General features: G+C 61.8%; 52 protein-coding genes and 2 tRNA genes (2 of these 54 cut by a window edge). 33 read left to right on the plus strand and 21 right to left on the minus strand.

Annotated features, from left to right (window positions below):
* The 5 genes from dnaA to dbpA form a co-directional block, all read left to right on the plus strand.
* A protein-coding gene (dnaA, locus tag P9250_RS18815; protein WP_244826710.1) for a chromosomal replication initiator protein DnaA crosses the window boundary here: on the plus strand, positions 1 to 1,246 show its 3' portion. 341 nt of this gene lie to the left of the window's left edge; 1,246 of the gene's 1,587 nt are visible here — the last part of the coding sequence; its start codon lies beyond the left edge, outside the window; its stop codon occupies positions 1,244 to 1,246.
* Positions 1,247 to 1,516: 270 nt separating this feature from the next.
* Positions 1,517 to 2,623, plus strand: a complete 1,107-nt coding sequence (dnaN, locus tag P9250_RS18820; RefSeq protein WP_244826711.1) for a DNA polymerase III subunit beta — start codon at positions 1,517 to 1,519, stop codon at positions 2,621 to 2,623.
* Between the two features lie 114 nt (positions 2,624 to 2,737).
* Positions 2,738 to 5,209 carry a DNA topoisomerase (ATP-hydrolyzing) subunit B gene (gyrB, locus tag P9250_RS18825; protein ID WP_244826712.1) on the plus strand — a complete coding sequence of 824 codons (2,472 nt, stop codon included), beginning with the start codon at positions 2,738 to 2,740 and terminating at the stop codon, positions 5,207 to 5,209.
* 237 nt (positions 5,210 to 5,446) lie between these two features.
* Positions 5,447 to 5,641 carry a hypothetical protein gene (locus tag P9250_RS18830; protein WP_250491633.1) on the plus strand — a complete coding sequence of 65 codons (195 nt, stop codon included), beginning with the start codon at positions 5,447 to 5,449 and terminating at the stop codon, positions 5,639 to 5,641.
* On the plus strand, positions 5,638 to 7,026 hold the full coding sequence (gene dbpA / locus P9250_RS18835) for an ATP-dependent RNA helicase DbpA (protein ID WP_310396802.1): 1,389 nt from the start codon (positions 5,638 to 5,640) through the stop codon (positions 7,024 to 7,026). Before P9250_RS18830 ends, dbpA begins: the two co-directional genes overlap by 4 nt.
* A gap of 213 nt (positions 7,027 to 7,239) precedes the next feature.
* Here dbpA and P9250_RS18840 read toward each other — a convergent pair whose 3' ends face one another.
* Entirely contained in the window at positions 7,240 to 8,625 is a 1,386-nt protein-coding gene (locus P9250_RS18840) for an MFS transporter (protein ID WP_244826715.1), read from the minus strand.
* Between the two features lie 218 nt (positions 8,626 to 8,843).
* On the opposite strand from P9250_RS18840, the gene P9250_RS18845 reads away from it, so the two are divergent.
* A complete protein-coding gene (locus tag P9250_RS18845; protein WP_250462448.1) occupies positions 8,844 to 9,230 on the plus strand; it encodes a DUF488 domain-containing protein in 387 nt (128 codons plus the stop codon).
* A gap of 35 nt (positions 9,231 to 9,265) precedes the next feature.
* On the opposite strand, the gene P9250_RS18850 is transcribed toward P9250_RS18845, so the two are convergent.
* The 4 genes from P9250_RS18850 to P9250_RS18865 form a co-directional block, all read right to left on the minus strand.
* Positions 9,266 to 9,937, minus strand: a complete 672-nt coding sequence (locus P9250_RS18850) for a DUF799 domain-containing protein (RefSeq protein WP_309841036.1) — start codon at positions 9,935 to 9,937, stop codon at positions 9,266 to 9,268.
* A gap of 9 nt (positions 9,938 to 9,946) precedes the next feature.
* Positions 9,947 to 10,312 (minus strand): DUF4810 domain-containing protein, encoded by a 366-nt coding sequence (locus P9250_RS18855; protein WP_244826718.1) that lies wholly within the window; start codon positions 10,310 to 10,312, stop codon positions 9,947 to 9,949.
* 25 nt (positions 10,313 to 10,337) lie between these two features.
* Positions 10,338 to 11,015 carry a CsgG/HfaB family protein gene (locus tag P9250_RS18860; protein ID WP_310396805.1) on the minus strand — a complete coding sequence of 226 codons (678 nt, stop codon included), beginning with the start codon at positions 11,013 to 11,015 and terminating at the stop codon, positions 10,338 to 10,340.
* Positions 11,016 to 11,346: 331 nt separating this feature from the next.
* Positions 11,347 to 11,422 (minus strand) — tRNA-Lys (locus P9250_RS18865).
* Between the two features lie 146 nt (positions 11,423 to 11,568).
* On the opposite strand from P9250_RS18865, the gene P9250_RS18870 reads away from it, so the two are divergent.
* From P9250_RS18870 to P9250_RS18880, 3 genes are read left to right on the plus strand one after another with little or no spacing between them, the layout of a single operon-like run.
* Positions 11,569 to 11,994 (plus strand): PaaI family thioesterase, encoded by a 426-nt coding sequence (locus tag P9250_RS18870; protein WP_250508436.1) that lies wholly within the window; start codon positions 11,569 to 11,571, stop codon positions 11,992 to 11,994.
* Between the two features lie 9 nt (positions 11,995 to 12,003).
* Entirely contained in the window at positions 12,004 to 12,873 is an 870-nt protein-coding gene (locus P9250_RS18875) for a patatin-like phospholipase family protein (protein ID WP_250462542.1), read from the plus strand.
* 16 nt (positions 12,874 to 12,889) lie between these two features.
* Positions 12,890 to 13,366, plus strand: coding sequence for an OsmC family protein (locus tag P9250_RS18880; RefSeq protein ID WP_310394549.1), 477 nt, complete (start codon positions 12,890 to 12,892; stop codon positions 13,364 to 13,366).
* A gap of 30 nt (positions 13,367 to 13,396) precedes the next feature.
* On the opposite strand, the gene P9250_RS18885 is transcribed toward P9250_RS18880, so the two are convergent.
* Positions 13,397 to 14,413 (minus strand): D-2-hydroxyacid dehydrogenase family protein, encoded by a 1,017-nt coding sequence (locus P9250_RS18885; RefSeq protein WP_244826722.1) that lies wholly within the window; start codon positions 14,411 to 14,413, stop codon positions 13,397 to 13,399.
* A gap of 473 nt (positions 14,414 to 14,886) precedes the next feature.
* Between P9250_RS18885 and P9250_RS18890 the strand changes: the two genes are divergently transcribed.
* Both P9250_RS18890 and P9250_RS18895 read left to right on the plus strand, forming a co-directional pair.
* Positions 14,887 to 16,755, plus strand: a complete 1,869-nt coding sequence (locus P9250_RS18890) for a phosphoenolpyruvate carboxykinase (GTP) (RefSeq protein ID WP_310394552.1) — start codon at positions 14,887 to 14,889, stop codon at positions 16,753 to 16,755.
* A 335-nt stretch (positions 16,756 to 17,090) separates the two neighbouring features.
* Positions 17,091 to 18,176, plus strand: a complete 1,086-nt coding sequence (locus tag P9250_RS18895) for a LysR family transcriptional regulator (RefSeq protein ID WP_244826724.1) — start codon at positions 17,091 to 17,093, stop codon at positions 18,174 to 18,176.
* A 76-nt stretch (positions 18,177 to 18,252) separates the two neighbouring features.
* Here P9250_RS18895 and P9250_RS18900 read toward each other — a convergent pair whose 3' ends face one another.
* From P9250_RS18900 to dprA, 3 genes are all read right to left on the minus strand, one after another.
* Complete coding sequence (locus P9250_RS18900; RefSeq protein WP_250462546.1) at positions 18,253 to 20,910, minus strand: DNA topoisomerase III; 2,658 nt, start codon at positions 20,908 to 20,910, stop codon at positions 18,253 to 18,255.
* Positions 20,911 to 21,068: 158 nt separating this feature from the next.
* Positions 21,069 to 21,446, minus strand: a complete 378-nt coding sequence (locus tag P9250_RS18905) for a thioredoxin family protein (RefSeq protein ID WP_250491640.1) — start codon at positions 21,444 to 21,446, stop codon at positions 21,069 to 21,071.
* Positions 21,447 to 21,518: 72 nt separating this feature from the next.
* Positions 21,519 to 22,721, minus strand: coding sequence for a DNA-processing protein DprA (dprA, locus tag P9250_RS18910; protein ID WP_310394555.1), 1,203 nt, complete (start codon positions 22,719 to 22,721; stop codon positions 21,519 to 21,521).
* A gap of 201 nt (positions 22,722 to 22,922) precedes the next feature.
* Between dprA and def the strand changes: the two genes are divergently transcribed.
* From def to P9250_RS18955, 9 genes are all read left to right on the plus strand, one after another.
* The gene (gene def, locus P9250_RS18915; RefSeq protein ID WP_244826728.1) at positions 22,923 to 23,426 is read left to right on the plus strand and encodes a peptide deformylase; all 504 of its coding nucleotides are present in this window, start codon (positions 22,923 to 22,925) and stop codon (positions 23,424 to 23,426) included.
* A 35-nt stretch (positions 23,427 to 23,461) separates the two neighbouring features.
* Entirely contained in the window at positions 23,462 to 24,454 is a 993-nt protein-coding gene (fmt, locus tag P9250_RS18920; protein WP_310394557.1) for a methionyl-tRNA formyltransferase, read from the plus strand.
* 94 nt (positions 24,455 to 24,548) lie between these two features.
* Positions 24,549 to 25,196, plus strand: a complete 648-nt coding sequence (locus P9250_RS18925) for a LysE family translocator (RefSeq protein ID WP_310394560.1) — start codon at positions 24,549 to 24,551, stop codon at positions 25,194 to 25,196.
* 129 nt (positions 25,197 to 25,325) lie between these two features.
* Entirely contained in the window at positions 25,326 to 26,180 is an 855-nt protein-coding gene (gene htpX / locus P9250_RS18930) for a zinc metalloprotease HtpX (protein WP_244826731.1), read from the plus strand.
* Between the two features lie 164 nt (positions 26,181 to 26,344).
* Positions 26,345 to 27,805, plus strand: a complete 1,461-nt coding sequence (rsmB, locus tag P9250_RS18935) for a 16S rRNA (cytosine(967)-C(5))-methyltransferase RsmB (RefSeq protein ID WP_310394562.1) — start codon at positions 26,345 to 26,347, stop codon at positions 27,803 to 27,805.
* Complete coding sequence (locus P9250_RS18940; RefSeq protein WP_250462564.1) at positions 27,802 to 28,398, plus strand: DUF4390 domain-containing protein; 597 nt, start codon at positions 27,802 to 27,804, stop codon at positions 28,396 to 28,398. Before rsmB ends, P9250_RS18940 begins: the two co-directional genes overlap by 4 nt.
* A gap of 22 nt (positions 28,399 to 28,420) precedes the next feature.
* Positions 28,421 to 30,850: a PAS domain-containing sensor histidine kinase gene (locus P9250_RS18945; protein ID WP_284502940.1), complete on the plus strand. Its 2,430-nt coding sequence runs from the start codon at positions 28,421 to 28,423 to the stop codon at positions 30,848 to 30,850.
* Complete coding sequence (gene esaR / locus P9250_RS18950; RefSeq protein ID WP_250462569.1) at positions 30,851 to 31,564, plus strand: response regulator transcription factor EsaR; 714 nt, start codon at positions 30,851 to 30,853, stop codon at positions 31,562 to 31,564. It abuts the gene before it with no gap.
* A gap of 95 nt (positions 31,565 to 31,659) precedes the next feature.
* Positions 31,660 to 31,735: transfer RNA gene (locus P9250_RS18955), tRNA-Phe, on the plus strand.
* Positions 31,736 to 31,908: 173 nt separating this feature from the next.
* Here P9250_RS18955 and P9250_RS18960 read toward each other — a convergent pair.
* Complete coding sequence (locus P9250_RS18960) at positions 31,909 to 32,820, minus strand: lipopolysaccharide biosynthesis protein (protein ID WP_310396807.1); 912 nt, start codon at positions 32,818 to 32,820, stop codon at positions 31,909 to 31,911.
* 1,494 nt (positions 32,821 to 34,314) lie between these two features.
* Between P9250_RS18960 and queC the strand changes: the two genes are divergently transcribed.
* The 5 genes from queC (at position 34,315) to P9250_RS18985 (ending at position 37,801) form a co-directional block, all read left to right on the plus strand.
* Positions 34,315 to 35,049, plus strand: a complete 735-nt coding sequence (gene queC, locus P9250_RS18965; RefSeq protein ID WP_310394565.1) for a 7-cyano-7-deazaguanine synthase QueC — start codon at positions 34,315 to 34,317, stop codon at positions 35,047 to 35,049.
* 24 nt (positions 35,050 to 35,073) lie between these two features.
* Entirely contained in the window at positions 35,074 to 35,706 is a 633-nt protein-coding gene (gene queE / locus P9250_RS18970; protein ID WP_244826737.1) for a 7-carboxy-7-deazaguanine synthase, read from the plus strand.
* Positions 35,707 to 35,723: 17 nt separating this feature from the next.
* Entirely contained in the window at positions 35,724 to 36,170 is a 447-nt protein-coding gene (queD, locus tag P9250_RS18975; protein ID WP_310394567.1) for a 6-carboxytetrahydropterin synthase QueD, read from the plus strand.
* A 162-nt stretch (positions 36,171 to 36,332) separates the two neighbouring features.
* Complete coding sequence (locus tag P9250_RS18980; protein ID WP_244826739.1) at positions 36,333 to 37,115, plus strand: HpcH/HpaI aldolase/citrate lyase family protein; 783 nt, start codon at positions 36,333 to 36,335, stop codon at positions 37,113 to 37,115.
* Entirely contained in the window at positions 37,112 to 37,801 is a 690-nt protein-coding gene (locus P9250_RS18985; protein ID WP_250491649.1) for a tetratricopeptide repeat protein, read from the plus strand. Before P9250_RS18980 ends, P9250_RS18985 begins: the two co-directional genes overlap by 4 nt.
* A gap of 39 nt (positions 37,802 to 37,840) precedes the next feature.
* On the opposite strand, the gene rodA is transcribed toward P9250_RS18985, so the two are convergent.
* The 5 genes from rodA to P9250_RS19010 all read right to left on the minus strand — a co-directional run bounded on the left by rodA (position 37,841) and on the right by P9250_RS19010 (position 44,274).
* Positions 37,841 to 38,995 carry a rod shape-determining protein RodA gene (gene rodA, locus P9250_RS18990; protein WP_244826741.1) on the minus strand — a complete coding sequence of 385 codons (1,155 nt, stop codon included), beginning with the start codon at positions 38,993 to 38,995 and terminating at the stop codon, positions 37,841 to 37,843.
* Positions 38,996 to 39,007: 12 nt separating this feature from the next.
* Positions 39,008 to 41,329 carry a penicillin-binding protein 2 gene (gene mrdA, locus P9250_RS18995; protein ID WP_310394572.1) on the minus strand — a complete coding sequence of 774 codons (2,322 nt, stop codon included), beginning with the start codon at positions 41,327 to 41,329 and terminating at the stop codon, positions 39,008 to 39,010.
* A gap of 77 nt (positions 41,330 to 41,406) precedes the next feature.
* Positions 41,407 to 41,919 (minus strand): rod shape-determining protein MreD, encoded by a 513-nt coding sequence (gene mreD, locus P9250_RS19000; protein WP_244826743.1) that lies wholly within the window; start codon positions 41,917 to 41,919, stop codon positions 41,407 to 41,409.
* A complete protein-coding gene (mreC, locus tag P9250_RS19005; RefSeq protein ID WP_310394575.1) occupies positions 41,916 to 43,034 on the minus strand; it encodes a rod shape-determining protein MreC in 1,119 nt (372 codons plus the stop codon). The genes mreD and mreC overlap by 4 nt, the downstream gene beginning before the upstream one ends.
* Positions 43,035 to 43,230: 196 nt before the next feature.
* Positions 43,231 to 44,274 (minus strand): rod shape-determining protein, encoded by a 1,044-nt coding sequence (locus P9250_RS19010; RefSeq protein ID WP_004189550.1) that lies wholly within the window; start codon positions 44,272 to 44,274, stop codon positions 43,231 to 43,233.
* 388 nt (positions 44,275 to 44,662) lie between these two features.
* Between P9250_RS19010 and gatC the strand changes: the two genes are divergently transcribed.
* The 5 genes from gatC (at position 44,663) to P9250_RS19035 (ending at position 49,798) form a co-directional block, all read left to right on the plus strand.
* Positions 44,663 to 44,962 (plus strand): Asp-tRNA(Asn)/Glu-tRNA(Gln) amidotransferase subunit GatC, encoded by a 300-nt coding sequence (gatC, locus tag P9250_RS19015; protein WP_244826745.1) that lies wholly within the window; start codon positions 44,663 to 44,665, stop codon positions 44,960 to 44,962.
* Between the two features lie 90 nt (positions 44,963 to 45,052).
* Positions 45,053 to 46,546, plus strand: coding sequence for an Asp-tRNA(Asn)/Glu-tRNA(Gln) amidotransferase subunit GatA (gene gatA, locus P9250_RS19020; protein ID WP_310394579.1), 1,494 nt, complete (start codon positions 45,053 to 45,055; stop codon positions 46,544 to 46,546).
* Positions 46,543 to 48,018 (plus strand): Asp-tRNA(Asn)/Glu-tRNA(Gln) amidotransferase subunit GatB, encoded by a 1,476-nt coding sequence (gatB, locus tag P9250_RS19025; protein WP_250491653.1) that lies wholly within the window; start codon positions 46,543 to 46,545, stop codon positions 48,016 to 48,018. Before gatA ends, gatB begins: the two co-directional genes overlap by 4 nt.
* A 138-nt stretch (positions 48,019 to 48,156) precedes the next feature.
* On the plus strand, positions 48,157 to 48,996 hold the full coding sequence (locus tag P9250_RS19030; RefSeq protein ID WP_250462594.1) for a PPK2 family polyphosphate kinase: 840 nt from the start codon (positions 48,157 to 48,159) through the stop codon (positions 48,994 to 48,996).
* Between the two features lie 19 nt (positions 48,997 to 49,015).
* The gene (locus P9250_RS19035; protein ID WP_310394582.1) at positions 49,016 to 49,798 is read left to right on the plus strand and encodes an exodeoxyribonuclease III; all 783 of its coding nucleotides are present in this window, start codon (positions 49,016 to 49,018) and stop codon (positions 49,796 to 49,798) included.
* Position 49,799: 1 nt separating this feature from the next.
* On the opposite strand, the gene P9250_RS19040 is transcribed toward P9250_RS19035, so the two are convergent.
* Genes P9250_RS19040 through P9250_RS19055 form a run of 4 tightly spaced genes read right to left on the minus strand, consistent with a single transcriptional unit; the run spans position 49,800 to position 53,816 of the window.
* Positions 49,800 to 50,738 carry a M48 family metallopeptidase gene (locus P9250_RS19040; RefSeq protein WP_309961795.1) on the minus strand — a complete coding sequence of 313 codons (939 nt, stop codon included), beginning with the start codon at positions 50,736 to 50,738 and terminating at the stop codon, positions 49,800 to 49,802.
* Positions 50,720 to 52,006 (minus strand): AmpG family muropeptide MFS transporter, encoded by a 1,287-nt coding sequence (locus P9250_RS19045; protein WP_250462597.1) that lies wholly within the window; start codon positions 52,004 to 52,006, stop codon positions 50,720 to 50,722. The genes P9250_RS19040 and P9250_RS19045 overlap by 19 nt, the downstream gene beginning before the upstream one ends.
* Positions 52,007 to 52,065: 59 nt before the next feature.
* Positions 52,066 to 52,674, minus strand: coding sequence for a methionine biosynthesis protein MetW (metW, locus tag P9250_RS19050; protein WP_250462600.1), 609 nt, complete (start codon positions 52,672 to 52,674; stop codon positions 52,066 to 52,068).
* Complete coding sequence (locus tag P9250_RS19055) at positions 52,671 to 53,816, minus strand: homoserine O-acetyltransferase (protein ID WP_250508448.1); 1,146 nt, start codon at positions 53,814 to 53,816, stop codon at positions 52,671 to 52,673. Before P9250_RS19055 ends, metW begins: the two co-directional genes overlap by 4 nt.
* Positions 53,817 to 54,109: 293 nt before the next feature.
* Here P9250_RS19055 and P9250_RS19060 point away from each other — a divergent pair, with 293 nt between their 5' ends.
* Both P9250_RS19060 and P9250_RS19065 read left to right on the plus strand, forming a co-directional pair.
* Complete coding sequence (locus P9250_RS19060) at positions 54,110 to 54,391, plus strand: type II toxin-antitoxin system Phd/YefM family antitoxin (protein WP_244826753.1); 282 nt, start codon at positions 54,110 to 54,112, stop codon at positions 54,389 to 54,391.
* The gene (locus P9250_RS19065; RefSeq protein ID WP_244826754.1) at positions 54,388 to 54,708 is read left to right on the plus strand and encodes a type II toxin-antitoxin system RelE/ParE family toxin; all 321 of its coding nucleotides are present in this window, start codon (positions 54,388 to 54,390) and stop codon (positions 54,706 to 54,708) included. Before P9250_RS19060 ends, P9250_RS19065 begins: the two co-directional genes overlap by 4 nt.
* Here the strand turns inward: P9250_RS19065 and P9250_RS19070 are convergent.
* Both P9250_RS19070 and argB read right to left on the minus strand, forming a co-directional pair.
* Positions 54,698 to 55,468 carry a pyrimidine 5'-nucleotidase gene (locus tag P9250_RS19070; RefSeq protein WP_310394586.1) on the minus strand — a complete coding sequence of 257 codons (771 nt, stop codon included), beginning with the start codon at positions 55,466 to 55,468 and terminating at the stop codon, positions 54,698 to 54,700. The genes P9250_RS19065 and P9250_RS19070 overlap by 11 nt on opposite strands.
* 76 nt (positions 55,469 to 55,544) lie before the next feature.
* Positions 55,545 to 56,444: an acetylglutamate kinase gene (argB, locus tag P9250_RS19075; RefSeq protein WP_244826756.1), complete on the minus strand. Its 900-nt coding sequence runs from the start codon at positions 56,442 to 56,444 to the stop codon at positions 55,545 to 55,547.
* 112 nt (positions 56,445 to 56,556) lie between these two features.
* On the opposite strand from argB, the gene P9250_RS19080 reads away from it, so the two are divergent.
* Positions 56,557 to 56,748 carry the 5' portion of a cysteine-rich CWC family protein gene (locus P9250_RS19080; protein ID WP_310394588.1) on the plus strand. The gene runs 48 nt beyond the window's last position, so only the first 192 of its 240 coding nucleotides appear in the window; it begins with the start codon at positions 56,557 to 56,559; the stop codon falls past the right edge of the window.

A 56,748-nucleotide genomic window follows, 5' to 3' on the forward strand; every position in this document is an offset into this window, starting at 1 on the left:
GCCGGCCGCCGCACCGCAAGCGCCTTCGGTCGTCGCGCACGCGAACGCTGCCGCGCACGTGAACGCGCTGGCGGCGGAAGCCGCCCAGCAAGCTCAGGCCATGCAGGACGAACAAGCCGATCTCGACTTGCCGAGCCTCGACGCCAACGAAGCCGCCGCTGGCCGGCGCACGTGGCGTCCGGGCGGCAACCCATCGGCCGGCGGTGAAACCGATTCCGCTTACGAACGTTCGAAGCTCAACCCCGTGCTGACCTTCGACAATTTCGTCACCGGTAAGGCGAATCAGCTCGCGCGCGCGGCGGCCATTCAGGTCGCCGACAATCCCGGCATTTCGTACAACCCGCTCTTTCTTTACGGAGGCGTGGGCCTGGGCAAGACGCATCTGATCCACGCTATCGGCAATCAGTTGCTGATGGACAAGGCGGGCGCGCGCATCCGCTACATTCACGCGGAGCAGTACGTTTCCGACGTGGTGAAGGCGTATCAGCGCAAGGCGTTCGACGACTTCAAGCGTTACTACCATTCGCTCGATCTTTTGTTGATCGACGATATTCAGTTCTTCTCGGGCAAGTCGCGTACGCAGGAAGAGTTCTTCTACGCGTTCGAGGCGCTGGTCGCGAACAAGGCGCAAGTCATCATCACGAGCGACACGTATCCCAAGGAAATCTCCGGTATCGACGACCGTCTGATCTCGCGCTTCGATTCCGGTTTGACGGTCGCCATCGAGCCGCCCGAGCTGGAAATGCGCGTCGCCATTCTGATGAGAAAGGCGCAGTCCGAAGGCGTGAGTCTGTCCGAAGACGTCGCGTTCTTCGTCGCGAAGCATCTGCGCTCGAACGTGCGTGAACTCGAAGGCGCGCTGCGCAAGATCCTCGCTTATTCGAAGTTCCACGGCCGCGACATCACCATCGAGCTGACCAAGGAAGCGCTCAAGGATTTGTTGACGGTGCAGAACCGCCAGATCTCGGTGGAGAACATTCAGAAGACCGTCGCGGATTTCTACAGCATCAAGGTCGCCGACATGTATTCGAAGAAGCGGCCGGCCAATATCGCGCGCCCGCGCCAGATCGCGATGTATCTGGCGAAGGAACTGACGCAGAAGAGTCTGCCCGAGATCGGCGAGCTTTTTGGCGGTCGCGATCACACCACCGTGCTGCACGCCGTGCGCAAGATCGCGGCCGAACGCGGCACGGATGCGCAGCTCAATCACGAACTTCACGTGCTCGAACAAACGCTGAAGGGTTGAGCCGGCGCGAACGCGTCGATTATTGCGCCACCGGACCTGTTTATTGGTAAAAACGCCCCCAATTTTCGGGGGCGGTTCCGTTTTAAGGCACAATATAGGTTTAGCTGTCCGTGGCCTGGGCGGCTGGCGTCAAGCATTCGCGAGTGACCGGCGGGGGGCCGGCAACGCGTGTTACGAGGTTGTCCGGCGAGCGCGGCGAACCAACCGCTGGTGACAAAACCAGTGGTGGCAAAACCGGCGGACAGGCCGTCACATCAACGAAGGAACTCTATGCAACTGGTCAAGACCGAACGAGACAATCTTCTAAGGCCGCTGCAAACCGTGAGCGGTATCGTAGAACGCCGCCATACCTTGCCGATCCTCGCCAATCTGCTGATCACCAAGAACGGCGCCGATGTGTCGTTCCTCTCGACGGATCTCGAACTCCAGATCACCACCCGCGCCGATTTCGGCGTTGGCAGCGACCAGATCGCCACCACGGTCGCCGCGCGCAAGTTGCTCGACATTTTGCGCGCCATGCCGCCGGGTGAGGTTGCGCTCGACTTGTCCGACAAGCGCCTGACCGTGCGCTCCGGCAAGAGCCGCTTCGCGCTGCAGACGCTCGCCGCGGACGAGTTTCCTACCGTCAATCAGGCTACAGACTTCGGCGCGAGCCTTTCGGTTCCGCAGAAAACGTTTCGCCAGTTGCTCGGCATGGTGTATTTCGCCATGGCCCAGCAAGACATTCGCTATTACCTGAACGGCATGTTGCTCGTGGTAGATGGCGACCAGTTGATGGCCGTCGCAACGGACGGTCACCGTCTCGCGTTCTCGTCCATGAAGATCGACGGCGGCACGTTCCCGCGTCAGGAAGTCATCATCCCGCGCAAGACCATCCTCGAATTGCAGCGTCTGCTGGAAGACATCGACGACACGCTCAAGATCGACATCGCCGCGACGCAGGTGAAGTTCAGTTTTGGCCAGGTCGAACTCGTGTCGAAGCTCGTCGAAGGCAAGTTCCCCGACTTCCAGCGCGTGATTCCCAAGGCGCACAAGAACACGTTCGAAATCGGTCGCGAAGAACTGCAGCGCTCCCTGCAGCGCGCGGCCATTCTCACGTCGGACAAGTTCAAGGGCGTGCGGTGTCTGGTCGAGCCGGGTCAGCTCAAGATCATGTCGACCAACGCCGACCAGGAAGAAGCGCAGGAAGAACTGGAAATCGCGTATCAGGGCGATACCGTCGACATCGGTTTCAACGTCACGTATCTGCTCGACGTGCTTGCGAATCTGAAGGTCGACACGCTGCAAGTGAGCCTTGGCGACGCCAACTCCAGCGCGCTCATCACAATTCCGGAAAACGAGGAATTCAAGTATGTCGTGATGCCGATGCGCATCTGACGCGTTCAGGTACCACGAACACACCAAGGGGCGGCTCGCCCCTTTGGCGTTTTTAAGGTGTTTTGAAAAGTTTCGAGCAGTAACCGAAGCAGCGACGCAGAACCGGAAAATTCCATGACTGAAAACACAAATTCGCAACCCGACAACAGCTACGGCGCATCGTCCATTCAGATCCTCGAAGGTCTGGAGGCCGTGCGCAAGCGCCCGGGAATGTATATCGGCGATACGTCGGATGGCACCGGTTTGCATCACCTCGTTTTCGAAGTGCTGGACAACTCCATCGACGAAGCGCTGGCCGGCTATTGCGACGACATCCACGTGACCATTCACGCGGACAACTCCATTTCGGTGACGGACAACGGCCGTGGCGTGCCTACCGGCCTGAAACGCGACGACAAGCACGACCCGAAGCGCAGCGCCGCCGAGATCGTGATGACCGAACTCCACGCGGGCGGCAAGTTCGACCAGAACAGCTACAAGGTGTCGGGTGGCCTGCACGGCGTGGGCGTGTCGTGCGTGAACGCGCTGTCCGAATGGCTGCGCCTCACCGTGCGCCGCGACGGCAAGAAACACTTCATGGAGTTCGCGCGCGGCGTGGTGCAGAACCGGGAGCTTATCGAAGAGAACGGCGTGCAGTATTCGCCCATGCCGGTAGTCGGCGACACCGAAAATCGCGGCACCGAAGTGCACTTTTTGGCGGACGCGACCATCTTCGGCAATGTCGAATTCCACTACGACATTCTCGCCAAGCGCATGCGCGAGCTTTCGTTCCTGAACAACGGCGTGCGCATTCGCCTGACCGACTTGCGCACCGGCAAGGAAGACGACTTCGCTTTTGCGGGCGGCGTGAAGGGCTTTGTCGAATACATCAACAAGCAGAAGCAGGTGCTGCATCCGAACGTGTTCCATGCAACGGGCGAGCGTGAAAACGTCACCGTCGAAGTGGCCATGCAGTGGAACGACAGCTACAACGAAAGCGTGCTCTGCTTCACCAACAACATTCCGCAGCGCGACGGCGGCACTCACCTGACAGGCTTACGCGCCGCGATGACGCGCGTGATGAACAAGTACATCGCCGACCACGACATCGCGAAGAAAGCGAAGGTCGAGACGAGCGGCGACGACATGCGCGAAGGCTTGTCGTGCGTGCTGTCGGTGAAGGTGCCTGAGCCGAAGTTCAGTTCGCAGACGAAGGACAAGCTGGTGTCGTCGGAAGTGCGCGCGCCGGTCGAGGAAATCGTCGCGAAGGCGCTGGAAGATTATCTGCAAGAGACGCCGATCGACGCGAAGATCATCACGGGCAAGATCGTCGATGCCGCGCGTGCACGCGATGCCGCTCGCAAGGCGCGCGAGATGACGCGGCGAAAGGGCGTGCTCGACGGCGTCGGCTTGCCGGGCAAGCTCGCGGATTGCCAGGAGAAGGACCCGGCGAAGTCGGAAATTTATATCGTCGAGGGTGATTCGGCGGGCGGCTCGGCCAAGCAAGGGCGCGACCGGAAGTTCCAGGCAATCCTGCCGTTGCGCGGCAAGGTGCTGAACGTTGAGAAGGCGCGCTTCGACAAGCTGATTTCATCCGAGCAGATCGTGACGCTCGTGACGGCGCTGGGTTGCGGCATCGGCAAGGATGATTACAACCTGGACAAGCTGCGCTATCACCGCATCATCATCATGACCGACGCGGACGTGGACGGCGCCCACATCCGCACGCTTCTGCTGACGTTTTTCTATCGGCAGATGCCGGAGATCGTGGAGCGCGGGTACATCTATATCGCGCAGCCGCCGCTTTACAAGATCAAGGCGGGCAAGGACGAGCGGTATATGAAGGACGCGCACGAGCTCAACCAACATATGCTGAAGCTCGCGCTGCAGGGTTCTGAACTGGTGCCGAGCGAAGGCGCGGACCCGATTTCGGGCGATGCCTTGGGCGAACTCGCGCGTGCGTATTTGCTGGCCCAGGCGGTGATCGATCGTATCAGCCGTATTTACGATGCCGCCTCGCTCGAAGCGGTGATGGATGGCACGGTCATCGATTTGTCGACGCAGGAAGCGGCGGAGGCATCGGCGAAGGCGCTCGAAACGAAGTTGCGTTCGGACCCGTTGAAGCCGGAAGTGACGGTCGAGGCGGCATACGATCAGGTTCGCGAGCTGCGTTCGTTGCATATCAAGCGGCGTCACCATGGCAACGTGAAGGTTTCGGTGTTCGATGAAGATCTTCAATTGACCGCCGACTACAAGCAACTCGTTTCCACTGCCGATACCTTCAAGGGCTTGATTGGCCAAGGCGCGTTGATCAAGCGCGGCGAGCGCTCGATGGCCGTGCTGGACTTCAAGAGCGCGATGAAGTGGCTGATCGCGGATGCGGAACGCAACGTCAGCAAGCAGCGTTACAAGGGCTTGGGCGAGATGAATCCCGGACAGCTTTGGGAAACGACGATGGACCCGGCCGTGCGGCGTTTGCTGCGCGTCCAGATCGAGGACGCGATTGCGGCCGACGGCATTTTCACGACGCTCATGGGCGACGATGTGGAGCCGAGACGCGCGTTTATCGAGAGTAACGCGTTGCGGGCGGGGAATATTGATGTTTGAGGGGTAGGTAGCGCGACGCTATCACTCCGAAACCGTAAGTACCACGCGCGAGGTTTCAACGCGCTGGCACTTACGGTTTTTTTATTGAACGCCAACGCCATACTCCCACCCAAAACGCACGGACCTGGTTCCGCCGCGCCACCCGCAGACCCGCGTACACTTTCGGTTTGAACCGAAAATCCACGTCGCCGCATTCCGTCGCGGCTACGTGCATCACGCAACAACGAGAAATCCGACATGTTCACCTGCCGAAACCAGTCCTGCGACGCAACGTGGGACGTCTCAGACGTCGTCATCAAGAATGAAGGTCAGGGCCTGCTGTTCCGCTGCCCGATGTGCGGCGCGCGCAATTACGTGACGCGCCACGACGCACCCGATGGCGCCATCACCTACGAGCAGGTCACCGAAACCCCGCCGCGAGGCGCGCAATAACCATGGCGACCGATACCTCATTCAGCAGCCTGCCGCTCAACGAAGCGATGCAGACGAATCTGCAGCAGCTCGGCTACACATCGATGACGCCGATCCAGGCCGCGAGCCTGCCGCTCGCACTCGCCGGTCACGATCTCATCGCGCAGGCAAAAACGGGCAGTGGCAAGACCGCCGCCTTCACGTTGCCGCTGCTTGCCAAACTCGATGCGCGTCAGTTCGCCGTGCAAGCGCTCGTGCTTTGCCCGACGCGCGAACTCGCCGATCAGGTCACGCAGGAAATCCGCCGCTTGGCTCGCGCAGAAGACAACGTGAAGGTGCTCACGCTATGCGGCGGCACGCCCATGCGTCCGCAGATCGCGAGTCTCGAACACGGCGCGCATATCGTCGTGGGCACGCCGGGACGCATCATGGATCACCTTCAGCGCGAAACGCTTTCGCTGGATGGCATACGCACGCTCGTGCTCGACGAGGCCGACCGCATGCTCGACATGGGCTTTTTCGACGATATCGCTTCAGTCGCGCGTCTGTGTCCGAAAGACCGTCAGACCTTGCTGTTTTCGGCGACGTATCCCGAGGGCATCGCGAAATTGAGCCAGCAGTTCCTGCGCAATCCGCGCGAGATCAAGCTCACCGAACAGCACAGCAACGCGAAGATCAAACAACGCTTCTATCAGGTCGAGGATCACGAGCGTCTGCATGCAGTGGGTTTGTTGCTGGACCACTATCGTCCCATCAGCACGCTTGCGTTCTGCAACACGAAGCAGCAATGCCGCGACTTGCTCGACGTACTGCGCGCGCAAGGCTTCGAGGCGCTCACGCTGCATGGCGAACTCGAACAGCGCGAACGCGATCAGGTGCTCGTGCAATTCGCCAATCGCAGTTGCTCGGTGCTCGTCGCGACCGATGTCGCCGCGCGCGGGCTGGACATCACGCAACTCGAAGCGGTCATCAATGTCGATGTGACGCCGGACCCCGAGGTGCACGTGCATCGCATCGGGCGCACGGGGCGTGCGGGCGAGGAAGGTTGGGCGCTGTCGCTTGCGAGCATGGACGAGATGGGACGCGTCGGCGCGATCGAAGTGGCGCAGCGCAAGGAAGTGGAATGGTATCCGCTGGCGGAGCTGACATCGGCGGAACCTGGGCATCTGAAGCCGCCCATGGCGACGCTCCAAATCCTCGGCGGCCGCAAGGACAAGATCCGTCCCGGCGATGTGCTCGGCGCGCTGACCGGCGAAGCGGGCTTCAAGGGCGAGGAGATCGGCAAGATCAACGTGATGGACATGGTCACGTACGTGGCCGTTCAACGCGGTATCGCCGATGATGCCGAGCGCAAGCTGGCAGCGGGGAAGTTGAAGGGGCGGAAGGTCAAGGTGCGGCGGATGTGAGTCCGGTGAGTCGCCAACGAGCTAGTTAAGGAACTGTAGCGTGAAGGGTTGTCCTCCAAGCGAGCCCGCCCGATGCGCCCCCGCAGCGCCGCACCGCGGAATCACGGAAGCGAGCCGCGCGCGCGAAAGCTTTGCAGATTCAGCGTATCTCGGCCTTCGCGCGGGTTTCCAAGCAACTGCAAACGTGCAGTGCAACGGCGCCGTGCTCGACTCTCAAACTTTCCTCTGGGGCTCGACTGAAATCCCATCCGACGACGTCACCTTCGACGTTCTCGCCGTCACCAACCGCAATCCGCTCGCCACGCTTCCCACGCCCGCGAACGCCGCTCCAAGCGACAACGCGAGCGCCGGACCATGCTTCCCCGCGATGCTGAAGCACAACGCGACGAGCGCCGCGCCGGTGGCCTGTCCGATCAGCCGCGAAGTCGCGATCGTGCCACTTGCGCCACCCGCGCGTTCGCGCGGCGCGCTCGACATGAACGCCTTCAGATTCGGCGACTGAAAGAAGCCGAAGCCCGCGCCACAGATCGCCATGCGGATGCAGATTTCGAGCACATGCGGTTGCGCTGGCAGCATCGCGAGCGACACCATTCCCACACATAGAATCGCGAGCCCGACGCCGCCCAGCAAACCCGGCGCGTGCCGATCCGACAAGCGCCCGGCGATCGGCGCCATCAACGCGACGAGCGCTGACCACGGCGTCATCAGAAAGCCGGTTTCCACCTGACTGCGACCGAGCACGCTTTCGAAGAAAAACGGCAACGACACGAACGCGAGCCCTTGCGCGGCAAACGAGCAGATCGCGGTCATCGTGGAGAGCGCGAACATCGGGCGGCGGAAGAGATCGACGGGTAGCATCGGCGCGGGATGACCGCGCTCGCGTCGGAGAAGCAGAACGCCCGCAATCAACGTGACGCCGAACGACGCGAGCACGGTATGCGCCGGCGCGCGCTGGGCCGCTTCGCCGAGCGCGAAGATCAGCGACGCGAACGTGATCACGTTGAGCAAGGCGGCGACACGGTCGAAGCCGTGTTCGGCGCGCTTGGTCTGCGGCAACGACCGCACCGCGATGGCGAGCGCGAAGACGCCGATCGGCAAGTTCACGGCGAAAAGCCACGGCCACGTGCCTAGCGAGAGCACGATCGATGCGACCGTCGGCCCGACCGCGAACGCGATCCCCACGACGAGCGCGTTGAGTCCCACGCCGCGCCCAAGCCGATGCGGCGGAAAAATCGCGCTGATGAGCGCCGCGTTGACGCTCATGATCGCGCTCGCGCCGAGCCCTTGCAGCAGGCGCGCGGCGACGAGCGTCGGCAGCGACCACGAGAACGCGCAGACCGCGGACGCGACGAGAAACACGACGAGCCCGCCGAGATACACGCGCCGGTGTCCGAGGATGCCGCCGAGCGCGGCAAGCGGCAGCAGCGTGGCGACCATTGCCAGCTGATATGCGTTGATGATCCAGACCGACGCGGCGGGTGTCGTATGCAGATCGGCCGCGATCGCCGGCAACGCCGTGTTGGCGATGGCGGTATCGAGCGTGGCGAGCGCGACGGACAGCAGGATCGCGAGCATGCCGCGGCGCTCGAGCGAGGACATGGGTGCGTCGGGGTTACGGGGCGCGTTTTGGGGATGTTCTTCGGAGGGCACGTCGGCGGTTCCGGATGTAAGCGGAAGAGGAATAATCCGAAACGATACGGGAACCCGGCGCATTCCGCTCGCCACGGTCGCGGGAGCTTTCAAAGCGTTGTCAGCGTGTATCGCGCGTTGCTTCGGGGCGGTTATCCTTCGCCGGTGACATTCGAAGGAAAACGATCATGGCGATTCGAATCGTGCGGCTCGGCACGCCGCGCGCGGTGGACGAAGGGCTGCGTATCGGCACGGTTCGGCGTCCGCCGCGCGGCGTGCCGAAAGCCGAATTCGCGAGCCGCGACTTTTACGACGTGTGGTATCCGAATCTGGCGCCATCGGCAGAACTTGTCGCCGAAGCGCTCGCGGCCGAAGACGACAAGCAATGGCGCGCGTTCGTGAGGAAATTCAAGGCGGAGATGGCGGTTTCCGAGGCGAGCCGATCGCTGGACTTGCTTGCGGCGTTATCGCGTTCGACGAATTTGTCGGTCGGATGTTATTGCGAGGACGAGTCGCGGTGCCACCGTTCGGTGCTGCGGGAGTTGCTGGCAGAAAGAGGCGCGGTGGTGATTTAGCTCGCCTGGGCTGTGGGGCTCAGGCGAGCATGCGATCAGTCCGTGCCGTATTTAGGCGAGTGCGGTCCGTAGAGTACGGTCGTCTTGCCGCCCGATGCCAGAAGACGTTGGCTCGTGAGGCCTGCCACGTCGAAGGACTTGTCGGTTAAGGTATGCGCGACCTGCGTCACGACACTCTGCGCAATCGCGCTGATGAGCCCGTAACCGACGCCCACGTTCACGCCCACTTCCTTGCCATTCGCGCTCGCGGAGCCTTTCCAGAGTTCGTCGCCTGAGCGCAGATCGACGAGCTTCGCGTTTGCGGTGACGACGGTCCTGCTGTCGAAGACCACGAACTTGGTGCCGTAGTTCGTGACTGTCGTGTACAACGCCGCATCCGCGCCGAAAATCTCGCGCAGCTTGGCCGGCGCGACATTCTGGATGTCCGTTGGCGTAGTCAGGCCGTTGTGCTTGAACGTCTCGTCCATTTCAGCGACCGGCACGACGTAGTAGCCCGCTTCTGCGAGCGGCATCGTCATTTGGGCGAGCATGCCGTATGTCGCCTTGATATCCGACGTCTCGTTGACCGGCGGCAACACGAGAATCGTGCGCGGCTTGCTGTTGCGAAATGCGGTGTAGTCGCTCTGTTGCGGAGTGGACGCGCACGCGCTCAACAGGCACAAAACCGACAGCGCCGCAAAGAGTTTATGAGAGAGGAACTTGATCATGGCCGGCGTTTAATGAAGTTTGCTCAACAAAAGGTTCATGTAGGCGGACGACTCGGGGAACGCGTTCTTTTCGGCTTCGAGTTCCTTTCTGGCTTCGTCCGAACGGCCGACGCTTGCATACAGTGCGCCGATGTGGGCACGGAAGCCGGGCGGCAGCGCGTTATTCTTCGCAAGGATTTGCTGGCGCGCTTTTTCGAGCGCGTCGATCTGCTCGGGGACGGGTTTGTCGCCCGTGAAGAAGGCATACACCTGCGGTTGATACGCGTCCCACTGGTAAAGCGGCGGCGTGGATTGCGTGGCACAACCGGTCAGCAGCGCGCACGCTGCCGCGACCGGCAAGAGAATGCCGGTCGAGAAAAGTTTCTTGTGATTCATGCTTCTGAGTGTTGATGAGTGATGCTTACTTGGAGGCTCGTAGCGCGCCCGCGTCGACTTGTTCGGACAGGTGGTTCACCGCTTCTTGAATTGCCAGGTCGAGCACCTTGCCGTTGAGCGTGGAGTCATAACTCGCGGTGCCGCCGAAGCCGATGATTTCCCGGTTGGACAGGCTGTACTCGCCGGCGCCCTGGCTCGACGCGACGACTTCGGAGGTCGATGTATCGACGATATTCAGGCTCACCTTGGCGTAGGCTACCTGGCTCTTGCCGCTGCCGAGAATGCCGAACAACTCGCGATCGCCGACTTCCTTGCGCCCGAATTCGGTGACGTCGCCGGTAATGACGTAGTTGGCCGCTTTAAGCGCTTGCTGCTTGTTTGCGATGGCGGCTTCCTGCTTGGTCTCGTTCAAGTTCTCGCGATCGAGGACGGAGAAGCGCCGGCTCTGTTGCAGCGTCGTGACGAGAATGGTCTTGGCCTGGCTGCCGACGCGGTCGACGCCGTCGGAGAAAAGGCCGCGCATATAGCTCGAACGGTTGTCGAATTTGCCAACGGCGACGGCTACCGGCTTGCCCGCATAGGGCGTCTGAGCGATGCTGACCGCCTGAACGGGCAGTGATTTGGATGCCTGCGTCGCACATCCGCTCAAGAGGACGGTAATGGAAGCGAGGGCGACTACTAAGTGTTGTTTCGTGAAGACCATTTGAACCTTGCGAGACAGCGTGCCGGACGGATTCGATGCGGTGGCGAACAGCGCGGGTTTCCGCGTCACGATGTTTCGACAGTTGCGTTCGCGGACTCGCGTGAACGGTAACGGATCGACCAGCGCCCTTGTTGCATCGAGAGCGAAAGAGGCAAGGATTGTTCAGCGATTTGAAAGCGAGGGCTAGCGCGAAAATTCTTAATTTTTGGCGCGATGGGGCGGAAGCGGCAGACATGACCGACCGTCCGCATGCCGATGCGAGTGAGAGAGTCGCAAGGCTCAGAATGCAAAAAGCCCGGTCACGAGGACCGGGCTTTTTGCATTAATTCTTTGGTGGGGCGTGAGTGACTCGAACACTCGACCTACGGATTAAGAGTCCGCTGCTCTACCAACTGAGCTAACGCCCCCAACACAGAAATGAAATTATAGCGGGGTTATTTCGAAAAGCGCAAGTCCTTCGTCCGAAAATTTTCGCATCGCACCAACGGCCAGCCCGCAAATCAAAAACGTCCCGCCCGGTATCATCACGCACACAGCATAAAAACTCACAGCCATGGACGACTCCGCCATTCGCAATCTGCTGGACACGATCCTCGCGCCGTGGGTCCGCGAACTGCATCTCGCGCCGCAATCTTCCACGGAAGATTCGATCACGCTGCGTCTGCCGCACGCCGATCATCTGCGGCACGCGGGCGGAGTCATCTGCGGTCAGGTCTTCATGGCCGCCGCCGATACCGCGATGGTCGTCGCCATCTCCCACGCAATGGGCGGCTTCGTTCCCATGACCACCGTCTCGCTCAACACGACCTTCATGCGCCCGGTCAAGTCCGGCGATGTCCTCGTCACCGCGAAAATCCAGCGACGCGGCCGCAATCTCGTCTTCGGCGAAATCGAGCTTCGCGGCGACGACGGCGAACTCGCCGCTCACGCGACCACGACCTACGCACTCATCAACCCGACGCATCAGCAAAAGGCTTAAGCAGCAGACATGTTCGATCAAGTCGTATTCGCAGGCGGCGGCAATCGCTGCTGGTGGCAGGCAGGTTTCTGGGACGTCATCCAGCCGCAACTCGATCTCAAGCCGCGCATCATCGCGGGCATCTCGGCGGGCGCGGCCACCGCCTGCATGCTCTACACGAACAACGCGCAATGGGTGATGAAGTACTACGCAAAAGCCCTGAGCGGCAACACGAAGAACGCCTATTGGGGCAACCTGCTGCGCGGTCAGTCCGTGTTCCCGCATTACCGCATCTACCGTCAGGCGCTGCTCGATATTTTCGCGGAACGCTTCGGCGCGCTGCAAACGGCGCCGGAGATTCGCATCGGCGTGTCGCATCTGCCGCGCTGGCTCGGGGCGCGCAGCGCGGTGGCGGCGGGCATCATCGCGTATAACATCGAAAAGTACGTGCGCAAGACGCTGCATCCGACGCTCGGCACCGCGCTCGGTTTTCATCCGGAGTTCGTCACCGCGCAAGAGTGCGCGACGCTGGAGGATCTCGCCGACCTCATCCTGCAGTCGTCGAGCACGCCGCCTTTCACGCCGATTTTGCGGCGCAACGGTCGTCCGGTGCTCGATGGCGGCATGGTCGATAACGTGCCCGTCTCCGCGCTCGATGCATCGCCGGGAACGGTGCTCGTCATGGTCACGCGGCTGTATCCGCGCGAGCGCATGTTCGTGGTGCCGCACGGCGAGCAGCGACGCATCTACGTTCAGCCGTCGCGCAAGGTGCCAATTTCGAGCTGGGACTATACGAGCCCCGCGCAGATGCAACACGCGTACGATCTGGGCCGCGCCGATGCCGACGATTTCCTCGCGCATCTGCCGCGTCTTCTGGAGGCAGCTTCACATCTCGACTAGAGCCAAGGAGCAGAACGTGGCGAAGAAGCACACCTATACGCTCAGCGTGGCGTGGACGGGCGATCTCGGTTCGGGCACGTCCGCCTACGACGCTTATTCGCGCGACCATCTCGTGCGCGTGGCGAACAAGGCCGCGATAGAAGCGTCGAGCGATCCCGCCTTTCGCGGCAATCCTGCGCGCCACAATCCGGAGGAGTTATTCGTGGCGTCGGTGTCGTCGTGTCACATGCTCTGGTACTTGCATTTGTGCGCGACCAACAAGATCGTCGTGACCGGATATGTCGATGAAGCCATCGGCACGATGCAGGAAGACAAGGACGGCAGCGGCCGTTTCATCGACGTGACGCTGCATCCGCGCGTGACCATCGGCGCGGGGAACGACGCCGAGTTAGCCGCGCGTCTGCATGAAGACGCGCATCGCTATTGCTTCATCGCGAACTCGGTGAATTTTCCGGTGCGATGCGAGCCTACGATCGAAGTATCGACGCTTTAGCGAAAGCCGCGCGGCCGCTCGCTCTTGCGCTCAACGCCGCCGCGCGTGCTGCAACGCTTCCGGGTTCGACACGCTCGACTTGTCGCCGGCGTCGAAGGCCAGAATGTTCCTGAACGCCGCGCCGAAGTAGAGCTCGTAACTCTCGCGTTCTACGTAGCCGATGTGCGGCGTGCAGATCACGTTCTCCATGCGCAAGAGTCCGTAGCCTTGCAGAATCGGCTCGCTCTCATAGACATCGGTGGCGACCATGCCCGGCCGGTTGTGATGCAGCGAATTGAGCAACGCGTTCTCTTCGAGCAGTTCGGCGCGGCTCGTGTTGACGAAGAGCGCGGTCGGCTTCATGCGCATGAGGTCTTCCGTTCGAACGATGCCGCGCGTTTCATCGCTCATACGTAGATGGACGGTGAGCACGTCGCTCTGTTCGAAGAGCGCTTCGCGGCTTTCGGCGACGGCGAAGCCATCGTCGCGTGCTGCCTGCAACGAATGCTCGCGGCCGAACACCAGCACATTCATGCCGAACGCCTTGCCGTAGCCCGCGACCAACTGGCCGATCTTGCCGTATCCCCAGATGCCGAGCGTCTGTCCGCGCAGCACTTGTCCCAAGCCGAAGTTCGGCGGCAGTGCAGACGTTTTCAATCCAGATTGCTGCCACGCGCCCTGTTTGAGATTCGCGACGTATTGAGGAATGCGCCGCTGTGCCGCCATGATGAGCGCCCAAGTAAGCTCGGCCGGCGCGACCGGCGAACCCGTGCCTTCGAGTACGGCGATACCGCGTTCGGTACAAGCGTCGATGTCGATATGTCCGCCGCCCGCGCGCCCGGTCTGGCTGATCATGCGCAGCTTCGGGCACTTGTCGAGAAGCTGGGAACTGATGCGCGTGCGTTCGCGAATGAGCACGAGGGCATCTGTTTCCGACAGTCTGCTAGCCAACTGTCCGAGCCCGCGCACCGTGTTATTGAAGACCTTCACCTCATGGTCATCGAGCAAATGGAAGCAATCGAGCTTCCGAACGGCGTCCTGGTAGTCGTCGAGAATGGCGATTTTCATGTGCATTGATTAGCTTTTGTTGGGCATCAAACGTGCTGCTCGATTGAACTCGCGAGACAATGAATCACGCACTAACTTCGGGTAACTACCGATAAATATGCGCTTCATCCATGTACGCGCTGCATCACGGTAGGCGTGTGACGCGGTGTTATGCTTGACTCCCAATTTTTGAACGACCGCGAACGAATGCGCTAAAAATAAAGAATCACAGCGCACACTGCGGAAAACGCGGTTAGGCAGGAGGAGACAGGCCACTTAGTATCTCTTTTTAACAGTTTGTTCCTTTAAGGCGCAAGGCGCAAAGTCGCTCGCTTGAGCGCCTGAGGGACACACGCCCACGACGCGCAAACGGCTCACGAACCGTTCTTCATGCGCCAACGCGCATGAAGCGCCCGGCGGTTCAGTCGCAAAAGGCCTCTCGCATGCAGCGTCGTTGGGCCACCGGTTTTCATTGCAGAGAACGGAGAAGCTCGATGAACCAGCCCGCAGTAGTCGAAGACAACAAAACCGCCGCAGATCTTGAAGCACCGGCCTATGTACGACATCGAAGATTGATCGATTGGGTGCAGCAGGTCGCGGCCCTCACGAAGCCGGATCGCATCGAATGGTGCGATGGGTCGCAAGCGGAATACGACCGCCTTTGCGAACAGATGGTCGCCGCCGGCACGATGAAGAAACTGAACCCCGCCAAACGCCCCAACTCTTTTCTAGCCTGTTCCGATCCCACGGATGTGGCGCGCGTCGAAGACCGCACGTTCATCTGCTCGCAACGCCCCGAAGACGCTGGTCCCACGAACAACTGGATCGACCCGCAAGAAATGCGCGTGACGCTCGATGGCCTCTTCGATGGCTCGATGCGTGGCCGCACGATGTACGTCGTGCCGTTCTCGATGGGTCCGCTCGGTTCGCCAATCGCGCACATCGGCGTGGAGTTGTCGGACAGCCCGTATGTGGTCACGAACATGCGGATCATGACGCGCATGGGCCGCGAAGTGTATGACGTGCTCGGCGACGACGGCGAGTTCGTGCCGTGCGTGCATTCGGTCGGCGCGCCGCTTTCGGATGGCCGCAAAGACGTGCCCTGGCCGTGCAACGACACGAAGTACATCGTGCACTTCCCGGAATCGCGCGAGATCTGGAGCTTCGGCTCGGGATACGGCGGCAACGCGCTGCTCGGCAAGAAGTGCTTCGCGTTGCGTATCGCATCGACGATGGGCCGCGACGAAGGCTGGCTCGCCGAACACATGCTGATCCTCGGCGTTACATCGCCTGCCGGACGCAAGTACCACGTCGCGGCGGCGTTTCCCTCGGCGTGCGGCAAGACCAACTTCGCGATGCTGATTCCGCCGCAAGACATGAACGGCTGGAAGGTGACGACCATCGGCGACGACATCGCCTGGATCAAGCCCGGCCGCGATGGCCGTCTCTACGCGATCAATCCGGAAGCCGGCTATTTCGGCGTCGCGCCGGGCACGAGCGAGAAGACCAACTTCAACGCAATGGCGACGCTCAAGGAAAACGTGATCTTCACCAATGTCGCGCTCACCGATTACGGCGACGTGTGGTGGGAAGGCATGACCGATAAGCCGCCAGCGCATCTCATCGACTGGCAAGGCCGCGACTGGACGCCGGAACTCGCGAAGGAAACCGGCGCTAAAGCCGCGCATCCGAACGCGCGCTTCACGGTGTCGGCATCGCAATGTCCGTCGATCGACGCGGACTGGGAGAATCCAGCAGGCGTCGCAATCGATGCCTTCATCTTTGGCGGCCGGCGTTCGAACACCGTGCCGCTCGTGACCGAGGCACGCGACTGGAAAGAGGGCGTCTACATGGCCGCGACCATGGGCTCCGAAACCACGGCGGCCGCTGCCGGCCAGCAAGGCGTCGTGCGCCGCGATCCGTTCGCGATGCTGCCGTTTTGCGGCTACAACATGAGCGACTACTTCGATCACTGGCTCAAGATGGGCGAGCGCCTCGAAGGCATGAACGCGAAGTCGCCGAAGTTTTTCTGTGTGAACTGGTTCAGAAAGGGCGCGGACGGCAAGTTCGCGTGGCCCGGCTTCGGTGAAAACATGCGCGTGCTGAACTGGATGGTCGGGCGTATTGAAGGCACGGCGGCGGGCGAGGAACACGCGTTCGGCATCTCGCCGCGTTACGAGGACATCGACTGGGGCGGCATGAACTTCACGCGCGAGCAATTCGAGCAGGTCATTTCCGTCAACGATACCGCCTGGCGCGACGAGCTCGCCCTACACGACGAGCTTTTCGCGAAGCTGCATCAAGGCTTGCCGGATGCGCTTCCGGAGGCCAAGGCGGATATCGAACGGCGTCTGGCAGCCTGATTTCCGTCGTTGCAAGCGCTCCGTGATTACGCTCACGGAGCGCATCAATCCCTAAATGCGAATCTGCCGATACCGGTTCGCATTTTCTTCCGCTAACCCGCCAAAATTGGCGCGGCCAGCTTGACCAAAAATCTGGGCTTGTGGCGCGTACGTTCGAGTGTTGTGCGGCCGACAACAATCGGCGATCTTTCGTTCGCGTAAGCCGCCATTTTCATCGGAAATTTCCGAAAAAACTCCGCGCCCTCGCAACTTCTGCACGAAATCGCTAGTCCTAGGATAATTCTGAATAGCTTTTCAGCAGAAATTGAAAGCCGCCTCGCGGCAGGAGTTGTCCCATGGATCATTTGCAGTCGATGAGAGTGTTCATTCGCGTGGCCGATCTCGGCAGCTTCGCCCGCGCGGCGAACGCGATGGATATCTCCAATGCGGTGGCAACGCGCCATGTCGCCGACCTCGAAGGTCGCCTCGGCACGCGTTTGCTGAACCGCACGACGCGCAGCCTTTCGCTCACGGAGTCCGGGCAGGTTTATCTGGAGCGTGCGCGGCAGATTCTCGATGAACTGGAAGATGTCGAGCAAATGGTGGTTGCGCGGAATCACGAGCCAATGGGTTCGTTGAGAATTGTCGCCCCGGTGGTGTTCGGTCTGCATAATCTCGCGCCCGTGTTACAGACATATGCACAGCGCTATCCCAAAGTCGTACCCGACGTAACGCTCGTGGATCGTCAGGTCGATCTGGTCGAGGAAGGTTTCGATGTGGGCATCGTGATCGCGCGGCAAGTGAAAAGCGCGAGCGTCGTTACGCGGCGTCTGACCACCGGCTGCATGACCGTCTGCGCCACGCCCGCTTACCTCGAATCGCACGGCACGCCAACGCGCCCCGAACATCTGCTCGAGCATCCGTGTCTGAGCCTGCCCGCCGAGTATTGGGGCGATGAACGCGTGTTCACCGGCCCGGACGGCGAAGTGCGGGTGCGGCCGACCAACGTGATCATCGCGAACAACACGGAAATGCTGCGCCAGTTTGCGCTGCTCGGCATGGGCATCGCGATTCTGCCGAGCTATCTGATCGGCAACGATACGACGCGCGGCCAGCTCGTACGCCTGCTCGGCGACTTCCAGTTGCCGCAAGTGGAGATCAACGTGGCTTATCCGAGCCGTCGGCATCTGCCGGCGAAGGTGCGCACGTTCATCGATCACCTCGTCGAGTATTTCAGCCAGACGCCCAATCATCAGCTCGGTGAACAGTGGATCCGCGATGGCATGGGCCGGCCCGCGGTATCGACTGCGCCGCCGCCGCACTACGGGCGCGCCGAAGAGGAAGTGGCGTCGCGTTCGCGTTCGAATCAGAGTGAACTCGGCCCGAAGCTGGCCAAGCCGACGCGTCCGCGTGGCCGCTTGCCGGCGGCGTCGCCATACTGAACACGGCTGCGCCGCCAATGACAAAAAGCCCCGCGAATCGCTTCGCGGGGCTTTTTCTTTTCGATGCGAGCTAAAGCTAGCTCGTCTTGCGCGCAGCGGTCTTTTTCACCGCGGCTTTCTTCGCAGGCGCTTTCTTCGCCGCGACCGTCTTGGTCGCGGGCTTGGCGCGCGTCGTCTTGGCGGCTACGGCGACATCGCTATCGCCTTCGTCGCCGTTATCGGCTGGCGCTTCCGTTGCCGCGCCGCGCTTCGCTGCCGTCTTCGCGCCGGGTTTGGCTTCCTTCTTCTCGAATTCGAAGCCGATCTTGCCGTCCGGCTGCTTGACGAGAAACGCCTTGAAGTTGCGGCCCGTGCGCGATGACTTGAAGTTGGTCAGCAAGTCGGTGCGTCCTTCGTTCAGCAGCTTCTCCATCTGCTCACGCGCGATTTCCTGCTGCAGGATGACCTTGCCCGAGCGGAAGTCGCAGGTCTTCGGATTCGCGACGTAGTTCTCGCAGACGTAGCTCATGCCGTGCTCGTACACGCGCGACTGGCACTTCGGGCACGCGCCGACCGGCGTCTGCTCGGAAAAGTCGGGCGGTTCTCCGTCTTCGCCGCCGTTGTCCTGACCGAAATCGAACTCGAGCTTGAAGTTTTTGATCTCGTCGTCGAAAGCGAGCTTCAGGATGGCCGAGAACGGACGGCCCATCTTGCTGCGGAAACCCGACAGCGGTCCAATGGTTTTCTCGCGCAACAACTCCTCGACTTCAGGAATTTCGAACTGACGTCCGCCCGGAATCTTCGAGATGGAAAATTCGCACTTGGTACACGCGAAGCGGCGATAGTTCTCCTTCACCTGCGACTCGCAGTGCGGACACGGCGTTTCGAGCGTGGCGTAGTCGCCTGGGATCGTGTCGGAGTCGTATTCCTTCGCGCGCTTGACGATGGTCTGCGTCATGCGGGCGATTTCCTGCATGAACGCATCGCGATGCAAATTGCCGCGCTCCATCTGCGACAGCTTGTGCTCCCACTCGCCGGTCAGTTCCGGCGCCGTCAGTTCCTCCACGCCCAGACCGCGCAGGAGCGTCATCAACTGGAATGCCTTGGCAGTCGGAATCAGTTCGCGGCCTTCGCGCACCATGTACTTCTCGCCCAACAGACCTTCGATGATCGCCGCGCGCGTGGCCGGCGTGCCGAGCCCTTTCGCAGCCATCGCTTCGCGCAACTCTTCGTCTTCGACGAGCTTGCCCGCGCCTTCCATGGCTGAGAGCAACGACGCTTCGTTGTAGCGCGCGGGCGGCTTGGTGACGAGACCGTGAGCGGCGACCTTGTCGACATCGACCTGTTCGTTTTTCTGCACCGGCACGAGATTGCCTTCCTCGCCCGCCGCTTCGCGACCGTAGACCTGCAGCCAGCCCGGCTCGACGAGCACCTTGCCCTCGGTCTTGAAGTGATGCCCCGAGACTTCGGTGATCCGCGTCGTCACCAGATATTCCGCCGCCGGGAAGAACACGGCGAGGAAGCGCTTGACCACGAGGTCATACAGCTTCTGCTCGGGCTCGGACAACGCCTTGGGCGCCAGAAGCGTGGGGATGATGGCAAAGTGATCGCTGATCTTCGAGTTGTCGAAGATGCGCTTGTTCGGCTTCACCCAGCCCTTGTCGAGCACTTGCTTCGCGAACGGCAGATAGTTGTTGCTGTCCTTGAGCATGGTCAGCGTGTCCTTGACCGTGCCGAGATAATCTTCCGGCAGCGCGCGTGCATCGGTACGCGGATAGGTCAGGACTTTGTGCTTTTCATACAGCGCTTGCGCGAGGCCGAGCGTGTTCTTCGCCGAAAAGCCGAAGCGGCTGTTGGCTTCGCGCTGAAGACTCGTCAGGTCGAAGAGCAGCGGCGACATTTGCGTGGACGGCTTCGATTCTTCCGTCACGGTGCCGGTCTTGTCGCGACAAGCCGCCACCACGGATTCGGCCGCGGCGAGACTCCACAGACGCGAGTCGCGCTGTTCGGGATCGTTCTCGACGCGCTTGAACTTCGGGTCGAACCAGCGGCCTTCGTAAATACCCTTCGCCGCAACGAATTCGGCGCGCACTTCCCAGTAGTCGCGCGGCACGAAGCGGCGAATCTTTTCCTCGCGTTCCACGACGATAGACAACGTTGGCGTCTGAACGCGACCCACGGTGGTCAGGAAGAAACCGCCGCCCTTGCTGTTGAACGCGGTCATCGCGCGCGTGCCGTTGATGCCAACGAGCCAGTCCGCTTCCGAGCGGCAACGGGCGGCATCGGCGAGCGGTTGCATGTCGGCGTCGCTACGCAGATGCGCAAATCCGTCGCGGATGGCGGCGGGCGTCATCGACTGCAACCACAGGCGCTGGACCGGCTGCTTCGCCTTCGCGTGCTGCGCAATCAGACGGAAGATCAGTTCGCCCTCACGCCCCGCGTCGCAGGCGTTGATGAGCCGGTCGACATCCTTGCGCTTGAGCAGCTTCGTCAGAACCTTCAGCCGTGATTCGCTTTTCGCGATGGGATTCAGGTCGAAATGCGGCGGTATGACCGGCAGATTGGCGAAGCTCCACTTCCCGCGCTTGACGTCGTATTCCTCCGGGGCCGCGATTTCGAGCAAATGGCCGACCGCGGACGAGAGCACGTAGTCGTCGCTCTCGTAATACTCGTCATGTTTCGTGAAGCCGCCCAGCGCACGCGCGATGTCGTTCGCGACGGAAGGCTTCTCAGCGATGATCAGGGCTTTGGACATGACTCAATATAGTAGGTATTTGGCAGCGGTCCGATTTGGACTGCATTAACGCCGCTTTATAGCACAGGCTTTGTTCGATGCGCGCCGAAGCACGAATTGCGACGCTCGCCGTTTAGTTCCGCGAGCTTCGTTTCGCGACGCCGCGCGCACGCACTTTTCTACGCCGTGGCAAGCGCCGGACGCAGTTTCGGCGCGCCCGCCATGTTCGGCAGCGCGGTCAGATCGACCAGCATGCGTTCGACGATGGAAGCCTGCGGCAACACGGTGCCGAAGAAGCGGGTCGTCACCGAGTCCTCGATGAGAATGGTCGGGAAATTCTCGACATCGAGGTCATCGAAACGGTCCGCGTGATTTTCGATATCGATCCACGCGAAGCAGATTTCCGGGTGCGCCGCCGCCAGTTTGTCGAAACCTTCGCGATATTCGCGGCAGGTTCCGCACCATTCGGCGCACAGACAGGCGACGAACAAGGTGCCGGGCACGGCGATGCGCTCGGCGATCTCATCGGCATCGGTATCGAGATTCAGCGCGGACATGGCGTTTCTGGCGTCCTTTCGTCTGGGGTTTGGCGTCGTACTCATTTTTCGCGAATGTAGCACGACGCCACTTCACGAGCGTTCGAGCGCCGTCACGCGTCCGCCCGGCAAGGCCGCGATCAAGCCCGATAATTCGAGTTGCAGCAGAGCGCTTTGCAGCGCGGCTCCGTCGAGATCGGTGCGGGCAGCGAGATTTTCAAGCGTCGCGGGTGCATGGCCGAGCGCGGCGAGCACGCGGGCGGCTTCGTCGGTCTCGGGTTTGCCGGGCAGACGCGCCGAAGCCCACGAGGCGTTTGCCGGAGCCGGTGCCTTGCCGCGCTTTTTGCGACGTGTGGCGGGAAAGCCGAATTCCTCCAGCACGTCTTCCGGCGTTTCCACGAGCTTCGCGCCCTGCTTGATGATGCGATGACAACCCTGCGACAGCGGCGCGTGGATCGAACCGGGCATGGCGAAAACATCGCGGCCCATTTCGTTGGCAAGCCGCGCGGTGATGAGCGAGCCGGAGCGCATTGCCGCCTCGACGATCAAAACGCCCTGCACCAGGCCCGCGATGAGCCGGTTGCGCTGCGGAAAGTTGGCGGAGCGCGCGGGCGTGCCGAGCGGCCATTCGGACACGATCACGCCATCGCGGGCGATTTCGTGCGCGAGCTGATGATGCAGCGACGGATACACCAGATCCGCGCCCGTCCCGATGACGGCGATCGTGCCTGTGGCGCCGTCCAGCGCGCCCCGATGCGCCGCGCCATCGATGCCGAGCGCGAGCCCCGACGCGACGGCAAGCCCGGCGTCCGAGAGCGCGCGCGCGAACCGGCGCGCGTCTTCGAGTCCTTGCGGCGTGGCGTTCCGGCTGCCGACGATCGCCACCGCGCGCGCTTGCAGCAAGTCGGTTCGCCCTTTCGCGTACAAGAGCGCGGGCGGATCGGGCATGGTGAGGAGCGCTTGCGGATACGCGGTATCGGCGAAAGTGAGAATGTGATTGCCGGGTTCGGCGGCCCATTCCAGCACGCGTTCAATATAGTTGCCGAATGGCACGCCTTCGACTTCGGCGGGCGGCGCGAGCGCGGCGGTCGCGGCATCGGTGTCGGTGACTTCGGCGAGCGAGGCGAAACTTTCGGCTAGAACGTTCTTCGGTCCGCCAAACGCGCTCAAGAGCGCGCGCAGGGCGGCGGGACGCAGTCCCTTTGCATGCGTGAGCCGCAGCCAGGCGGAAAGTTCGTCGAGGTCCGTGGTGAGCGCTTCCGGTTGAGGCTCGGTCGGCGGTAAGGCGGTCGTCATGTTAAGATTTTTGGTCCCGGAACGTAATTAAGAAGTGTCGCCCGCCCGTGTGTTCAGGCCGAGCGACGCCGGTTGGCCGCTTGCCGGCGGCGTTGAATCCAGCGGATTCACCTGCATATCTTCGGCATGCCGCCACCCACCCGCAACCTGGCCGAATGGCCGACTTCACACGCGTCGCGGCGCGCGTAGATAATCCGAATCATGGCTCTGCTCAAGATACTGAACTACCCGGACAAGCGGCTGCACAAGGTGGCGAAGCCCGTCGCCGTCGTGGACGACCGCATTCGCAAGCTCGTCGCCGACATGGCCGAAACCATGTACGCGGCACCCGGCGTCGGCCTCGCCGCGACTCAGGTGGACGTCCATGAGCGGGTAATCGTCATCGACGTATCGGATGCACACGACGAACTGCTCGTATTCATCAACCCGGAGATCGTCTGGGCGAGCGAGGTTAAGAAAGAGTGGGAAGAAGGCTGCCTCTCGGTGCCGGGCATCTACGACTTCGTCGAACGGCCGGACAAGGTGCGCGTGAAGGCGCTCAACGAGAAAGGCGAAAGCTACGAACTGGACTGCGATGGCCTGCTTGCCGTGTGCATCCAGCATGAAATGGATCATTTGGCGGGTCACGTGTTCGTCGAATATCTCTCGACGCTCAAGCAAACGCGCATTCGCGGCAAGATGAAGAAGCTCGAAAAGGCGCTGTAAAGCGCTTTATGTTGTCTCAAGGGTAGTAACAATCGATGACTCAATCGCTGCGTGTCGTTTTCGCCGGTACGCCGGAATTTGCCGCCGCCGCGCTCGCGGCTATCCACGCGGCCGGATTTCCCGTGCCGCTGGTTCTGACCCAGCCCGACCGGCCCGCTGGCCGTGGCATGAAGCTGACCGCCAGCCCCGTCAAGCGTTTTGCCGTCGAACACGGGCTAACGGTCGCGCAGCCCACGTCGCTCAGGCGCGCGGGGAAGTATCCGCAAGAAGCCGCCGATGCCATCGAGTTGCTGCGCGCCACGCCGCACGACGTGATGGTGGTCGCCGCCTACGGGCTCATCCTGCCGCAGGAAGTGCTCGACATTCCGCCGCGCGGCGCCATCAACATCCACGCTTCGTTGTTGCCGCGCTGGCGCGGCGCCGCGCCGATCCATCGCGCGATCGAAGCGGGCGACGCCGAATCGGGCATTACGCTCATGCAAATGGACGCGGGCCTCGACACCGGCGCGATGATCCGCGAGGGCCGCACGGCTATTGGCGCGGACGACACCACCGCCACGCTGCACGACCGCCTTGCGAAACTTGGCGCGGATCTGATCGTCGCGGCTCTCCGCGACCTCGAACGCGACGGCGCGCTGCCATCGACACCGCAGCCTGACGACGGCACGACCTACGCACAGAAGATCGCCAAGAACGAGGCCGCGCTCGACTGGCGGCGTCCGGCGGAAACGCTTGCGCGTCAGGTGCGCGCGTTCGACCCGTTCCCCGGCGCGTTCGGCACGCTCGATGGCGTCGCGATCAAGATCTGGTCCGCGCAGCCGGTGAGCGGCGAGTGGCAAGCCGATCCGGGCACCATCGTGGATGTGTCGGCGGAAGGAGTCGTCATGGCCTGCGGAACGGGCGCGCTCAGGCTCACGCAGTTGCAAAAGCCCGGCGGCAAGCGCCTGCCCGTGCGCGAGTTTCTCGCGGGCGCGCCGCTTGCCCGAGGTCAGCGTTTCGCGCTGCAAGAAACCGATCCGGACGCTTGACCCAGGCTTGAAGCACGCGCGACGGACATGTAACGCATGCGTCGCGCGGCGCTAGAATCGTGAATCTTCAACACGCGCACGCTTGGAGTTTCCGATGCTCGGCATTACCGGTTTTGCCTTCTTTCTCGTCGCCGTCTTTCTGCTGAATGTCACGCCCGGCCCCGATACTGCCTATATCGTCGGGCGCAGCGTCGCGCAGGGACGCGGCGCGGGAATCGTATCCGCGCTCGGCATCTCGGCGGGCTGCATCGTTCATACGCTCGCGTGCGCATTCGGATTAACGGCGATTCTCGCGGCGTCGGCCACGGCGTTCACCGTCGTCAAGATCGCTGGCGCGATCTACCTGATTTATCTCGGCGTGCGGCTCATTCTCGCGAAGCACGACAAGGCCGTAGACGCTCACGCAGCACGAACCATCGCGCAAGCCGCGCCAAAATCGCTGCATCAATTGTTCGCGCAAGGCTTCGTCACGAACGTGCTGAATCCGAAAGTCGTGCTGTTCTTCGTCTCGTTCTTTCCTCAATTCGTCGCGGCGGACAGCCAGCACAAGACGCTCGCGTTTCTCACGCTCGGACTCGTGTTTATCGCCATGAGCACGGTCTGGAACAGCTTCGTTGCGTGGATCGCGGGCAGCGTCACCGAACGTTTTTCGGGCAAACCGGGGATGAAAAAGTGGCTGGATCGCGGTGTGGGCACGGCGTTCGTCGGCCTGGGACTGAAGCTCGCGACGTCACATCGCTGAACGCAACAACCCGATTGAATTTTTCGCGGATGCCCCTATCTAACGATTTGCTTACAATGAGCGTCCTGGCCAGTGTGGCCGGGACCATCGCGCAAATTGCGCACCGTATTAGGGATAGGAGTTCCTGACATGTTCAATTGGGTCAAAACCGCGATGCTGATGGCTGCGATCACGGCCCTCTTCGTTGTGATCGGCGGGATGATCGGCGGGTCGAAGGGAATGATGCTCGCGCTCGTCGTCGCGCTCGGCATGAATTTCTTTTCGTATTGGTTCTCGGACAAGATGGTCCTGCGCATGTACAACGCGCAGGAGGTCGACGAAACCACTGCGCCGCAGTTTTATCGCATGGTGCGCGACCTGGCCACGCGCGCTCAGTTGCCGATGCCGCGTGTCTACCTCATCAACGAAGACGCGCCGAACGCGTTTGCAACCGGTCGCAATCCGGAACACGCGGCCGTCGCGGCGACCACCGGCATCCTGCGCGTGCTGTCCGAGCGCGAAATGCGCGGCGTGATGGCGCACGAACTGGCGCACGTGAAGCATCGCGACATTCTCATCTCGACCATTTCGGCAACGATGGCCGGTGCAATCTCCGCGCTCGCGAACTTCGCCATGTTCTTCGGTGGCCGCGATGACGAAGGGCGCCCGTCGAACCCGATTGCGAGCATCGCGGTGGCTATCCTCGCGCCTATTGCGGGCGCGTTGATCCAGATGGCCATTTCTCGCGCGCGTGAATTCGAGGCGGATCGCGGCGGCGCGGAGATTTCCGGCGATCCACAAGCGCTCGCCAGCGCGCTCGAGAAAATCCACGCGTACGCGTCCGGCGTGCCGTTCCCCACGGCGGAAGCGCACCCGGCCACGGCGCAGATGATGATCATGAATCCGCTGTCGGGCGGCAGCATCGCGAACTGGTTCTCGACGCACCCGGCGACGGAAGAACGCGTCGCGCGCTTGATGGAAATGGCGCGCACCGGGCGCATGTAATCCGGGGCGTCGTCACGACGCGTAACACCGAAGGCCGTTCCAGTCACGCTGGCGCGGCCTTTTTCCTTTTGTGGTGCGAAACGCGCAAGCACCGGGCCACGAAGCCTTGCACGTTACAATCGTCGTTCGAATCGATGTTCACACGAAGTCGCACGACCTTACACATGACCGACAAGCCTTCCCGGCGACTTTCCACCGCGCCGCACTCGGCGCGCGGAGCGACTCATTTGAGCGCGCTGCATCTTGCTCCCGATTCCCTTGCGTTCGCGCTCGACGGCGCGGCGCAGGCGGTCGGCGCCGTGCGCGCGGGATCGGCGTTGCCGGCCGCCTTGCAGACGGTTATCGCCGCGGGCAGGCAGCCGGCGGCACGGGGCGCGATTCAGGACATTGCGTATCGCGCGATGCGGCGTCTCGCACTTGCCGATGCGCTTTTGCATAAGCTCGTCCGCAAGGCGCCGCCGCCGCACGTGGCCAACGTGCTGGTCTGCGCGTTCACGCTGCTCACCGACGACGAAGCGCACGCGGCCTACGCGCCGTTCACCGTCGTCGATCAGGCGGTGACCGCCATCGCCACGCGCCGCGAGTTTGCTTTCGCGAAGGGCCTCGTCAACGCCGTGCTGCGCGGCTTTCTGCGCGAACGCGATGCGCTCCTCGAAGAAGCGCGTGTGAGCGAAGTCGCGCGCTGGAATTATCCGCAATGGTGGATCGACGCCGTGAAGCGCGGTCGGCCGGACGCGTGGCAAGAGAATCTCGATGCGGGCAACGTGCAGGCGCCGCTCACGCTGCGTGTGAACGCGCGTCACGCCACCGTCGATGCCTATATCGAACGCTTGCGGCAGGAACATATCCAAGCGGAAGCCGCCGGCCTGCACGCGGTGCGCCTTGAAACACCGATGCCGGTCGAGCGTATTCCGGGCTTCGCGGATGGCGTCGTGTCCGTGCAGGACGCGGGCGCGCAACTCGCGGCACAAGCGCTCGACGCGCGTGACGGCATGCGCGTGCTCGACGCGTGCGCCGCGCCTGGCGGCAAGACCGGTCATATCCTCGAACTCGCGAATGTCGAACTCGTCGCGCTGGAAAGCGATGCGACTCGCGCGGGACGTATCGGCGAAAATCTCGCGCGCCTCAAGCTGCACGCCGAGATTTGCGTGGGCGATGCCGGCGATCCTTCGCAATGGTTCGATGGCGCGCCGTTCGATCGCATTCTCGCGGACGTGCCGTGTTCGGCCTCGGGCATCGTGCGGCGTCATCCGGACATCCGCTGGTTGCGGCGGCCCTCGGACATCGCGACGCTCGTCGAAGAACAGCGGCGCATTCTCACGGCGCTCTGGCCGCTCGTCGCCAAGGGTGGCGAGTTGCTCTACGTGACTTGCTCGATCTTTCCCGAAGAAGGCGAAGAGCAGGCCCGCTGGTTTGGAAGCACGCATGAAGATGCGGTACGATTGGACGCGCCGGGCCAGTTGCTGCCGACCAGGGCGCGTGCCGGTGCGGGCGCGGGCGCGGCAAACGGGTCACGGGACAGTACACAAGTGGCCGGCCAGCCATCGAACGGGAACGCGGAAGCTGCATCGAGTTACCGCGCGGACCACGACGGATTCTTCTACGCGCGCTTTCAGAAACGGTGACGATCAAACGCCTTTTTCCGCTTCGGCTCGCGCTCGTCGTCTGGACCGCGCTGACGTTCTGCCTGTATTTCGCGGCAGCGGATTCCGCCTTCGCCGAAACCATTTCCGTGCAGCGGGCTTCGTTGCAGTCGGACAATAACGGCTGGAATCTCGATGCCCATTTCGACTTCGACCTCAACAGCAGCCTCGAAGAAGCCGTGAACCGCAGCGTGCCGCTCTATTTCACCATCGACTTCAACTTGTCCCGGCCGCGCTGGTACTGGTTCGACGAGGAGCCGGTGAATGTTTCGCAGAGCATCCGGCTGTCTTATCAGCCGTTGACCAATGAATATCGCGTGTCGACAGGCGGCCTGCAATTGCGCTTTGCATCGCTCAACGAAGCCATGGCGGTGATCAAGCACGTGACATCGTGGCATGTCTTCGACCGCAATCAGGTGCATCCCGGCGAAACCTATAACGCATCGGTGCGCATGCAACTCGACATCGCGCTGATGCCCAAGCCGTTCCAGATCGACGCGGTGAACAACCGCGACTGGAACCTCTCATCGGACTGGAAGCGTTTTACTTTTACGGCGGCAGAACGTGCGAAATAGATTTCGACGCGGCCGCACGGACATGAAAAGTCTCGTCGTCCGGTTGCTGGTCTCGACAGTGGCGGTCACGGCGGTTCTGCTGCTCGTGATGCTCGCGCTCGCCAGCGCCAATACCGAATTCTTCGACCGCTATTACGGCTGGCTCTACGCGGCGAACGTGGCGATTGCGCTCATCTTCATGCTGATCGTGATCAGCCTCACGGCGATCATCGTGGCGCGCGTGCGGCAGGGCCGCTTCGGCACGCGGCTACTGGCCAAGCTCGCGTTGATCTTCGCGCTGGTCGGCGTGCTGCCGGGCGCGATCATCTACGTCGTGTCGTATCAGTTCGTGTCGCGCAGTATCGAATCATGGTTCGACGTGAACGTCGAGACCGCGCTCACGTCGGGTCTCACGCTCGGGCGCGGCATGTTGCAGACATCGCTCGCCGACTTCAAGGCGCGCGGCCGGCAAATGAGCGATCAGCTTGCTAGCGCGGATCAGTCGAGTCTCACGCTTTCGCTCCTGCGGTTGCGCGATCAATACAACATTCAGGACGCGGTCGTGTTCGAGCGTCCGCGCGATCAGTACAACCGCGAGGATTTGTCCGCGAACAACGGCACGCAGCGCGTGTCGGGATTGCGCACTATCGCGCAGGCCTCGGGCAACTACTATTCGCTGTTGCCGACGAACGAGCCGACCGGCTCGATGCTGAAGGAGGCGCAAGATCATCCATATGGCGCGATAGAAGGCGAGATCGACGGCGATCCATCGTCCACCGGGCCGAAAGGCGCGTTGCGATTGCGGGTGATCACGAAGATCCCCGATCCCACGACGACCACGGAGTTTCAGCACGTCGATCGCTTCCTGCAGATCGAGCAGCCGGTGAGTCAGGAACTCGCGCGCAACGCGGATGCCGTGCAGCGCGCGTATCGTGAATATCAGGAAAAGCGGCTGGGGCGCACGGGCTTGCGCAAGATGTATATCGGCACGCTGACGCTCGCGCTCTTTCTCGCCACGTTCATCGCGATGATGCTCGCGCTCGCGCTTGGCAATCAGCTCGCGCGACCGCTGTTCCTGCTCGCGCAAGGCACGAAGGAGGTGGCCGAAGGCGACTACACGCCAAAACGCGAGATCAATTCGCGCGATGAACTCGGCTTTCTCACGCAGTCGTTCAACGCGATGACGCGGCAGCTTTCCGAGGCGCGCGCGGCGGTGGAAAACAACCGCATCGCGCTGGAGCATTCGAAGGCGTATCTGGAAAGCATTCTCGCGAATCTCACGGCGGGCGTGTTCGTGTTCGACCGGCAGTTTCGGCTCACCACTGTCAATCGCGGCGCGGAACGCATCTTCCGGCAGCGGTTTATCGGCTTGCTGAATCAGCCGCTCGATCAGATCGATGCCCTCGGCGAGTTCGGCGCGATGGTCAAGAAAGCCTTCGCCGAACGCGATGCCGCCGCTGTCGGCAGCGGGCATCCCATTGGCGATCGCGGACACTGGCAGCAGCAAGTCGCGGTGACGGTGCCTGGCGAGAACGAGCCGCTTACCTTGCTCGTGCGCGGCACGCAGTTGCTAAGCGCCACCGACGCCGACTCCGACGACGCGGAAACCACCGGCTATGTCGTCGTGTTCGACGATATCTCCGACGTGATCTCCGCGCAGCGTTCCGTGGCTTGGGGCGAAGTGGCGCGGCGCCTTGCGCATGAGATCAAGAATCCGCTCACGCCCATTCAGCTTTCCGCCGAACGTCTGCAAATGAAGCTCGCGGACAAACTCGCCGCGCCCGACGCCGAAGTGCTGAGGCGCGCATCGACGACCATCGTCAATCAGGTGCAGGCGATGAAGCAGATGGTCGACGATTTCCGCGAATATGCGCGTACGCCGCCGGCCGTCCTCGGTAATCTGCAATTGAACGAACTGGTCGCCGAAGTGCTGACCTTGTATGGCATCGAGGAAGGCAAGAGCGCGATCAAGGTGGACCTCACGAAACTGCCGGTAATTCGCGGCGATGCCACGCAGATAAGACAGGTGATTCACAACCTGTTGCAGAACGCGCAGGACGCCGTGGCCGATGTCGCGGAGCCGCGCGTGCTTCTCGAAACGAGAACAGTAGAATATGGCGAGCCTGACGCATCGGGCCATGCGCGTGTCGCGGTACGGCTCACGGTGTCGGACAACGGTTCGGGCTTCCCGGCGCGCATCTTGTCACGCGCTTTCGAGCCGTACGTCACGACGAAAGCAAAGGGCACGGGACTAGGACTTGCAACGGTGAAGAAGATCGTCGACGAGCACGGCGCGCGCATCGACATTCGCAATCGGTCGAAGAACGCGGATGTCATCGAGGGCGCGCAGATATCGATTCTGTTTCTTCAACTCGCGGACGATACCGCCGCTCCCGGCGCGACGACGCGGGGAACGGGCACGGCAGCGAATCACGGAACGACAAAAGCAACAGTGCAGACAAGGGCAGCTTAAATGGCGACCATCCTGGTAGTAGACGATGAAATGGGGATCCGGGAACTGCTCTCCGAGATCCTGAGCGACGAAGGCCACGTGGTGGACGTGGCGGAGAACGCGCAACACGCGCGCGACTACCGCTTGCAGCAGACGCCCGACCTCGTGCTGCTCGACATCTGGATGCCCGACACCGACGGCGTAACGCTGCTGAAGGAGTGGGCCGCGCAGGGCAAGCTCACGATGCCGGTCATCATGATGTCGGGGCACGCGACCATCGACACGGCCGTCGAAGCGACGAAGATCGGCGCGCTCAATTTTCTCGAGAAGCCGATCGCGTTGCAGAAACTGCTTAAGGCGGTCGAGCAGGGTCTGGCGCATGGAAGCGCGGCGCCCGCGGTCGTGTCATCGACCAAGCCGCTGACGAGCGCGGGGGCATCCGGCGTGCCGGTGGCCGCTGCGCTGCCGAGCGCGTCGGCGTTGAACGCCACACCCGGCGACGCGGCTTCGGGCGGGGCATCGCCGAACGCGGGACAGACGGCATCGATCTCGTTCGATATTCCCTTGCGCGACGCCCGCGATGCTTTCGAGCGCGCGTACTTCGAATATCACCTCGCGCGCGAGAACGGCAGCATGACGCGCGTCGCCGAAAAGACGGGGCTCGAACGTACACACTTGTACCGCAAGCTCAAGCAATTGGGCGTCGATCTTGGAAAGAACAAGAACGACGTTTGACCCGTGGCATCGAGCCGATTGCGTCGAATTAGAGAAAAATTCGGCTCAAGGCTTGAGCCTCGTGCATCACTCTGATATAGTCTCACTTCTCCGATGGCCCGGTAGCTCAGTTGGTAGAGCAGCGGATTGAAAATCCGCGTGTCGATGGTTCGATTCCGTCCCAGGCCACCAGAATTAAGAAGCCCGAGAGTGTCATCACTCTCGGGCTTTTTCTTTTGCGGCGGGCCTTTGTCAGGCTCGGTATCTGCACGAAACAAGCGAAAAAGCGGACAGGCGTTTGATTTGCCTGTCCGCTTTTTTTTGCTTCATGCGACCCCGACTGCGAGCCGCTTGCAAGAACATCTTTACTTCGGGTTTGCCGTGACGAAGTTCTTGAATGCCGTGTAAGCCGCCTTCACCGTCTTGCCGTCGTTCTTGATCAGACCGTAAGCACCTTCGCCGCCCGCCGGATCGTCGTACAGTTCGTACGTCTGGATAGCCTGGATGTTGTACTTCGTCGCCACCGAGACGAACTGAGCCATCATCTTGTTGCCGACGAGGTACGACGCGATCTGTTGATCCGTGCCCATGTTCGGACGCACGCCGAATTCGTTGATCCAGATCGGCTTGCCCATTGCCTGCAGCGTCGCGAGGATGTCGTGGCAGCCCGTGCCGCCGCATGCGTTCGTGATGTCGCCCTGGTCCGAGTACCAGTGCCATGCGGTGACGTCCCAGCTCACAACCGGGTGACCCGTCGTGCCGTCCGGCTGCGTGCCGGCCGCGAGCATCTGGTCGAAGCCGTAGTGCATCCACGCGCCGCCGCCCATGATGATCTTGCCCGCCGTATCCACCGACTTCACGCCGGCGATCATGCCGCGGATCACGCCACGCGCAAGCTGGAACTTCTTGTTGTCGAAGTGCTGGGGATAGACACCATCCACGTTGCCCGTAAGGCAGTCCGCTTCGAGTTCGTTGCTGACTTCATAGTACGGATACTTGCTCGCGGCGGCCGTCTGCTGGCCAAGCGCGAAGCCTGCGTTATAAGCATCGGTTTCGCTGTTGAAGTCGATACCCATCAGCATCACCGGATACACGGTCACGCCGCCTGCCGCCATCGTCTTCGCAATGCCCGCGAGCTTGGTCGCCGCCGCCTGGCTATAGACCTCGTTGCGGTACAGCTTCACGCCGAGATCCTGCAGTTGCGACAGTTGCAGCGCGGGGCTGGAAATGTCGTATGCGCCGCCTTCGTTATTGTGGCCGTTCGCGCCGTAGAAGATCTTGGTGGTGGTCGGCGTGGCAGGCGTCGTGGCCTTCGTGTTCGACACCGTCACGCTGACGTTTTGCACCGAGCGCACGCTGTTCGATGCATTCGCCGCCGTGATCTGCCACGTATGCACGCCGTTGACCTGGCGCGTGGTATCGACGGTCGTCGAGAATGCGCCGCTTGCGGGCACGGCATCGCGCGCTACCTTGTTGCCCGTCGTCATGTCGACGACAGAAACCGTGGTCCATTTCGATCCGGTCGTGCCTTTCACGGTAACGGTGCCGGTCGCGGTTGCGTTGACCGTCGGCGCCGTCACGACGAATGCCGATGTGTTGCGCTTCGAGGCTTCCGCGGTCGATGCGAGGTCGAAGGCGTCGTTGCCGGCTCCGCCGCACGCGGTGAGGAGCACGCTGGCGACGATCGTGGCGGCAATCAGACTTGCCTTGGGAGCAGTGAAGGCGAAACGGGCAGGGGTATGGGTCGAATTCTTCATATTATTAGTTAGCGTTACTAATGATGTGTTGTGCGTCGGCTCAGAAAATGAGTGCGTTGACCAAAGCGCCGGAAATGAATCGGCAAATCGGTTACGGACCTGCGTCCCGCTTAACCCTGCGGATGGGTGCCGGGAGCGAGTTCATTCGGATGCCGAATGAAATTGCCCCGAAGGGTGGGCAGATCAGTCCAACGGCAAATGCCGGACGCTGCCAGACAGCCGGACCCACACCGTTCGTCCACGCGTTTCGAGCGCCTGGAGCGATTGCGGCGTATTACCTAAGGACCGGCACGAAGAAAAAGCCACGCGCTTGCTGCGTTTGAACGTTTGCGCGTTGAATTCGCCTCAGGCGCGAATTCTGGTGAAGCGGAACTTGTTACTTAACGCAAACCATCTTTCTAGACGATTACCTATAATTACGGCTCCTCGGCGCGGAACTTTAGCTTTTATAGACAGTTTTGCCGATTTCATTTTGGCAGATGAGTATATATTTCCGAATTCGAGTGTGTCGCACACAGTTGCGACGGATAACCGGGAGGTCATCCACGACCGCGTGTGTGGAAAAGATGATTCATTCAAGTGACGGCATTTCCTTAAAGAAGAATGACCTTCAGCCGCGTGGTGGTATGTCTCCAACAACCAGAATTCGGTGCGTATCGCCGGCTCTTACCGATAATCCGTGCTGAATCTTCGAAGCGTTTTGGGTGACTCTTCGCTCGACGCAGCCAGCCTAACTATCGGCAGACAATCGCGCTGCGTGATAAAATCCGCATCGAATTAAGGACTTGCCTGTCCTCGGACCGCAGGTCCTTTTTGTTTTTCGACGTTGTGGCTCACAGGTGCGGCCGGTCAAAAGCGTGCGAATTCTGGCGACGCCTTCGTATATGGGACATAAGAGTCGCCGCACGTGGGGAAAGGGTCGTCGGCCTATACTGAAACGTCGGGGTAAAAGCATGTCTCTCTTACCGACCGGCGACATGGCCCGCAGGCCATTCTCAAACACGGAGTTTCACGGTGACTCGTACAGACGCTAAGGACAGCGCGCTCGTGCTGTTTTCCGGCGGACAGGACTCGGCCACATGCCTTGCCTGGGCGCTCGAACGCTATAAGACCGTCGAGACGCTGGGTTTCGACTACGGTCAGCGGCATCGCGTCGAACTCGAGTGTCGTGACGGTTTTCGCGCCGCCGTGCTGTGCGATTTTCCGCATTGGGCTGAGCGGCTCGGCGAAGACCACACAATCGATCTATCGGTTCTCGGCGCCATCAGCGATACCGCGATGACACGCGAAATCGAGATTCAGTCGACCGCAAGCGGCCTGCCGAACACCTTCGTGCCCGGACGCAATCTGTTGTTCATGACGATCGCGGCGGCGGTGGCGTATCGGCGCGGATTGAAAGTTCTCGTCGGCGGCATGTGCGAGACGGATTTCTCCGGTTATCCCGATTGCCGTGACGACACCATGAAAGCGCTGCAAGTGGCGCTCAATCTCGGCATGGAGACGCGTTACGCGCTGGAAACGCCGCTGATGTGGCTCGACAAGGCCGACACGTGGCGTCTGGCTGAAACGCTCGGCGGCGACGCGCTCGTCGAATTGATCCGCGTCGAAACGCATACGTGCTATGTAGGCGAGCGCGCCGAGCTACACGACTGGGGCTTCGGCTGCGGCCAATGCCCGGCGTGCAAGCTGCGCAAACGCGGTTACGAGGCATACCGCGCGGGCGAGCAAGTCACTATCGCGCCGGTTTGAACTTCAATTGATCACAGAGCAGTCATGACGTACGCAGTGAAGGAAATCTTCTACACGTTGCAAGGCGAGGGCGCGAACGCAGGGCGTCCGGCCGTGTTTTGCCGCTTTGCCGGCTGCAATCTGTGGTCGGGTCGCGAGCAGGATCGCGCTGAAGCCGTCTGCCAGTTCTGCGATACCGACTTTGTCGGCACCGATGGCGAGAACGGCGGCAAATACCGCACGCCCGCCGAACTCGTCGCGATGATCGCCTCGCTCTGGCCCGAAGGCGAGGCGAACAAGTTCGTCGTCTGCACGGGCGGCGAACCGATGCTGCAAATCGACCAGCCTTTCGTCGATGCCCTTCACGGCGCCGGCTTCGAAATGGCTATCGAAACGAATGGCTCGCTGCCGGTACTCGACAGCATCGACTGGATTTGCGTCAGTCCGAAAGCCGACGCACCGCTCGTCGTGACCAAGGGCCATGAGCTGAAGGTCGTCGTGCCGCAGGACAACCAGCGCCTCGCCGATTACGAAAAGCTCGATTTCGAGTACTTCCTCGTCCAGCCAATGGACGGCCCGTCGCGCGACATCAACACGAAGCTCGCGGTCGACTGGTGCAAGCGGCATCCCAAGTGGCGGCTGTCGATGCAGACGCATAAATATTTGAACATTCCCTGACAGACGGTCCCGCCGACGTGCAGACGATTACCCGAAAACTCGAATTCGATGCGGGCCACCGCATCCCCGATCACCGCAGTCAGTGCCGCAATTTGCACGGGCATCGTTATGTGCTCGAAATCACGCTGCAAGGCGATCTCGTGGATGTCGAAGGCGCGCCCGATCGCGGCATGGTCATGGACTTCGCGGATGTGAAGTCGCTCGCCATGGAGCATCTCGTCAACAAGTGGGATCACGCTTTCATCGTCTACGAAGGCGACGTGAAAGTACGCGATTTCTTGCAGTCGATGGCCGATCACAAGACCGTCGTGTTCGACCGCATTCCGACGGTCGAGAATATGGCGGCGGTCGCGTTCAAGATTCTCGCGGGAGTCTACGACGCGCATTACGGCGTCAATCTCAAGCTCAAGCGCCTTCGCTTGTACGAAACGCCCAATTGTTGGGCCGACGTGGAACACGCCTGACGCATCCGGCGGCGCGGCCCACGCCTGCGTCGCCGTCACGGTATCATCGCTCGTTGAATCGCCCGTCTTCCGCGGCGACACAAACGGAGCGCGAGTAATGCCGTCATTCCTTCCGCCGTTTTTCCGCTTCTCGAAGCGCGCCCAACTTCCAGGAGCCGCGCAATGAGCACCTTCACGAATCCCCTCAAGCAACGTCTCGCCGAACCCGGCGCGCTCTTCGGCCTGTGGCTGTCGCTCGGCAGTGCCGATGCCGCCGAAGCGCTCGCGCACGCGGGCTTCGACTGGCTGTGTATCGACATGGAGCACTCGCCGAACGATAGCCGCGACGTCGTCGATCAGTTGCGCGCGATCGCGGCGGCGCATCTGCCGAGCGAGCCGATCGTGCGCGTGCCGTTCTCCGATGGCTGGCTCGTCAAGCGCGTGCTCGACGCGGGCGCGCGCACGCTGATGTTCCCCAACGTGCAATCGGCCGAGGATGCCGCGCGCATCGTGCAGCTCACGCAGTATCCGACCGAAGCCCAGCTCGACGGCTTGCGCGGCGTCGCGGGCATGGTGCGCGCGGCTGCGTACGGCATGCGGCGCGACTACGTGACGGGCGCGAACGCGCAGATCGCGACCATCGTGCAGATCGAATCGGTGGCGGCGCTCGAAGCCGTCGACGAGATCGCGGCGACGCCCGGCATAGACTGCCTCTTCATCGGGCCCGCGGATCTCGCGGCAAGCCTCGGCCATCTCGGCGACATGAAGCACCCGGATGTGCAGGCAGCCATCGACAAGGTTGCGGCAGCCGCGAAGCGCGCGGGCATCGCGAGCGGCATTTTCGCGATCGATGTCGCTGGCGCGCGGCAATATGCGCAAGCCGGCATCAACCTGATCGCGCTCGCCGCCGACGTCATGTGGCTCCTGAAGGCGACGCGCCAGGCTTTGCAGGAGGCAAGAGCATGAACACGGCTTGGCGTGGCGGCATCGCTGCAGCCTGTTTGATGTTCGGCGCGGCGTTCGCGGCCAACGCGCAGTCGCAGACGATGCCAAAGCCGACGGACCTCGCGACGCAAAACGCCGTCGCCGATTACAACGCGGGCAATCTCGTCTCAGCGCGTTCGCAGTTCCGTCGCGCCGCGCAAAAGGGCAGCCGCCTCGCCGAATTCAATTACGCGATGATGCTGCTGAACGGCGAAGGCGGTCCCGCCAATGTCCCCGAAGGCAAGAAGTGGTTGCGTAGCGCCGCCGACGCCAACATGTCTCATGCGCAGTTCGTGTACGGCAAGATGTACGACGACGGCCAGTTCGTGGACAAGGACCCGGCGGAAGCGCATCGCTGGTTCTTGCGCGCCGCGAGTCAGGGACACGTGCAGGCGGAACTCGCGCTCGCCAACCAGTTTCTCGATGGACGCGGCACCACGCGCGACAACGAGCAGGCCTTCAACTGGTACAAGAAGGCGGCGGAAGGCGGCGACATGACCGCGCAATACGTGGCGGGATCGTTCTACGAACGTGGCGGCGATGGCGTCGAGCGCAATCTCAACGTCGCGCGTGCTTATTACGCGGCGGCGGCCGCACAAGGCGATCCGGCGGCGAAGCTCAAGTACCTGCAACTGAGCGCGGAGCTGGAAAAGCAAAAGCCGCAGTGAACATGACACTGCGGCTTTTTCGGGACACGAGGATTGAGGCTAGCCTTGCATCAATCGCTTCTGTCGCGCGACGCTCATGATGAGTCCAACAGCGACGCCGAGCGTGGTGAGCGCCGTCCCGCCGTAACTCATGAACGGCAATGGCACGCCGACCACGGGCAGAATTCCGCTCACCATGCCGATGTTGACGAACGCGTAGGTGAAGAACGCGAGCGTGAGCGAACCGGCCAATAATCGCCCGAAGAAGGTGGCGCCGTTTGCCGCGATGAACAGACCGCGCGCGATCAGCGCCATATAGAGAAAGAGCAGCACGAGCCCGCCCGCGAGGCCGAATTCCTCGGCGAACACCGCGAAGATGAAGTCCGTGTGCTTTTCGGGGATGAATTCCAGGTGCGCCTGCGTGCCCTTCAGCCAGCCCTTGCCGAGCGTGCCGCCGGAGCCGATGGCAATCACCGCCTGAATGGTGTGAAAGCCTTTGCCGAGCGGGTCTGAAGTCGGATCGAGCAGCGTGCAGATACGATGCTTTTGATAGTCGTGCATCATCGGCCAGTTCACTTCGGGCTGGCAGATGCGGTTCTGGAACACCGCCACGCACGCGATGACGACCACGGCCGCCGCGAGCACCGGCACGATCAGCTTGAAACTGAGTCCCGCGAAATAGATCACGAACATGCCCGCCGCGAACACGAGCACTGCCGTCCCGAGGTCCGGCTGCTTGGCGATCAGCGCAACGGGCAGCAGCAGAATGACGAACCCAGCAACGTAATCCCACCAGCGAATGTTGCCTTCACGCCGCTGGTAATACCACGCGAGCATGAGCGGCATCGCTATCTTCATGATTTCCGACGGCTGGATCACCACGCCGACATTGAGCCAGCGTTTTGCACCCTTGCGCGTGAGCCCGAACGCCGCGACCGCTATCAGCAGCGCCACGCCGACGGTGTACAGCGGGACGGCGAAGCGCATCAGCGTTTGCGGCGGGATATTGGCGAGCACCCACATCAGCCCGAAGGTCAGCATGATGTTGCGCAGTTGGTCTTCCACGCGGCCCGGCATGTCGATACTCGCGCTATACAGGGTCACGATTCCCACGCACAGCAACAAGAAGACGATCAGCGCGAGCGGCTTGTCGAAGCCCGCGAACATGCGCTTTGCGTGCTCTTTCCAGACGTGCTTGTCGAAGGTGAGTTGCATGCCGGTCATCCTTTATTCGTCGATACCGCCGGACGGCGCCAGCGTGCGCACGGCGTCGTTCGGGTTGCTGCGGACCATCGTCGGCGTGGGCTCGGCGGGTCGTTTGTTCGGCGCGGGCTTGCGGCCCGGCGCGGACGCGGGCAACGCCGCGGCAGGCGCCGAAGCGACGCGCGCATTCGCGGCCCGTGCTGAAGACGCCGCCGCTGGCGCCGAAGCGATGCGCGCGTTCGCTGCTTTCGGCGATGATGCAGGCAACGCCGGCGCCGATGCAGCCCGAGCCACCGCCGGATTCGACGCCGCCAGCGGCGAGAACGCCGGCGACGCGTTCACCACCGAGGCAGGCAGCGCCGCCGCGACGGGCGATTGCGTGCCGCCGATCATCGGCAGGCCGGCGTCCGTGGTCGCGGATGCGGCGGCTTCGATCGCGGCCGCCTCGGCGCCAGGCTTCAGGCGATCGACCAGATAATAGTCGAGCACCTTGCGCGCGACCGGCCCCGCCGATTCCGCGCCCCAGCCGCCATTTTCGACGATCAGCGCAAGCGCGATCTTCGGCTGCTCGGCCGGCGCAAACGCGATGAACAACGCGTGGTCGCGCAAATGCTCGGCCGTCGCGTGACCGTGATAGTTCGCGCCCTGCAGCGAGTAAACCTGCGCGGTTCCGGTCTTGCCCGCTGCCTGATAAGGCGCGCCCACGAAGAGCTTCGCGGCCGTACCGTTCGTGATGACGCCTTCCATTGCGCGCTTGATGAAGTCGACGTCTTGCTGGCGCACGGAAATCTTGTCGCTCGGGTCGCGCACCACGACGCGCATGGCCTTCGTCAGCGGATTCTCGATGTCGCGCACCAGGTGCGGCTTCATCACGACGCCGTTATTGGCAAGCGTCGCCGTGGCGTGCGCGAGTTGCAGGATGGTGAACGAGTTGTAGCCCTGCCCGATGCCAAGGCTGATCGTTTCGCCTTCGTACCAGCGTTGCTGCTCCGGCTTGCGATACGCCTTGCGCTTCCATTCCGTCGACGGAAGAATGCCGCGCGCCTCACCCGAAATGTCGATCCCGGTAATTTGGCCGAATCCCCACGGCTTCATGAAGCCGGCCATTGCGTTCACGCCGAGGTCGCGCGCGAGCATGTAGAAGTACGTGTCGTTCGACACGACGATCGCGCGATTCATGTCCACCCAGCCCTGACCCGAGCGCACGTCGTTGCGGAACGTGTGACCGCCGAACGTGAAGAACCCGGGGTCTTGAAAGCCCCAGCCGGGCGTGCGCTTGTGCAGCGTGAGCGCGGCGAGCGCCATGAACGGCTTATAGGTCGAGCCCGGCGGATACGTGCCATGCAGCGGACGATTCAGCAACGGATGATCGGGCGAGTTGTTGAGCGCGTCCCACGTCTGCTGATCAATGCCATCTACGAAGGAATTCGGATCGAAGCTCGGCGCGGACACGAACGCGAGCACGTCGCCCGTCGATGGCTCGATTGCCACGAGCGCGCCGCGCTTACCCGCGAATGCTTGCTCGGCGACCTGCTGCAGCCCGATATCGAGCGACAACACGAGGTTGTTGCCGGGCGTCGCCTGCGTGCGCGACATCGTGCGGACCGGGCGGCCGCCCGCCGTGACTTCGACTTCCTCGAAACCTGTCAGACCATGCAGTTCGGTTTCGTAGCTCTGCTCGACCCCGATCTTGCCGACGTAATCCGTGCCCTTGTAGTTGTTGGCGTCGAGACGCGGATCGTAGTGATCGGAGGCTTCGTCGTTGGCGTCGCTCGCGTCGTCGATACGCTCCTGATCGCGCTGCGAAATTCGCCCGATATAGCCGATGACGTGCGCGGCCGTCATGCCGAGCGGATATTGCCGGAAGAGCCGCGCGCGCACTTCGACGCCCGGAAAGCGGTAATGCTGCGCGGTGAACTTGGCGACTTCGTCGTCGGTGAGACGCGTGCGGATTGGCAGGCTTTCGAAGTTCTTCGAGTCTTCCAGCAGCTTCTTGAAACGCCGGCGATCGCGTGAATCGATAGGAATGACTTGCGAGAGTGCGTCGATGGTGTCGTCGAGCGACGCGGTGATCTTGGACGGCGTGATTTCGAGCGTGTAAGCGGAATAGTTCTTCGCCAGCACCACGCCGTTGCGATCGGTGATGATGCCGCGGTTCGGCACGATCGGCGCCACGGAGATGCGGTTCTCGTTTGCCTGCAACGAGTATTTGCTGAAGTTCCAGACCTGCAGATAGAGGAAACGCAGGCCGATCAAACCGAAGCAGACGAACACGAACATTCCCGCCGCCGCGACGCGCAGGCGGAATCTGGACAACTGTTGCTCGGTGTTCTTTATTTCGGTCATGCAGCTTTCGCGGTGGGTCGCGATTCAAGTGTAGTCCGCGCGCGTTCGCATCGGGGGCGGCACGCGCGCGGTGGCGCTCAGATCGGGCGCGTATCGTCGGGATCGGCGGCGCGTCGTTGCGGTATCAGCAGCAGAAAACTCGTGACCGGCCAGAGCGCGGCTTCGACAAATCCGTTGACGAGATAACTCCAGCCGGGAAACGCGGCGCCCGTCATCAGGCGGATCACGAACGGCACGAGATGCGCGCCCACCAGAAGCGGCGCGACGACGAAGGTTTGTACAGGCAGGGACATCCACAGGACACGCCTGTGAATGGTAATCGCGCCATAAGACAACAAGGTATAAGCCAGCGCATGTTCGCCGAGCAGATTCGCGTTATGCACGTCCATCAACAGCCCAAGCAGAAACGCGATGCCCATGCCTACTTTGCGCGGTTGATGGACGTTCCAGAACAGCAGCACGAGCGCGACGAAATCCGGTATGCCGATAAGCCGGCCCCAAGGCACCAGATTCAGCAGAAACGCTGCAGCGAGGCTGAAGGTGATGAAGTACGGATTGACCGGCTGAAGAATGTATTGCGGGCGGTTCATTGCGCGGCCCTCGCGGATGCGGGCTTAGGCATATGCGCTTTTCGCGATGGCCGGGCGGTAGCGGCCGAGGCGGCTTTCGGCGCGGCAGGTTTCGCGCCGGGCTTTTCCACGGCAGCGGGAGCGGATACCGGAGCGGCAGCCGACGCGGCCGACGTCGCCGATGCGCCGCTTGCACCTTCGGCGGAGACCGTGGCCTTCGCCGTAGGCTTCTTCTTGCCCTTGTTCTCTTTCGCTTCCTTTGCGGCGGCGGCGGCTTCGACTTCGATCGGATTCGGCGGCACGTTCACGTTGTAATGCAGCACGAGCAACTGACGCGCGCCGCGAACAGCGGCAATAGGCACGCAGACGACGCGCGCGAATGCCGTATCCGCTTGCTTGTCGACGCGCAGCACTTTGGCCACCGCGAGTCCCGGCGGATAGATGCCATCAAGACCGCTCGTCACGAGCTCGTCGCCAGCTTGGACGTCGGCGCTGATCGGCACGAAGCGCAGGTCGAGCGTGTCGCCTTTCGGCGTGCCGTAGATCACGCTGCGCAAACCCGTGCGCGCGATCTGCACCGGCACCGCTTGATCCTTGTCTGTCAGCAGCGTGACTTCCGATTGCAACGGAAACACGCGCGTGACCTGACCGATCACGCCGTCTTCTGTCACGACGGGCGCGCCATCCTGGATGTTTTGCTGCGAACCCTTGCCGATCACGACTTTCTGCGTGAAAGGATCGCGCGTGTCGTATTGGATTTCGACGGGCGTGGTTTGCGTCGTCGCGCGCGATTGCAGATTCAGCAATGCACGCAGATGCGCGTTCTCAGCCGAAAGCTGAGAGGCATCGCCCGCCTTGACGGACAGGTCCAGATTCTTGTCGGAGAGCTTGCGGTTCTCGCTGCGCAAGGTGGCGCTCGTAACCGCGAGGTCGGCCGCGCCCATGAAGATGTCGCGTGGCACGAGCGCCGCGCGTTGCAGCGGATAGAGGCCGGCGCCGAGCATGCCGCGCGCAATTTCCAGCGTATTGAACCGCGCATCCGAAACGAGCAATGCGATGGCGAGCACCACAAAGAAGATCAGTCGCGCGAGCGCGGAAGGGCCTTGCTTGAAAAGTGGCGGCGGACTGTATTCCATGGTCGGCGCCGAGGGCGTGAGCGGGTGGATCGATGCTGCAGGTTTGCCGGTTTCGGCTGAGCCTGCCCTACGCTGTTTCAACAACGGCCCGGACATGAGCCGGGCCGTGCGCGCGTCGCGTTACGCGGGTGCGTTCAGACTGTGCGTTGAAGACCGTGAGGTCGTGGAACAGCAAAGTCTGGAGGTCACGGCCGTATCACTCGTAGGAGAAGATACTGCCGAGCTTGTCCATGCGTTCGAGCGCCATGCCCGAACCGCGCACGACGCAGGTCAGCGGATCTTCCGCGACCAGCACCGGCAAGCCAGTTTCTTCCGCGAGCAGACGGTCGAGATCGCGCAACAGCGCGCCGCCGCCAGTCAGCATCATGCCGCGTTCGGCGATATCCGCGCCGAGTTCCGGCGGAGTTTGTTCCAGCGCGATCTTCACCGACGAGACGATCTGATTCAGCGGGTCGGTCAGCGCTTCGAGAATTTCGTTGCTGGAAATGGTGAAGCTGCGCGGAATGCCTTCGGAAAGATTGCGGCCCTTGACTTCCATCTCCTTCACTTCGGAGCCGGGGAACGCCGAACCGATTTCCTTCTTGATGGCTTCAGCCGTTTGCTCGCCGATCAACATGCCGTAGTTGCGACGGATGTAGTTGACGATGGCTTCATCGAATTTGTCGCCGCCAACGCGCACCGAGCCTTTGTACACGATGCCGCCAAGCGAGATGACGCCGACTTCCGTCGTGCCGCCGCCGATGTCGACGACCATGGAACCCGTGGCTTCCGAGACCGGCAGACCTGCGCCGATGGCAGCGGCCATGGGTTCTTCAATGAGATAAACCTGCGAGGCGCCCGCGCCGTGCGCTGCTTCCTTGATGGCGCGGCGCTCGACTTGCGTGGACCCGCACGGCACGCAGATGATGATGCGCGGCGACGGCGAGAACATGCGGGATTCATGTGCAGTCTTGATGAACTGCTTGATCATCTGCTCGGTAACGGTGAAGTCGGCGATCACGCCGTCCTTCATCGGGCGGATGGCCTCGATGTTGCCCGGCACTTTCCCGAGCATCTGTTTGGCTTCCTTGCCGACTGCCTGAATGGTCTTCTTGCCGTTCGGGCCGCCTTCCTGGCGAATTGAAACGACCGATGGCTCGTCGAGAACGATGCCCTTGCCGCGCATGTAGATCAGCGTGTTGGCGGTGCCGAGGTCAATCGCCAGGTCGTTGGAAAAGTAGCTGCGCAAAAAACCGAACATTCAAAAATCCTGTCTCGCTGGGTGGCCGTGCGTCGCTATGAGCGCCGGGGACGGCAGCGGAAAAAATAACGGTTTGCCGGGGCGGCGAAGGTTCGCCGTGAAGTGCAAATCCGCGAGGAAATCTACCGCAGGATGAGACGTGTCGCGTAAACGTTTCTCGCAATTTAACGATTCAAGGAGAAAGCCGCTGGCAGGTCAATCCAGATGTGAGTCGAACGTGTAATGATACCTTATAATTTGGGCGTATCTATAGGAAAAGGATGGCACTTTTTGCCGTCGCCAGTCTGCTTTTTAGCGCTTTTCTCAGGATCGCAACGCGCGCCGCAAACGATCGCGGCGCAGTGTGTTTTCGAGATTGGGAAGTCCACGCTTATCTCCGGTGATTTTCATGTCTTTGACCCTGACCGACGTAAAACGTATCGCGCATCTCGCGCGGCTCGAGTTGCCCGAACACGAGGCAGAACCCACGCTCGCGCGCCTGAATGACTTCTTCGGTCTCGTCGAACAGATGCAGGCCGTGGATACCTCCGGCATCGAACCGCTTGCGCATCCGATCGAACAGATCGAGGAAGTCGCGCTGCGCCTGCGCGACGACGCAGTTTCAGAGCGCGTCGAGCGCGAAGAGTTCCAGCGCAGTGCGCCAGCCGTTCAAGACGGGCTGTATCTGGTGCCGAAGGTCATCGAATAACGCAATCGAACAAGTAACGCGTCGGGCGTATCCAGCGCCGAAACGACACTCCCGCGCGGCGTTCACCGCCGCGCTCATCAGGGAACTGCAATGCATCAGAAAAGTTTGACCGAACTGCGCGCCGCGCTCGACTCCAAGGAAATCTCCGCGGTCGAGCTGGCGCAGTCGTATCTGCAGCGCATCGAGGCCGCGAAGAATCTGAACGCCTTCATCGGCATGGACCGCGACCTCACGCTCGCTCAGGCTAAAGCCGCCGACGCGCTCATCGCGGAAGGAAAGGCTGGCGCGCTCACCGGTTTGCCGATTGCGCACAAGGACGTGTTCGTGACGCGCGGCTGGGCATCCACGGCCGGTTCGCACATGCTCGAAAACTACGCGAGCCCGTTCGATGCCACCGTCGTCGATCGCTTGAAGCAAGCGGGCATGGTCTGTCTCGGCAAGACCAACATGGACGAGTTCGCCATGGGTTCGTCCAATGAGAATTCGTACTTCGGCGCGGTGAAAAATCCGTGGGACCTGAAGGCCGTGCCGGGCGGTTCTTCGGGCGGTTCGGCCGCTGCCGTCGCCGCGCGTCTTGCACCCGCCGCCACCGGCACCGACACGGGCGGCTCCATTCGTCAGCCCGCGTCGTTCACCGGCATCACCGGCATCAAGCCGACTTACGGCCGCGTGTCGCGTTACGGCATGATCGCGTTCGCGTCGTCGCTGGATCAGGGCGGGCCGATGGCTCAGACCGCCGCGGACTGCGCGCTCTTGCTCAACGCAATGGGTGGCTTCGACGAACGCGACTCCACCAGCCTGCAACGCGACAGCGAAGACTACACGCGCCATCTCGGCCAGACGTGGAACGGCGGCGACGCGCAAAAGCCGCTCGCCGGATTGCGTATCGGCATGCCGAAGGAGTACTTCGGCGCAGGCCTTGCCGACGACGTGCGCGCCGCCATCGACGCCGCGTTGAAGCAATACGAAGCGCTCGGCGCGACGCTCGTCGAAGTATCGTTGCCGAAGACCGAGCTTTCCATTCCCGTGTACTACATCATCGCGCCGGCGGAGGCCTCGTCGAATCTGTCGCGTTTCGACGGCGTGCGCTACGGGCATCGCGCGGCGCACTACACGGACTTGCTCGACATGTACAAGAAGTCGCGCGCGGAAGGCTTCGGTCCCGAAGTGAAGCGGCGCATTCTGGTTGGCACGTACGTGTTGTCGCATGGCTACTACGACGCGTATTACCTTCAGGCGCAGAAGATTCGCCGCATCATCGCGCGCGATTTCCAGGAAGCGTTCAAGCGGTGCGACGTCATCATGGGACCGGTCGCGCCGTCGGTCGCGTGGAATCTCGGCGAGAAGGCCGACGATCCCGTGCAGATGTATCTCGCCGATATCTACACGCTCTCCGTGAGCCTCGCGGGTCTGCCCGGCATGAGCGTGCCGTGCGGTTTCGGCGCGGGCGCGAATGCGAATCGGCCGGTCGGTCTGCAGATCGTCGGCAACTATTTCAACGAAGCCCGGATGCTTCAGGTCGCCGACGCGTTCCAGCGCGCGACCGACTGGCATGCCAAGGCACCATCGGCAGCGGGAGTATGAGCATGCAGTGGGAAGTCGTCATCGGTCTGGAAACGCATGCGCAGTTATCCACCGTTTCCAAGATTTTCTCGGGCGCGGCAACGCAGTTCGGCGCGGCGCCGAACACGCAAGCCTGTCCCGTCGATCTCGCGTTGCCGGGGGTGCTGCCCGTGATGAATCGCGGCGCGGTCGAACGCGCGATTCGCTTCGGCTTGTCGATCGGCGCTCATATCGCGCCGCGCAGTGTCTTCGCGCGCAAGAACTACTTCTATCCGGATTTGCCGAAGGGCTATCAGATCAGCCAGTACGAGATTCCTGTCGTGCAGGGCGGTCAGCTCACCATCCAGGTTCCAGCCAATGAAAAGGCCGGCAAGGACGCATACGAGAAGACCGTCAATCTGACGCGCGCTCACCTCGAGGAAGACGCGGGCAAGTCGCTGCACGAAGACTTCGCGGGCATGACGGGCATCGATTTGAATCGCGCGGGCACGCCGCTGCTCGAGATCGTCACCGAGCCGGAAATGCGCAGCGCGGCGGAAGCGGTTGCGTATGCGAAGGCGTTGCATGGTCTCGTCGTGTGGCTCGGCATCTGCGACGGCAACATGCAGGAAGGCTCGTTCCGTTGCGATGCCAACGTGTCGGTGCGCCCGGTCGGTCAGAAGGAATTCGGCACGCGCGCGGAGATCAAGAACCTGAACTCGTTCCGGTTCCTCGAAGAAGCGATTCAATATGAAGTGCGCCGTCAGATCGAACTGATCGAAGACGGCGGCACCGTCGTGCAAGAGACGCGTCTTTACGATCCCGACAAGCGCGAAACACGCTCCATGCGCAGCAAGGAAGACGCGCACGACTACCGCTATTTTCCCGACCCGGACTTGATGCCCCTGGTTATCGAGGAAAGCTGGGTGGCGCGCGTGAAGTCGGAACTGCCGGAGTTGCCAGCCGACATGCAGAAGCGTTTCGCCGAAACGTACGGCTTGACGCCTTACGACGCCGGCGTGCTCACATCGTCGAAGGCAATGGCTTCATATTTCGAAGCCGTCGTGCAGGCGGCGGGCGCGGCGCAGGCGAAGATCGCCGCAAATTGGCTCATGGGCGACGTCTCCGCGCAACTGAACCGCGAATCGCTCGACATCGGCGAGTCGCCGGTCGCGGCGGCGCAACTCGCGCTGCTTCTGCAACGCATTGCGGATGGCACCATCTCCAACAAAATCGCGAAGGACATTTTCCAGGCGATCTGGGACGAGAAGGCGACCGACGTGGGCGCGGCGGACCGCATCATCGAAGCCAAGGGGCTCAAGCAGATTTCCGATACCGGCGCGCTCGAAGCGATCATCGACGAGGTGCTCGCGGCGAACCAGAAATCGGTGGAAGAATTCCGCGCGGGCAAGGAAAAGGCGTTCAACGCGCTGATCGGCCAGGCAATGAAGGCGACCAAGGGCAAGGCAAACCCGCAGCAGGTAAACGAGCTTCTGAAGAAAAAGCTATCCTGAGCAAGCACTTGGGCGAAATCCTCCGCGTCGACGGAGAGCCGGTCGCCTGGAAGTAGCACGACGAACGGGCTGTTGCCGTCTAGCTTGGCAGCGGCCCGTTTTCATTGGCGTTTCGGGATAGAACAAAAGGTTGGCGACATGGCAAAGAAACCGTCTCTGGACGACTTCCTCGTCCCGTATTTCGATGACGACAAGAAGCTCAAGCCCTTCGATCTGAGTTCGATCGATCCATCCGGCAAGCCGTTTTCGAACGGCTCGAAAGACGAAGACCGCGACCGGCTCGCGGCAATCGGCGCGCAGCTCGACGACCTGCAGGAGAAGCTGCACGCACAGCGTCTTCGGCGCGTGCTGCTCGTGCTGCAAGGCATGGACACGAGCGGCAAGGACGGTACGGTGCGCGCGGTGTTCCATGACGTCGATCCGCTCGGCTTGCGCATCGTGCCGTTTCGCGCGCCCTCCGAGCGCGAGGCCTCGCACGATTTCCTCTGGCGCGTGCACGCGCAGGCGCCGATGGCCGGCGAGTTCGCTGTCTTCAATCGCAGCCACTATGAAGACGTGCTCGTGCCGCGCGTGATGAAGTCTATCGACGATGACGAATGCGAGCGCCGTTACCGGCATATTCGCGAGTTCGAGGCGTTGCTCGCGGATAGCGGTACGACCATCGTCAAATGCTTTCTGCATATTTCGAAGGACGAGCAGCGCGAGCGCTTGCAAGCGCGTATCGACGATCCGACCAAGCACTGGAAGTTCGATGTCTCCGATCTCGACGCGCGCAAGCTGTGGGACGAATATCAGCGCTCGTATGAGCTGGCGTTAGGCGCGACCTCGACCGAATACGCGCCGTGGTACATCATTCCCGGCGATTCGAAACCGCATCGCAACGTGATGGTCGCGGAGCTTTTGCTGCGCACGATGCAGGGCATGAAACTCGAATTTCCGGCCGCCAAGGAATCGCTCAAGGGCGTGAAGGTCGAATAAACAAGGAAAGAGGACAAGTATGTTTCGGGTGATTACCGCCAATCTGAATGGCATCCGTTCGGCGGCCAAGAAAGGTTTCTTCGACTGGTTTGGCGAGCAGAAATCGGACGTCGTGTGCGTGCAGGAAATCAAGTGTTCGCAGGACGATCTCACGCCGGAGTTTCTCGCGCCGCATGGTTTCAAGGGTTATTTCCAGCACGCGGTGAAGAAGGGTTATAGCGGCGCGGGTTTGTACACGCGTCACGAGCCGGACGATGTCGTGATCGGCTTCGGCAGTGCGGAGTTCGATCCCGAAGGACGTTACGTGGAAGCGCGTTTCGGCAAGCTGTCCGTGGTGTCGGTGTATGTCCCGTCCGGGTCGAGCGGCGAAGAGCGGCAGCAGGCGAAGTATCGTTTCATGGACGAATTCATGCCGCATCTCGCCGGGCTTTCGCAAGAGCGTGAGGTGATCGTGTGCGGTGACGTGAATATCGTGCACAAGGAAATTGACATCAAGAACTGGAAGAGCAACCAGAAGAACTCGGGTTGTCTGCCGCAAGAGCGCGAGTGGCTCACGAAGCTTTTCGACGATGTCGGTTACGTCGATGTCTTTCGCACGCTCGACCAGCGTGCCGAGCAATACACGTGGTGGAGCAATCGCGGGCAGGCGTACGCGAAGAACGTGGGGTGGCGTATCGACTATCAAATCGCGACGCAGGAAGTCGCGGCGACCGCCAAGAAGACTTCCATTTTCCGCGACATCAAATTCAGCGATCACGCGCCGCTGACTATCGATTACAACTGGAAGATTGGGAAGAACTAGGCTAACGCCCACCCTTCTTAAACCGCCCCAAACCGCCGTAATTCGGCAACTGGTCGATGCTCTTTCCCACCGCTTTCGCATACAGCGGCATCATGTCCGGCAGGCGCTTGAGCAAGTCCTGCCGGCGCTCCGGCCCATACGGATGCATCCAGATGAAACCGTTGTCGGAGTGTCGCGTGGCGGTATCGATCTTGTTCCACAAGGTGATGGCCGCGCGCGGATCGTAACCTGCGCGCGAAGCAATCTCACTGCCGATGACATCCGCTTCGGTCTCGTCGGCGGGGGCGTATTTCATGGCCAGCAACTGATCGCCGATGCCAAGCGGCTGCGAACCGTAATCGGTAAAGCCGAAAAGCTGCGGCATGGTACCCGACGACAACTGCTGCGCCTGCTGCCGCCCGAGCCGTTCGCGCGCATGTTCGCGCAGCGCGTGCGCGATCTCATGGCCGATCATCATGCCGATCTCGTTGTCGTTCAGATGCAGCTTGTCGATGAGCCCGCTATACACCACGATCTTGCCGCCCGGCAAACAGTACATGCGCACTTCGGGCGACTTGATGACGTTGATTTCCCACTTCCAGTTCTTCGCGCGGTCATTCCACTTGAGCGCGAACGGAATCTCGTGAGTGGCGATATCGCGCACGCGCTTGACGAGCGGATTGTCATTGCCGAGCAGTGTCTTGTTGCGCTCGGCGTCGTGAATGATCTGTGCATATTCATCGCTCGCCTGCTGTTCGAGCGTCGCGGGCGGAATCAGATTGCGGAACAACGCCGAGTTGCCGAAGCGGATCTGGCTGTTCGGCGCCGTGTAAGGCGGCGCGCGCTCTTCGTCCTGCGCGCGCGCGGACATGGGCGCGAGCGTCGCCAGCATGAGCGCGCAGATGAGCGCGCCAAGCGTGGGCCGGGCCGGCATCGATACCGTCATCGTGGCGTTCTCCATGGCGCGATCTTCGGCAACAGTAGCATGCCGGGTATGGACAGCGCGACGCACACCATGAAGTACGGAAACCATCCTGTTTCACTCACGATAAAGCCGCTGCCCGCCGCCGCGAAAGTCCGTGGCACGGCGGCGAGGCTCGTGAAGAGCGCGAACTGAGTCGCGGTGTAGCGCGGATCGGTCGTGCTCGCGATATAGGCCGTGAATGTGGCGAGCGTGAGGCCCGTCGCGAACGTTTCGAAGCCGTAAAGCACCGCGAGCGCGGCGGGCGACGGCCCGATTTTCGTGAGCCACGCAAAGCCGAGCGTCGCGATGATCTGCAAGAAGCCGAAGACCCAGAGTCCGCGCGCAATGCCGATCTTCACGAGGCAGATACCGCCGATCAAGCCGCCCGCGATGCTCGCCCAGAACGCCACCGCTTTCGCTATCACGCCGATCTGCGTGAGCGTGAAGCCTACGTCGATGAAGAACTTCGTGGCAAGCGCGGTCGCCATGGTGTCGCCGAGCTTGTAGAGGAAGATGAAGCCCAGCACCAGCAGCGCGGATTGCCAGCCATTGCGCGTGATGAACTCGTGGAACGGCTCGACGATCGCCTCGCGCAACGTCTTGGGTGGCGCGCCGTGAATGGCCGGCTCCTTGACCACGAGCGTCATGATGAGGCCCGGCAGCATGAACGCGGCGGTGATCAGAAACACGGTCTTCCACGGAAGAACGTTCGTGAGAATCAGCGAAAGCGAGCCAGGCACGAGCCCCGCCACTTTGTACGCGTTGACATGAACCGCGTTGCCGAGACCTTGCTCGGTATCGGCGAGCAGTTCGCGGCGGTACGCATCGATGACGATATCCTGACTCGCACTGAAGAACGCGACGAGCGCGGCGATGGCCGCAACCGCCCACAGGTTCTGCGCGGGCGAAAAGAACCCGAAGGAGCCGATAGCCACCATCACGAGCACTTGCGTGACGAACATCCAGCCGCGCCGCCGGCCCGGACGCCAGCCCGGAAAGCGCGGAATGAAGCGGTCCATCAGCGGCGACCAGACGAACTTCCACGTATAGGGAAGCCCGATCAGCGCGAAGAGGCCGATCTCCTTGACGTTGACGCCCGCAGTCGAGAGCCACGCCTGCAACAGGCTGTAGAGCGTGAAGAGCGGCAGTCCGGACGTGAAGCCGAGAAAGACGCAAATGAGGATGCGCGCGTTGAGGAACGCGTGCAAGCCGGGATCTTCTTCGTGAGCTGTAAGAGCGGGCGCCTCGCGTGGCGTTTCGGGCATATCGATGTGGGTAATACGTCGTGGTGGTGCGTTTCGATGCGTGACGGGCCGATTCGAACTCAACGGCGCTTCACGCGATAGACCGCAAGACTACCACGCCAGTTCGCGCCCCAACGGACCGTTTGCCCGTCGTGCAGCACCACGCGGTCCAGTATCTCGATGCCCACTTCGGGCGCGAGCGCCTCGAAGTCCTTGATGGTCAGAACGCGCACGTTCGGCGTGTTATGCCATTGATACGGCAGCGATTTCGAAACCGGCATGCGCCCTTGAATAACCGAGAGCCGATGCTGCCAGTACCCGAAGTTGGGGAACGAGACAATGCATTCGCGACCCACGCGAACGGTTTCACGCAGGATCGCCGCGGTCTGATGAATGGTCTGCAGCGTCTGCGAAAGCACGGCGAAATCGAAGCTGTCGTCTTCGAAGAGACGCAGGCCGTCTTCGAGATTCTGCTGGATCACGTTCACGCCTTTTTGCGCGCACGCGAGCACGCCGGCGTCGTTGATTTCGATGCCGTAACCGTGCACTTCGAGTTCTTCGCCGAGCAGCGAGAGCAGCGAACCGTCGCCACAACCGAGATCGAGCACGGAGGAACGCGGTTCGACCCAGCGCGCGATGGCGCGAAAGTCCGAACGCAGCGCGAGGGAATCGAGAGTGTGCTGGTTCATGCGCCGATCTCCGTGGCAATGCGTTCGTAATAGGCGCGCATCAAGTTGTGATAGCGCGCGTCGTCGAGCAGGAAGGCGTCGTGGCCGTGCGGCGCGTCGATCTCCGCGTAGCTCACGGTGCGCTTGTTGTCGAGCAGCGCTTTGACGATCTCGCGGGAACGCGCGGGCGCGAAACGCCAGTCGGTCGTAAAGCTCGCGATCAGATACTTCGCCGTGGTGTTGGCGAGCGCGCGGCGCAGGTCGCCTTCGAAGGCCTTGGCGGGATCGAAATAATCGAGCGCGCGCGTGATGAGCAGGTACGTGTTGGCGTCGAAGTATTCGGCGAACTTGTCGGCCTGATAGCGCAGATACGACTCCACTTCGAACTCGACGTCGAAGTTGAAGTTGTACGCGTCGAGCGCGCCTTCGGCACGGCGCAGCGCGCGGCCGAACTTCACGGCCATGTCGTCATCCGACAGATAGGTGATATGGCCGATCATGCGTGCCACGCGCAAGCCGCGGCGCGGCTTCACGTCGTGTGCGTAGTAGTCGCCGCCGTGGAAGTCGGGGTCGGAGAGAATCGCCGAGCGCGCCGTTTCGTTGAACGCGATGTTCTGCGCCGAAAGCTTCGGCGTCGATGCCACCACGATGCAATGCCCGAGCCGCTCCGGATACATCGTGCTCCAGGCAAGCGCCTGCATGCCGCCGAGACTGCCGCCCATCACCGCCGCGAAGCGTTCGATGCCGAAGCGGTCGGCCACGCGCGCCTGCGCATGCACCCAGTCTTCCACCGTCACCACGGGAAAGCTCTTGCCGTAGGGCTTACCGCTTGTACGGTCGATGCTCATCGGCCCGGTCGAGCCGAAACACGAACCGAGATTGTTCACGCCGATCACGAAGAAGCGGTTCGTATCGAGCGGCTTGCCGGGACCAACCATGTTGTCCCACCAGCCTACGTCTTTCGGGTTGTCGGCATAGACGCCCGCCACGTGATGCGACGCATTGAGCGCGTGGCAAACGAGCACGGCGTTCGAGCGCGCGGCGTTGAGTTCGCCGTAGGTTTCGACGACGAGTTCGTAGTCGTTGAGCGTCGAGCCGCTTTGCATGACGAGCGGCTCGGTGAAGCGCAAGGTTTGGGGAGTGACGATGCCGATTGATTCCATTCATTCCGCCTTGAAATAGCGGCTAAACGGGTGTCGGCGATGCGCGTGTGGATTGACGGCGCGGCTGACGACCTCTTTAGCCGCATTTGTATTGAACCTCCCCGCAATACCGCTTGGGAAGGTTCGCGCGCCCGCAATCGAGTCAGCAAATCGGCGCGTGTTCGAATTCAGATTGAGCGAAGAAGTATAGCGGAAAACGTAATAAAGCCGCCAATAGCGGTGCCCGGGCGTTCTGGATATGGCCCGAGTTTGTGTCTATATTGTCTAATCTGCGCGTGGGCCCTGGAGCGGAAATGAAACCGAGTCGTGTGAGGCCGCTGAGCCATCTCAAGAGCCGCGCGGCCGAAATGATCCGCAACGTCGTCGAGAGCCGCGAGCCCATGCTCATCACGCAAAACGGCGAAGGCCGGGTGGTCGTGCAGGACGTGCAGTCTTATGAAGACCTGCATCAGACCGTGGCTTTGCTCAAGATTCTGGCGATGGGGCAGAAGTACATCGAGGCCGGGCATTGCATAGACGCAATCGACCTCTTCGGCGAACTCGAACGGCTCGACAGGGAAGAAGGCGTCAAGTGAAAACCGTCTTTCTCGATCCGGTGCAGCAGGAGTTGCGCGACTACAGACGCTACGTCATCAACAAGTTCGGCAAGATGGCGTGGAAGGCCACGCGCGACGGCCTGGCCGACACCATCGCCGAGATAGAAGCGTCACCGCGTCGTGGCGCGACGCCGCCCGAACTGGTCGACTTCCGCATGACGGGATACTACGAAGTGGCGAGCGGCACCAACCGCGTCATCTACAAGGTGGATGGCGAAACCATCTACGTGCATCTCGTCGTCGATCAGCGCTCGGACCTCGAAGACATGCTCGCGCGGCGCCTCTTCAGGATGTAGTCGCTTTCGCCGCTCGAAAGCCGCCGCCGCGCATGCCGAGCGTGAGCGCGCGCAACGAACGCACGGTGCGATCCACGTAATGCGGCCGGCCCGAGCCGGGCAAGCGCTGCGAAATGCCGCCGCTTGACGTGCGCGCCATCGGCAAATGGCCGACGATCCACACCGTGCGAATGCCGAGCCGCCGGTAACGCTTCAGATGCCCGCGCGTGTCTTCCACCAGAATCGCGTCTTTCAAATGCACGTGCGCGCGGCGCATCGCGCGACGAAGCATGGGCGCATCGGGCTTGGCGCGCCAGCGTTCGCCGTCGCGCATGTCCTCGAGGGCGATCACGCGCTCGAACAGCTTGCCGATACCCAGTTCCGCGAGCACCGAGCGCGCGTAGAGCGTCGGTCCGTTGGTGAGCACGATCTTGCGGCCCGGCAGCGCGCGCACGATGCGCTTCAGGCCGCGCTCGGCGCGCAGCATGGACGGCAGATCGGGGAAGGTGTGGACTTCGCGCAGGAAATCTGCGGGATCGATGCTGTGATGCCGCACGAGTCCGAGCAAGGTCGCGCCGTATCGCACCGTGTAGCCGACGCGCAGCCGGTTCGCTTCGTCGATATCCACGCCCAGCCGGTCGATGATGTACTGCGTCATCGCGCGATTGATCGCCGGAAAAATCTCGTGCGACGCGTGATGCAGCGTGTTGTCGAGATCGAAGAGCCAAACTGGGCCGCGCGTTTTGACATGACGGCGGCGAGCACTGCGAGATGAACTCATGCGCGATTACGTTCGGCAAATAAAAACGCCCGCGCGGAGCAAACCGCAGCGGGCGTTGGAGGAAGAGTGACGAAGCTCAATGCGAGCGGATCATCGTGCCGAACGGCTGCTCGGTCAGAATTTCGAGCAGCACCGAATGCTCGATACGCCCGTCGATGATATGCACCGAACGCACGCCGCTTTTCGCCGCATCCAGCGCGGAGGAAATTTTCGGCAACATGCCACCGGAGATGGTGCCGTCGGCGAAGAGGGCGTCGATCTCGCGCGCGGAAAGGTCGGTGAGAAGATTGCCTTCCTTGTCCATCACGCCGGGAATGTTGGTCATCATCACGAGCTTTTCGGCGTTCAGGACGACCGCCAGCTTGCCCGCGACCAGATCCGCGTTGATGTTGTAGGAGAGTCCGTCTTCGCCGAAACCGATAGGCGAGATGACCGGAATGAACGCGTCGTCCTGCAGCGCCTTCACCACCGCCGGGTTGATGGACTCCACTTCGCCCACCTGACCGATGTCGATGAACTGGCCCGGATTATCGCGATCCGGCATCATCAGCTTGCGCGCGTGGATGAGCCCGCCGTCCTTGCCGGTCAAGCCGACCGCCTGACCGCCGAAATGGTTGATGAGCGTGACGATGTCCTGCTGTACCTCGCCGCCGAGCACCCATTCGACCACTTCCATGGTCTCTTCGTCGGTGACGCGCATGCCCTGAATGAAGGTGCCCTGCTTGCCGATCTTCTTGAGCGCCTGGTCGATCTGCGGACCGCCGCCGTGCACGATCACCGGATTGATGCCGACGAGCTTCAGGAGGATCACGTCGCGCGCGAAGCCTTGCTTGAGGCGCTCTTCGGTCATTGCGTTGCCGCCGTATTTGATCACGACCGTCTTGCCGTGATACTGACGGATATAAGGCAGCGCCTCGGCCAGAATTTCGGCTTTCAGCGTAGGCGCGATCTGCGTGAGGTCAGGTAGCTCGGACATGGCGGCAAATGAGGCGAGGAGCGTTTAAACACGCGGATTGTACAGGAGTGACGTTACACGACAGGTCGTTTTTCCCCGCGCGCCGTCTCGTTTTCCGGCATGGCGGCCGGGCATGCGATCATCGCTTATCAATGTCGATGACACGATGATGAACGTATCGCTTCAATCAGGCTCCGACGCGACGCAACGGTGCACGCGCTGCGGCGCGGCGTTTCATTGCGGCGCGCTCGCCGGCGCTGCGACGTGCTGGTGCGCAACCTTGCCCGCGCTGCCGCGCGAACGCTTGCGGCCGGACTCGACTTGC

Source organism: Caballeronia sp. LP006, assembly GCF_031450995.1.
Taxonomy (GTDB): Bacteria; Pseudomonadota; Gammaproteobacteria; order Burkholderiales; family Burkholderiaceae; genus Caballeronia.

Excerpts from the sequence above, each read along its gene's own strand:
- P9250_RS19060 (WP_244826753.1), top strand. The coding sequence starts at position 54,110 with ATGAAACCGAGTCGTGTGAGGCCGCTGAGCCATCTCAAGAGCCGCGCG.
- htpX (WP_244826731.1), top strand. The coding sequence starts at position 25,326 with ATGTTCAATTGGGTCAAAACCGCGATGCTGATGGCTGCGATCACGGCC.
- P9250_RS18870 (WP_250508436.1), top strand. The coding sequence starts at position 11,569 with ATGGACGACTCCGCCATTCGCAATCTGCTGGACACGATCCTCGCGCCG.
- P9250_RS19040 (WP_309961795.1), bottom strand. The coding sequence starts at position 50,738 with ATGGAGAACGCCACGATGACGGTATCGATGCCGGCCCGGCCCACGCTT.
- P9250_RS19010 (WP_004189550.1), bottom strand. The coding sequence starts at position 44,274 with ATGTTCGGTTTTTTGCGCAGCTACTTTTCCAACGACCTGGCGATTGAC.
- P9250_RS19055 (WP_250508448.1), bottom strand. The coding sequence starts at position 53,816 with ATGGAATCAATCGGCATCGTCACTCCCCAAACCTTGCGCTTCACCGAG.
- argB (WP_244826756.1), bottom strand. The coding sequence starts at position 56,444 with ATGTCCGAGCTACCTGACCTCACGCAGATCGCGCCTACGCTGAAAGCC.
- mreD (WP_244826743.1), bottom strand. The coding sequence starts at position 41,919 with ATGAACCGCCCGCAATACATTCTTCAGCCGGTCAATCCGTACTTCATC.
- P9250_RS18840 (WP_244826715.1), bottom strand. The coding sequence starts at position 8,625 with ATGTCCTCGCTCGAGCGCCGCGGCATGCTCGCGATCCTGCTGTCCGTC.
- P9250_RS18895 (WP_244826724.1), top strand. The coding sequence starts at position 17,091 with ATGGATCATTTGCAGTCGATGAGAGTGTTCATTCGCGTGGCCGATCTC.
- esaR (WP_250462569.1), top strand. The coding sequence starts at position 30,851 with ATGGCGACCATCCTGGTAGTAGACGATGAAATGGGGATCCGGGAACTG.
- P9250_RS18885 (WP_244826722.1), bottom strand. The coding sequence starts at position 14,413 with ATGAAAATCGCCATTCTCGACGACTACCAGGACGCCGTTCGGAAGCTC.
- P9250_RS19030 (WP_250462594.1), top strand. The coding sequence starts at position 48,157 with ATGGCAAAGAAACCGTCTCTGGACGACTTCCTCGTCCCGTATTTCGAT.
- P9250_RS18945 (WP_284502940.1), top strand. The coding sequence starts at position 28,421 with ATGAAAAGTCTCGTCGTCCGGTTGCTGGTCTCGACAGTGGCGGTCACG.
- gatB (WP_250491653.1), top strand. The coding sequence starts at position 46,543 with ATGAGCATGCAGTGGGAAGTCGTCATCGGTCTGGAAACGCATGCGCAG.
- P9250_RS18985 (WP_250491649.1), top strand. The coding sequence starts at position 37,112 with ATGAACACGGCTTGGCGTGGCGGCATCGCTGCAGCCTGTTTGATGTTC.
- P9250_RS18845 (WP_250462448.1), top strand. The coding sequence starts at position 8,844 with ATGGCGATTCGAATCGTGCGGCTCGGCACGCCGCGCGCGGTGGACGAA.
- P9250_RS18890 (WP_310394552.1), top strand. The coding sequence starts at position 14,887 with ATGAACCAGCCCGCAGTAGTCGAAGACAACAAAACCGCCGCAGATCTT.
- fmt (WP_310394557.1), top strand. The coding sequence starts at position 23,462 with ATGACTCAATCGCTGCGTGTCGTTTTCGCCGGTACGCCGGAATTTGCC.
- mreC (WP_310394575.1), bottom strand. The coding sequence starts at position 43,034 with ATGGAATACAGTCCGCCGCCACTTTTCAAGCAAGGCCCTTCCGCGCTC.
- metW (WP_250462600.1), bottom strand. The coding sequence starts at position 52,674 with ATGAACCAGCACACTCTCGATTCCCTCGCGCTGCGTTCGGACTTTCGC.
- P9250_RS18850 (WP_309841036.1), bottom strand. The coding sequence starts at position 9,937 with ATGATCAAGTTCCTCTCTCATAAACTCTTTGCGGCGCTGTCGGTTTTG.
- def (WP_244826728.1), top strand. The coding sequence starts at position 22,923 with ATGGCTCTGCTCAAGATACTGAACTACCCGGACAAGCGGCTGCACAAG.
- mrdA (WP_310394572.1), bottom strand. The coding sequence starts at position 41,329 with ATGACCGAAATAAAGAACACCGAGCAACAGTTGTCCAGATTCCGCCTG.
- P9250_RS18980 (WP_244826739.1), top strand. The coding sequence starts at position 36,333 with ATGAGCACCTTCACGAATCCCCTCAAGCAACGTCTCGCCGAACCCGGC.
- gatC (WP_244826745.1), top strand. The coding sequence starts at position 44,663 with ATGTCTTTGACCCTGACCGACGTAAAACGTATCGCGCATCTCGCGCGG.
- P9250_RS18860 (WP_310396805.1), bottom strand. The coding sequence starts at position 11,015 with ATGGTCTTCACGAAACAACACTTAGTAGTCGCCCTCGCTTCCATTACC.
- dprA (WP_310394555.1), bottom strand. The coding sequence starts at position 22,721 with ATGACGACCGCCTTACCGCCGACCGAGCCTCAACCGGAAGCGCTCACC.
- queE (WP_244826737.1), top strand. The coding sequence starts at position 35,074 with ATGACGTACGCAGTGAAGGAAATCTTCTACACGTTGCAAGGCGAGGGC.
- dnaN (WP_244826711.1), top strand. The coding sequence starts at position 1,517 with ATGCAACTGGTCAAGACCGAACGAGACAATCTTCTAAGGCCGCTGCAA.
- P9250_RS19045 (WP_250462597.1), bottom strand. The coding sequence starts at position 52,006 with ATGCCCGAAACGCCACGCGAGGCGCCCGCTCTTACAGCTCACGAAGAA.
- P9250_RS18855 (WP_244826718.1), bottom strand. The coding sequence starts at position 10,312 with ATGAATCACAAGAAACTTTTCTCGACCGGCATTCTCTTGCCGGTCGCG.
- P9250_RS18905 (WP_250491640.1), bottom strand. The coding sequence starts at position 21,446 with ATGTCCGCGCTGAATCTCGATACCGATGCCGATGAGATCGCCGAGCGC.
- rodA (WP_244826741.1), bottom strand. The coding sequence starts at position 38,995 with ATGCAACTCACCTTCGACAAGCACGTCTGGAAAGAGCACGCAAAGCGC.
- P9250_RS19070 (WP_310394586.1), bottom strand. The coding sequence starts at position 55,468 with ATGAGTTCATCTCGCAGTGCTCGCCGCCGTCATGTCAAAACGCGCGGC.
- rsmB (WP_310394562.1), top strand. The coding sequence starts at position 26,345 with ATGACCGACAAGCCTTCCCGGCGACTTTCCACCGCGCCGCACTCGGCG.
- P9250_RS19035 (WP_310394582.1), top strand. The coding sequence starts at position 49,016 with ATGTTTCGGGTGATTACCGCCAATCTGAATGGCATCCGTTCGGCGGCC.
- gyrB (WP_244826712.1), top strand. The coding sequence starts at position 2,738 with ATGACTGAAAACACAAATTCGCAACCCGACAACAGCTACGGCGCATCG.
- P9250_RS18925 (WP_310394560.1), top strand. The coding sequence starts at position 24,549 with ATGCTCGGCATTACCGGTTTTGCCTTCTTTCTCGTCGCCGTCTTTCTG.
- P9250_RS18830 (WP_250491633.1), top strand. The coding sequence starts at position 5,447 with ATGTTCACCTGCCGAAACCAGTCCTGCGACGCAACGTGGGACGTCTCA.
- P9250_RS18875 (WP_250462542.1), top strand. The coding sequence starts at position 12,004 with ATGTTCGATCAAGTCGTATTCGCAGGCGGCGGCAATCGCTGCTGGTGG.
- gatA (WP_310394579.1), top strand. The coding sequence starts at position 45,053 with ATGCATCAGAAAAGTTTGACCGAACTGCGCGCCGCGCTCGACTCCAAG.
- P9250_RS18900 (WP_250462546.1), bottom strand. The coding sequence starts at position 20,910 with ATGTCCAAAGCCCTGATCATCGCTGAGAAGCCTTCCGTCGCGAACGAC.